Raw genomic sequence first — 57,671 nt, forward strand, 5'->3', positions numbered from 1 at the left:
CCGAAAAATTTTTTGAGCTTTGAGGGCTCAAAATTTTTCAGAATAACTTTTCTACTTACACAGTTAGTAGGACACTACCAACATGAATTTCCAACCTGATCAGATAAAATTTACAATTTTCAGTATAGGAACTCAGCCAAGTAATAATTTAGTAATATTTCATTATGGAGGTACTAATTGCGGAGTTGGTTGGGGCAAAGTAACTTTAAAAAAACTTAATTCTACCCAAATATCCTGGGATTACAATCCTAACAGTACTTCCGTGGGAGATGATTGTCCTTCTACTGCTGATAAAACAGTTTATTTGCCTGAAACAGATAATCTAATTTTTACGAAACAATAATGAAAGCCTCTTCGGAGGCTGTTAACCAAAGTCTATAAAAGTGTGTGCTCTTTATAAAAGATCCACATCCTTTACTTTTATGAAAGGAGATAATAATATCAACAATACGACTTCAAACAAAAAGCACAGACCAAAATCTGTGCTTTTCTATTTTTACAATCTATCTACTTTTTTGCGGCAGGCTTTTTTGTTGTAGTTGCCTTTTTGATAGTGGTTGTTTTCTTAGCGGTTGTAGCTTTCTTCGCTGCAGGTTTCTTTTTCTCTGCAAAAGCTTTAGGATCCTGATCGGTAATCCATTTTTTAACCTCATCAAGAGAAATTTCTTTTAACTCTTCTCCTTCATATTTGGTATCATCTGCCTTTCTCGGAATCTTGAACATTGCCTTTCCGAATTTAACAAACGGCCCCCATCTTCCGTTTTCAATGGAGATCTTTTCTTTTTCCCATTGCTGGATGTATCGGTTCGCTTCTTTTTCGAGTTTGGCATCAATTAATTTATTGATGTCGCTTTGAGAAAGGTTTTCAAAATCGTATCGTTTTGGAACGTTTACGAAAATATCTTTGTACTTGATGAAAGGTCCGAATCTTCCGCTTCCTTTCGTTACCGGTTCCCCTTTGTAAGTAGCAATCGGCGCATCGGCAATTTTCTTTTCGTTGATGATCTCTTCTGCACGTTTCTGATCTACAGAAAGCGGATCTTCTCCTTTCGGAATGCTGATGAACGTTTCGCCCCACTTAACGTAAGGTCCGAATCTTCCGACTCCCACAGAAACCGGCTGTCCGTCCACTTCATTTAAATCGAATGGAAGTTTGAACAGTTCCAGTGCTTCTTCAAAAGTAATGGTTGCGATATTCTGTCCTGCCATTAACGAGGCGAAAATCGGTTTTTCTTCATCGTCTGTTTCCCCGATCTGGATCATTGCTCCGAATCTTCCGATTCTTGCGTGAACATTTTTCCCTGTTTTCGGATCTACTCCCAGAAGTCGGTCTCCGGTTGCACGGTCTGCATTTTCTTCTACATCTTCAATTCTTGGATGGAATTTCGAGTAGAAATCCGTCATCATTTCTTTCCATTTCTGGTCACCGTTTGCAATTTCGTCGAAGCTCTCTTCTACTCTTGCCGTAAAGCCATAATCTAAGATTTCTTTAAAATTATCGGTTAAGAAATCACTTACGACTTCTCCCGTGTCCGTTGGAACGAATTTATTTTTATCTCCTCCGAATTTTTCGTCAAGGACTTCTTTTTTAATGGTATCATTTACCAAAGAAATTTTCACCACTTCTCTTGTCTGCGGTTCTATTTCTCTTTTATCCACATATTCACGGTTCTGGATCGTCTGAATGGTCGGTGCATACGTCGATGGACGACCGATTCCCAATTCTTCCAGTTTTTTTACCAGACCTGCTTCGGTATATCTTGCGCTCGGTCTTGTGAATTTTTCGGTTGCCGTTATTTTTTTATAGTCTAAAACTTCTCCTACGGTTACTTTAGGAAGCAATTTTTCGTTGTTTTCTTCGTCATCTTCTTCAGCTTTTACAATTCCGTAAGCTTTCAGGAAACCGTCGAAAATAATGACTTCACCCTGTGCTTCGAAATGCTGCGGAAGTTTTGTGTTCCCGATTTCAATCACCGTTTTCTCAATTTTAGCATTCGCCATCTGAGAAGCAAGTGTTCTTCTGTAGATTAATTGGTATAATCTGTTCAACTGGGCATCTCCCACTGTTTTCACAGCGAAATCTGTAGGACGGATCGCTTCGTGAGCTTCCTGTGCAGAAGCGGACTTTGTGGTATAGTTTCTCGGTGCAGAATATTCCGCTCCGTATTCTGAGACAATTTGTTTTTTTGCGCCTTCAATCGCTTCCTGAGAAAGGTTTACCGAGTCGGTTCTCATATAGGTAATGTATCCTTCTTCGTATAGTCTCTGTGCAAGACGCATGGTGTTGGTTACATTATATCCTAATCTCGAAGAAGCTTCCTGCTGTAATGTAGAAGTGGTAAAAGGTGCCGAAGCTGAACGTGTTCCGGGTTTTGTTTCAACATTTAAAACTTTAAACTCGGTAGTTTTTGCCTGTTCTAAGAATTTTTCCGCCTCTTCTTCTTTATCGAAATCCTTTTTAAGTTTCGCAGAAATTTCCTGCTTTGTTTTATTTAAGAAAATTCCGTCTAATTTGAAACTTGCTTTCGGTACAAATTCACGGATTTCTTTTTCTCTTTCCACAATTAATCTTACGGCAACGGACTGTACTCTTCCCGCAGATAATCCCGGTTTTACTTTTTTCCAAAGTACAGGAGACATTTCAAAACCTACGATCCTGTCGAGAACTCTTCTTGCCTGTTGAGCGTTTACGAGATTCTGATCAATATCTCTCGGGTTTTCAATAGATTTCAGAATGGCATTTTTAGTAATCTCATGGAAAACAATTCTTTTTCTGTTTTCGGGCTTCAGTTTCAGTTCTTCTGCCAAATGCCATGCGATTGCTTCTCCTTCACGGTCTTCATCGGAAGCCAGCCAAACCATTTCGGCTTTTTTTACGGCAGCTTTAAGTTCGGTTACCAATTTCTTTTTGTCGGCAGAAACTTCGTAATCCGGACTGAAGGTCGACAGATCAATCCCCATTCCTTTTTTAGGCAAATCCCGGATGTGTCCGAAGCTTGATTTTACCTCGAAATCCTTACCTAAATACTTTTGAATAGTTTTTGCTTTTGCCGGTGACTCAACGATTACTAAATTTTTCGACATTCCAGAAATTTTTGCAAAAGTAAAGTTTTTTTATTAGATAGTTTTTTTGAATTACATTTTATTTAATAATTCAAGCGGCGCAACGAAGACTCTGTAGATAATTCCTTCGAAAGTAAAGCCCTTTCCGGACATCTCTACTCTATATAATAATGAGAAAATAATAATGAAAAGCGTGATGTAAAATTTACGGCTGATCACAATGGGTTCGAAAGCATAAATACTATGCTCCTTCCTTAACAGCAAAGCGAAAAGGACGATCATCAACATCATATGAATATACATCCATCTTCCCCAATCGATGGCGAGGTAAAACAGGGGAAATGAAAACAAAAAGGCTCCGATTAATAATATAGATAAAATCTTTCGGTTGTTTAGAAATTTTAAATAATAGCCTATATGAAAAATACTTAATGCTAAACTCAGAAAATACAGTATATATTCATTACTGTGCTGTCTGATATAATCTCTTTCATTGATGTTCCAGTAAAAAATTCCGTAGGTAGGATGAACTCCTCTTTCACAAAGAATCTGAAGAGATCTTCCTTCGTTTACATTTTTACCAAAAGCCAGGATTAAAAGCGTGGGAATTCCAACGGAGAGAAAATACTTGAGATATCTTTTAAATTCAAATTTTCCTGTTTTCAGATATAAAGCAATCGCAAAGTACGGGACGTAAAATAAAACAACTTCGTGCAGAAAGGTCGTTATGAAAAGTGCAATACAGAAAAAATATTCTTTGTTCTTCGACAGTTTATCGTTATCTAATAGGTAGGCAAACCATGCAAATAAAAGAAAAACAATAAATTCTTTTTTTCCGACATAGGTTACCGTATTTAAAAGTCCCACAAAACCAATGGAAGACAGTAAAAGTGAAAAATAAAGCAAATCGGCGGCTTTATACCGGATGAGTTTGGTATACAGCCAGAAAAATCCGGAAATAATTAAAAACTGTACGAAATAGACCAGATAATTTAACCGCAATCCTGTAAGATCCTGCAAAAGAAAGAAAAAGCTTCCGGACAATCCTCTTCTTTTAAATCCTCCATCCTGATAATTGATGAGCCAGTCTCCAAGAATATATCCGTCGTCCTTAAGATTGTAATAGTAGGTGAATACAAGCGTATAAACAGCCGTAACGGCAATTAAAAAATAGATACCAATTTTAATATTGAAATTCGATACGACTTTTTCTAGCCTCATAATGTGTTTTGAAAAATTTGGAACAAAAAAAGAGAAACAAAACAGCTTTCAGTTTGCTTCATTATTTATGACTCAAAAATAATGATTTTAACTTAATTACGGTTTTATTTCTCTTCGGGTTGCTATTTTATATCAATTATTCCTTAATGATTTTTACAATTTCTTTTGAATCGTTGATTCTCAGCAAATAGGTTCCGGTAATCAATGACGAGAGATTAGTTTTCCCGTTTTCAAATTTTCCGGATTTTACCAGTTGTCCGGACATATTGTAGATCTGATAATAATATCCTTCTCTGCTATCCGGCGTCTTGATGTACAGTTCATCTTTTACAGGATTCGGAAAGAATGAAATCTTATCTTCTCTGATCGCCTGAACATCATTTTTACTAAGAACCGTAGAAGGCTTTGAAGCAGGCAAAGAAGTGATCTGAAGCTTAGGAATTACCCCTTCTTCATTTCCTTCGGCATCATATTTAATTTTTACACAACGGCAGCTCATCCCGAAATACGGATCGTTGTTATCATGAAAAGCAATCATTCGGTTGGCGGTAGAAGCGGCATCAAACAAAATATTAACCGGTCTTCCGATATAATTTGAATTCAAAGCAGCAGTCCACACTCCGGGATACTGATAATTGATGAAATTATAAGTTCCTGCTGCGGTCTGGTTTGCCGTTACACTTCTGAAACCACGCGATCCGGAATTCGGATAGTTCCCGGTTTTGTAAGACGAATCATTAAACATATATCCGATGGTATAACTCGCGGAAGCACTTCTTCGCACTCTCTGTCCCAGATAATCTGTAATGACGCTGTATGAAGTGGCTGCATTCTTATCTTTTTTATACCAAGGCGTAAACCCGAAATCCTGCCCTGTTGATATCATAACTCCGGTAAGATCAGGAATTCTCCATCCTTCCGGACAAGGATCAAACGGAGATTTTTTGCCTCCTCTTCCCCATCGTTCAGGTGCAAGATTCGGCTCATTGGCTAGCCAGTCGGTTCCGTTTGTGTACAAAGGATTTGATGAATTATATGGCGCAAACGCGCTCGGAATCATATAAACCAATGGATTTTTCACAGAGTATGACAATATTTTGGAAACTTTATCTGAAATTTTATCCGCCGCCGAAACATTGGCGTTTGCCGAATTGGTGTAGGTGTTGTAAGGTACAATATAATTTCCGGCGAGATCGTTGTAGGAAGCCGCTGAAAGTGTTGTGTAGGTTAAAACTCCGTTTGCGGTATTTCCAAGATAAACAGGATGAGACGTTCTGTCGTCTGCATACTGAAAGATCGGCAACGGATCTTTTCTTCCCCACTGATAATGCAGTCCTGTGGAAGCTTTAATTTTTGCCAGTTCTGCCGCAGTTGGCGTTAACGGAATCGCTACAACAGGAAAGGCATCGGTCGCGCCAAGATTTCTGTCCATGAATTCCGCCTGAAATACATTATCTGCTTTCGGAACATAATTTACGTAGTTCGTCACTGAAGTTACAGGCAGTTCGGTTGTATAATTATAAGAACCTACCGCCGTGTCTGTTACCCAGATATGCCAAGACCAATACACAGGATTTGTGATGCTTCCGTTATGTAAAGTAACGACCGCATTTCCGCTTTGGTTAGGATTAATGGTAACTGCAATTTTAGAGGAAGAAATTGCTCCCAGAGAAGCAGGTGAAGGATTAACAACGGAGACACTGTTCACCAAACCGGTGTTGGTAGTCCAGAGAATATTGGCTTTAAGGCTATTAAAATTAACTGAATTTAAAATCTCTTTATTGTTCAGAAGCTGACTTTGTACAGAAAATGCCTTGCTTACAGGAATTTCTAAAGTAAAAGCTGAAGTATTTTTTACGACTTGATACGTATTCGGATTGTTGATTCCTTCCCGATATTCGGTTTCAGGAACGATATATTCTGTAGGGAAATCATATTCGTTTACGACATATAAAGGATCTTTTATGCATCTGCAACCCGCTGCATCTGTTGTAGAATTTCCTGCAAGCGGAAAATACCAGTATCTTCCTTTTACATCAGGATAACCGGAATCCGGAATATCCGGCTGCATTTTATCCGGAATTAAAAATAACGTTCTCGCTCCTACAGACGGCGTTGTATCAAAATGTCTTGCCATGGTTGCCGTCCATAAGGTGGTCTGATGCTGATCTGTAAACTGTCCTTGGTGCGCATTCAGAACAATGGCTCCCGTTCCCGGAAAAAGTCCCATATTGAAACCTCCTGCATTCGAAAGATCAAAACCGAAATTTGGATACAGCTTAAAATTGGTCATAAAACTTGGCGTTCCGGCAGCCGTAGGTTTTATTTTATGATAATTATTGGCTTCAAAAGCATTTTTAGACATATTTGTTCTTACGCCAAACGGAGAAAAATCTACCCTAATATCATCAACATAAGTAGGAGAAGCCAGATTGGCAACTAATGCGGATGGAACGCGCCATCCGTTCGGACAGGGATCATAGGAAGATTTATTTCGGTACGGCTGCGCTGCGGCATCAGTATTATATCCTGAAGTAACTTTTCCCTGAGAGTTATCTGACCAGAAATTAAGTTCCGGAAGCTGACTGTCATTCAAGCCCGGCATTTTCCCAAACCAGTTTACCATCAGATTTGCATTGTTGTTATAATAAGCAATGCCAGAATTGTCGTCTTTATTTACATAGATTAAACTTAAAGGATTTTTTACCGAAAGCTTCAGGTTATTGGAAACCGTAGCGTTAGAAAGCAGGACAAATTTTCTTAGATTATCAAAATTAGCTGCTCCGGTGAAGTTTTTTGCGCCGCGGTGTCTAATTCTCCCTATTGAGCCTGAAACCTCATAGAAATCATTCCCTCGGTAAACCAATGGCGGAATGGGATCTTTTCTTCCCCACTGATACAGCAGTCCTCCGTTCCTGTTCCAGTCGTTTGCCGTTATAGAACTGCTTACTGCACCGAGATTTCTATCCATCCAGCCCCATTCTTCATCGGGAATGGTTTCGATGGTTCCGTCTGCTTTTTGTCTTTTCACATTGGGATAACTTTTGTAGGCAGATCCATTGGAAGGATCATCTGTAACCCAAACGTGCCACGACCAGTAGATTTCTCCGTCTACCCTGAAAGCAATGACCGCATTTCCCTTTTTAGCTTTGTTTACCGGTACTTTAATTTTGGCATTTTCGCCGGAATCTGTAACTTCAAGCCGATAACCAGCGTCGGATTTTATTAAGCCGTGAACATCTTCCCAAAGAACATCTGCGGTTACTTTACCGGCAGGAATTCCTGCACCTCCCAATAATTTATCCTTCGCCCACATTGCATACGCTTTTCTAACGGGAATGTAAATACCGTTGCTGTTTTGGCTGGGATCAAAAATATAACTGTTGGGAGCTTTCGTCCAGTCCGGAGCTAATAACTTTCCGTTATGAGCATGGGGAAAACGGTCTTTATGCAAAGATTCCACCAATGAATCTGAGTGTCCAGAATGTATTTTTTCTGATGTTGCCCAATCATCAGACTTATTTATCTTAAAATTTTCTTTGGCGTATATTTCATGCGCAAACAGGCAACTTAAAAGTGCTGCGAAATTGGTAAACGATTTTTTCATGTCCTTGATTTTATGCTGTTGTTAATACAATACAACATTTAAACCCTTGTTAAAGAAAATCGATTTATTTTATAAATAACTTCACAATAAAATGAATTAATAAAACAATACCCCACAATTAATCATTATAGATGTCAATATATCATTTTCAAACTCAGGTTCTGCGAAAATACATTATTTTCTCTAATCTTTTTACAATAAATTATGCATCGAATTAATTTTAACACTCTGATAATTTGAGAGATATTGAAATAAAAAAGACAACACTCTTCAGTATTGTCTTCATTTATTGATGGTTGTTGTAAGCTCTTTTAAGGCAATAGATGATTCTCATACAAATCCCACGTAAATCTTCCGTTCACAATATTTTTAAAGCTTGAGAACACAACAAAGTTGAAAACAGTAAGAGCAATGATAAAAGAATAGATCATCTTTTTCGAATTCGAAGAAACCACATACATTGCATTCGGAATAATAATATAGGCAAAACCAATAAAAGCTCCCGCAAGGCGCGAAGAGAAAATAGGATTATCCCTGAAAATGAAATAAAAACAAACCCCGATTACAACATACGCACGATGGTATTCGTAGTAAGGAAATTTTTCTTTCATTTTTTCATCAAAAGCAAAAAGGAAGAAGGTGAGTATTGCCATCATTACTTCAGGAATTCCGATGGCTCCGTTCAATCTTTGCACCGTTTCATCCATATATCCGTTAAAACCAATAGAAAGTGTACTGTCTGCGGCAATATCCGTCATAAAATCTCCAAAAACACGATAGACTTCAAATGGTGACAGGAAGACAGAAGTAATAATCATAAAAAGCATTACAAATCTGTTCAGCGGTATTCTTACCAACCAGTACATCGGGACAAATACATAACAAACAGTATGAACTCCTGCTGCAAGATAAATACAGAGAAGATAAGCAAGAAGTTTCCTTTCTTTAATATATTTTATTCCGAAATAGGCGATAAACGAAGCGAGATTCTGCCTGATCTGTCCGCTTTCCCCGATAAAAAATCCGGGAATGAACATGAAAAGCATAAAGGTAAAGGGATAAAACGTATTATCATCCGTATATTCTACCTTAAAATAAATCGCAAGAATAGCTATTACAAAGGTGAGAATATAAAATGGTGCATTAAAAACATTCAGTAAAATTTTATTAATGAGTACATACAGCCATTCCACTTCGATTGGTTGAGGCCCCTTCATTCCGAAACCTTTCATAATGAGCGAGATGTAATCTTTGGTATCGGAATACACGTAAATTCCACGGTAACTTCCGTAATCCGGACCGACCTGATCGCGAAGTCCTGCAATAATCATGAGATAGATCCCCAAGAACCAAAGCCATTTTTTTTCAACTTTACCATGAAAAACTTCCTGATAACTGAAAATCAGCATATAGATAATGGCAATAATATAATATGGATGCAGTAAACTCATCTTTCCGGTAAACTATTTTTAAACTGATAAGAAGCCGTCACGATTCCCGTAATCAGCAAAGGCATAAACAATCTGGTCTCCCAGAAAAGCCCCACTAAAGTAATCATTAAAAGATACGGCAGCGCAAAAAACAAATATTTTTTCATCATTATTTTTCCGGTATCATCAGAAAAACCATAACTGAAATAAATCCCTAAAATTCCGAATAAAAGTCCGGCAAGATTAAAAGGACTTGTAAAATTCTTAATTAAATAAATTCCTTCCACAAAAGAAGCTTTCTGCGGAATTACTAGCCTTAAAGCAATATAAGGAAGAATAAACGCAATCACCAGCAAAGAAGTTTCTTTTATGAAAGTAAAATTCCTGTTCTTCAGGTTTTCAGGATCAATAAAAACCGCTGCAAAAAAAGCGATATTGAGACAGGCGGTTTCCCGCACAAAAGTTGAAATAAATATCACAATGCTTAATCCCAATAAATCCGTAGGTTTTTTATGCTGTAAATATTTCAGTGTTAAAAACATTCCTAAAACATAAAAAAAGATCGCAATACAGTCGCAGTTAGTCGGAACATATTGAAGAATAACGATAAAAAATACCGCAATAAGATGAACCATTCTTCTGATCTTCCGGTTTGAGAGAATTTCTATCGGTTTTAGTTCTAAAATTTTATGCAGAATAAATGAAGTCAGCAGAAAAAAGAAAACATTAATTAAAAAAGTACTGTGATAAAACAGCGAACCCTGCTTCAAAAGAAAATTTCTTGCAGAAGGAAGGTAATTATTCACCAAGGAAGTTATTATCTCCGTTACATGAACACTCAGGTAATTCGGGATTACACGGTATGCATACACAGACGAAAACATAAAATCCGGCGCTTTTTCCCAGGATTTAATTCCTACAACATAAGAAGTCTCAAATCCATAATAGGACATGAAAAAGAGAAGGAAAGGAAAGATTATAATAAATAAAAATCCGTTTATTTTTTCATCAAATAGTTTAAACATATCAAAACCTAAGTTTTAGACTTAGTCAATTTTTGTTTTAAAACACGCTTCATCAGTTGGGAACTTTTGCAAAAGTATATTTTTTTTTCATTTTTACTAAATATTTTATTGATTTTCAGATAAAACTTATGATAAAAAATTTTGAACTCCCCCCGAAAAATTTAAATTTGCAAACCTGATTTTTATAATGTAATGCATCGTTTTTTCATATTTTTATATTATCTGATCTCTAAAAACAAACTTCTATCCGTATTTTTTTCGGTCGGAATTGCCGTTTTATGCTTGTTTTTCGCATCGAAGATCAATTTTGAGGAAGACATCAATCAGATCATTCCTAAAAACGAAAAATCCGATCTTACCGCAAAAGTTCTGAAACAGCTCAATTTTTCAGACAAGATCATTGTGATTATCGAAAACAGATCCAAGGAAGAAAATTTTCAGCTTTCGGAGACTGCGGATTCTTTTTTACATGAAATTGAACCTCTGCAAAAATACATAGGTTCGGTTCAGGGAAAAGTAAATGACAGTGAAATTTCGGAAACCTTTGATTTCGTCAATCAGAATCTGCCTTTATTTCTGAATGAAAACGATTACAAAGAAATTGAGAGAAAACTTCAGAAAGACAGCATTGCCAAACAGGTTGAAAACAACTACGTTTCTCTGGTTTCGCCCACCAGTCTTGTTACCAAAGAATTCATTAAAAAAGATCCGCTCGGAATTACTTTTCTGGGAATCAAAAAACTCAACGCTTTAAACATCAGCAAAGATTTTAAGCTGGAAGACAATTACATCGTAACCAAAGACGGAAAAAACCTGCTGCTTTTCATCGATCCCAAAAACAAAAGCAACGACACCAAAAACAACGAAGCGTTTGTTAATCAGTTAAACACCATCAAAGAAAACCTCAACGCAAAATTTAAAGGGAAAACAGAAATCAGCTATTTTGGTTCGCCTGTCATTGCGGTTGCGAATGCACAACAGATCAAAAAAGACATTCAGAATACGGTTATTATTTCAATGATGGTTCTTCTTTTGATTCTTATTTATTATTTCAGGAATGTTTTTACACCGATTATTGTATTTCTTCCCACGGTTTTCTCGGTTTTACTCGCTCTTTTGATTTTATACTTCGTTAAAGATAAAATTTCGGCAATTTCTCTGAGCGTGGGAGCCATTTTGATAGGAATCACCATTGATTACGCCCTTCACATTCTGACGCATTACAAACACAACAACAATATTGAAGAGCTTTACAAAGAAATTACCCAGCCAATTGTTTTAAGCAGCGCAACAACGGCGGTTTCTTTTTTATGCCTTGTTTTTGTGCGTTCGGAAGCGTTGAAAGATCTGGGACTTTTCGCAGCCATAACGGTTATTTTATCTTCCGTTACGGCTTTAATTATCATTCCGCAACTGTATCATCCGAAGAAAAAAGAAAAAGCAGTCAATACAAATTTTATCGATAAAATCGGTTCGTATCCGTATGAGAAAAACAAACCTTTAATTATTATATGTTCGGTTATTATCATTGCGTGTCTTTTCGGATTCAGGAAAGTAGGTTTTAACGAAGACATCGGCGATTTGAATTATATTCCGAAAGATTTAAAAGTAAGCGAAGCAAAACTTCAGAAGTTATCCGATATTACGTCAAAATCCATCTACACGATTTCTTACGGTGATTCTGAAGAACAGGCTTTATCCAGAAATTCTGAGCTGAGCCGGTTTTTAGAAAAAGAAAAAAAAGAAGGTAAAATTTTAAGCTACAATTCTCTCGGGAATGTGGTTCTTTCTGAAAAAGACCAGCAGCAAAGAATTGAAAACTGGAAAAAATTCTGGGACGAAAATAAAAAGAATGAAACGGTTTCTGAATTAATTAAAAACGGAAATCAATTCGGCTTTAACAGTTCTGCTTTCGATCAGTTCAATGAAAATTTAAATAAAAGCTACTCTACGTTAACTTTAAAAGACTACGAAAAAGTAAAAGCACTCCAGATTTCTGAATTTCTGAGTCAGGAAAACAATTTTTATACGGTTTCCAATGTCGTAAAAGTAGACGAAAAGAAAAGAGACGCCTTCATTAAAGACGTTGAAAAAAAGCATGATGCTTTGGCAATTGACCGTCAACAGATGAATGAAAACTTTTTGGGCTTGCTGAAAAATGATTTTAACACGTTAATCAATTATTCCCTTTTAGCAATTATTTTAACGATTATTGTGTTCTTCCGTAATTTTGAATTAACGGTTCTCACGATGTTCCCGATTGTTTTAACGGGAGTGGTTACAGCGGGAATTCTTTACTTTTTAGATCTGGAACTGAATATTTTCAGCACCGTTGTCTGCACTCTGGTTTTCGGAGTCGGAGACGATTTCAGTATTTTCCTTACCCAGGCAATGCAGAAAGAGCACACGACAGGAAAAAACGAGCTTCCTACCTACAGAACATCCATTATTCTGGCGGTTTTCACGACCATTTTATCCATCGGTTCATTAATTTTCGCCAAACATCCTGCTTTGCATTCATTAGCTCTGGTGGCTTTAATCGGGATGTTCTCCGTGATCATCATCACCTCAACCTTATATCCGTTCTGGTTCCGTTTGCTGATTACGAACAGGGCTAAAAAAGGACTTTCTCCGGTTACCTTCAGGTTATTTTTCAATGCAGTATTGTCTTTCCTGTATTACGGATTAGGCGGATTGCTTTTTTCTGCCATCGGAAGCATCTTTGTAAAGCGATCGAAAGGCAAAACGCTGAACTTTATTAAATTAATTTTAGCGAAGTTTTTAACTTCTGTCCTTTATACGAATCCATTTGTAAAGAAAAAGCTTATTAAAAACCCGAATGAAGATTTCAGCAGACCCGCAGTCATTATTGCCAATCACACTTCGTTTCTGGATACATTGGCTTTAGCCATGACAACACATAAAATCATTTATCTGGTGAATGACTGGGTGTACAACTCTCCTGTTTTCGGAAAAATCGTGAGAGCGTTAGGATTTTATCCCGTTTCTCAGGGTATTGAAAACGGAATGGAAAAGCTGAGAGAAAAAGTAGATCAGGGTTATTCTCTGGTTGTTTTTCCGGAAGCAGAACGGTCTTATACCAATGATATCAAAAGATTTCACAAAGGAGCTTTTTATATCGCAGAAGAATTCGGACTGGATGTGGTTCCTGTTTATATTCACGGAAACTCTGAAGTAGAGCCGAAAGGAGACTTTATTATCTATGACGGTTCAATTACTGTAAAAGTGGGCGACAGAATTGATAAAAATGACGAACGCTTCGGGAAAAACTATTCCGAAAGAACGAAAAAGATCAATGCCTTTTTCAGGGAACAGTTTGCGAAGTTCCGAAGTGAGCTGGAGGATGAAAATTATTTTAAGAAAAAACTCTTCCTGAGCTATCTATATAAAGATAACGAAGTTGTACAGGAAATAAAAGAAGATTTTAAAAAAACAAATCGGTTTATTTTGAACTGAATAAACACCTTCCGAAAGGTGCCAATATTCTGCACATTGCAGATGATTTCGGGCAGAAAGATGTTTTACTCACGCTTCAGCAGGCGAGCCGAAGAATCTTCAGCTTAATGAAAGATGAAGAAAAAAGGGAAATCGCCGAACAGATTTATTTGGTTAAAAAAAGAAAAATTAGATACCTAAAAAACAGCACAGAAATTGATAAAAAGATTGACGTTCTTCTGGTTTCGGACGAAAGTTTCAAAGCAGATACTTTAACAGATCTTCCAGAAACTGTTATTTTCCTGAATGTGAAAAATACGTTACCGGAAAATAATAATTATACACTGAAATTCAGTTCTGAAGCTTTAAAAGTATTTCGTTCTGAAAAATAAATATGAAAAGCATATTTTTGTAAACGATTAAGGATAACCCATGCAAAAAGAGATACTCGTTATATATTATTCACAAACCGGACAGCTTACCGATATTGTAAAAAACATTGCCCGACCTTTTGAAGCCAAAAAGGATAAGTACAATGTTACGTACTACAACATTACGCTGAAGAAAGACTTCCCTTTTCCGTGGCCGAATGATGTATTCTTCAATACTTTCCCGGAATCTTACCTGCAAATCCCGAGTGAAATTCTGCCGCCGCCGGAAGAAGTGGTTAACAAAAAGTTTGATTTGATTATCTTTGGTTATCAGGTTTGGTATTTAACACCGTCCATCCCGATCATTTCATTCCTGAAAAGTGGTTTTGCGGAAAATATCCTGAAAGACACTCCGGTTGTTACCGTTTCGGCGACAAGAAATATGTGGATGTATTCTCAGGAAAAACTGAAAGTATATTTAAAAAAACTGAATGCGAAATTAGTAGGAAACATCGCTTTGGTAGACCGACACGACAATTACACCAGTGTTCTTACGATTCTTCGCTGGATGACCACCGGAAAAAAGGAAAAATCGGGAATTCTTCCTGCCGCCGGAGTTTCGGATGAAGAAATAAAAGGTTCTGTAAAATACGGGGAAATTATTGAAAAACATTTCAGCAATAATGATCTGGATACTTTACAGCCTGATCTGGTGAAAAACGGAGCCGTGGAAATCCGCGCTTTTCTGGTAAGAGTAGAGAAAGTGGGAAACAAAATTTTCACCATCTGGTCAAACCTCATCATGAAGAAAAAAGAAAAACGACCATTGCTTATTAAATTCTTTAAGGTATATTTGATGGCTGCGATATGGATCATTTCACCTATCGTATTGGTTTTACACTTATTAACAACACCTGTTTTCTGGTTTAAAAGAAAGAAACAAAGAGAATATTTACAAGGAATTAATTTAAAATAGAATGTACGACGTATTTATAACAAAAGCATCAAAATACCTACCCAATGAGCCGGTTTCTAATGATGAAATGGAAACGTATCTTGGTTATATAAACGGTGCAAAATCTAAAGCGAAAGCTCTTATTTTAAGAAATAACAAAATTACGACAAGATACTACGCGTTAGATAAAGAAGGAAATCCTACACATACCAATGCTCAGATAACAGCCAAAGCCATTGAAGGACTTTTTGATGAAAACTTCAAAAAGGAAGACATGAAACTATTGTCTGTGGGAACTACTTCTCCGGATCAGATCCAGCCTTCTCACGCATCCATGGTGCACGGTGAACTGAACATCGGGAAATCTATCGAAATAAATACTGCAACAGGACTTTGTAACTCGGGAATGAATGCCCTGAATTACGGATTTCTTTCTGTAAAAGCAGGAGTTCAGGATCAGGCAGTCTGCGCAGGTTCCGAGAGAATGTCGGCATGGATGACGGCGGATAAATTCAACCATGAAGCAGAAAATCTGGCTTTACTGGAAGAAAGACCCATCATCGCTTTCAAAAGAGAATTTTTAAGATGGATGCTTTCCGACGGAGCAGGCGCTTTTTTACTTGAAAATAAACCGAGAGAAAACGCTACGAATCTTAAAGTAGAATGGATTGATTTCTATTCTTACGCACACGAGATCGAAGCCTGTATGTACGCAGGATGCGAAAAGCAGGAAGACGGAAGCCTGAAATCATGGGCAGATTATCCGTCTGACGAATGGTTGAAACAGTCTATTTTTGCATTGAAACAGGACACGAAAATTTTAGATAAATATATTCTGGTAAAAGGTGCCGAAAGTTTAAGATCATCTTTTGATAAGCATGAACTTGATCCGGAATCAGTCGACCATGTTTTGGCGCATATTTCTTCAGGATACTTTAAAGAAGGACTTAAAGAAGAATTTGCCAATGTAGGACTGGATTTCCCTTGGGAAAAATGGTATTACAACCTTTCTGAAGTAGGAAACATCGGAGCAGGTTCTATCTTCATCGCTTTAGAAGAATTAATGAATTCCGGAAAGCTGAAAAAAGGAGAAAAAGTATTGCTTTGTGTTCCTGAAAGCGGAAGATTTGCTTATTCCTGTGCTTTGCTAACGGTTTGCTAATGGAAAACAGATTACCAACCTCCGATCAGGACTTTGTGGAAAGCTTAATTCCGCAAAGATTTCCTTTCGTCATGGTGAACAGCATTTCAGAATATTCCGATAGCCACCTGATTTCAGGTTTTGAAATTAAAGAAGACAATATTTTTGTTCAGAACGGAATTTTTCAGGCTTCAGGTTTGATAGAACATCAGGCGCAGAGTGTAGCTTTACACACCGGTTATAAATTTTACATTTTAGGAAAAGAAGCTCCTACAGGATATATCGGAGCCATAAAAACCTTTGAAGCCTATACTTTACCTAAATTGGGCGATACCTTGACTTCCGAAGTTTCCATCATCAATGAAATGATGGGCGTAACTTTAGTCGATATTGTAACCAAGCTGAACGATGAGGTTATTGCAAAATCTCAAATGAAAACGGTTGTAATGTAATTATACTTAGATAGACCTCATAGGTTTTTGAAACCTATGAGGTCTGATAAAATAAAATTGAAATTCCAATGAAAATTAAGGAAGAAAACATCATCAATATCCACAACTTTCTCCCGCATCGCGAACCGATGCTGATGACAGATTATATTCTGGAATTGACGAAAGAAAAAGTGATTACTTCCTTTGAAATAAAAGAAGACAATATTTTTGCTCACGATAATGTATTCGTTGAAGCTGGACTCATAGAAAATGCAGCTCAAACCTGCTCCTCAATTTTAGGACAAAGCTTTTTTGAAAATCCGGAAACAGAAACAAAAGTAATTGGCTTCATTACCAACATAAAAAAAATTGAAATATTTACTTTGCCCAAAGTCGGCAACAAAATTATTTCAAAAGCCTCACTGGTTTCGCAGTTTGAAAATATCTGTCAGATTTTTTGTGAGACATTCAATGATGATGAACTGCTGATAAGAGCGGAAATTACTCTATTTATTCAGGAAGTGAAATCATAAATAAACAAAGAAGCTGTTCCAAAAGATCAGCTTCTTTGTTTTTAATCCCTCTCCTGATTAATCAATTCTGATGATATCCAGTTTAGATTTCATAAAATTTCTGGTTCTCCGCAATACGCCATAGCCGTTTTCACTTCCGTCTGCATTGGTATTTCCTTCGATGGTTTCAAAAACATCTCCGTTACTTTCAACAACAATTCCTGTATGAATCCAGTCGTGGCTGTTTGTACTGCTCTGCAAAAGAAAAATATCGCCCGGCCGAACATGATATACACGATTTCTAACCAAAGTATAATCAATAAAATTGTCTCTTTTCTGCGCTTCACCAGCTACCGTATCGCAACTGAAGCTTCTTTTCACAATATTGGTAAAACTGCCTCCTATCTGACTTGTTGCCTGATCTAAAATCGTCTGCACAAATCCCATACACCAAAGCTGATCCTTTCCCTCGCTCCCATCCATATAAGCTCTTACCCAAGGACCTCTGTTTCCTTCCCCTTTTATGGTAAGTTCCCGTGCTCCGGCAACAAGATGCTGTTTTGCGGCATTCACGACCAATTCCCTTAATCCTGTTCCCTCAACAGGCTGGGTAAAAGCTTTAATCATAGGATCTGCCATTTTCCGGAAAAGCTCCTGGGTTACAATTCCATTTTCAGTAAGTCCGTTTGCCTTTTGGTAATTCTTCACCGCTTTTTCTGTAGCCGGTCCGAAATCACCATCAATCCCGGTTGAAGTTCCTTTTGAAGGATTTAAAAAAGCGTAAAGATTAAGCCAGCTTTGTATCTTCGATACTTCTTTTGAGGAATTTTCAGCTCCTCTTGACTGTGTTCCTGAAATTTCAATTTCTTTTAAAAAATGTTTTTTTATCATGATATAGATTTTATGGTTATTATTTCTTAAAGATCATAACAAATGTAAGCTCGAAAATAAAACAGAGAAATAACGATTTGGGGTGATTTATAAACAATAAACACCTATAAGACCCTCTAAAAACAAATGATACTATGTTGCACATTTTTATTATCTTAGCGAACTATTTAAACCATCTTTCAATATTAATTTCAGATGAAAAAACAAGACCTTCCACAAGACGAAAGCAACTTAAAGTCAGCGAATATGACTGAGGTTTTGTACGTTACAGATGAAAATAACAACTACACCACTGCAAACAGTATTGGCTGGGAAGCTAAAAAAGCTGCTTTGGACGAATCTTTGGCTTTGATTAATGAAAGAATTGAAGAAGCAAGACAAAATGTTGCCAACAATACAGCAAGCCCCATTTTTTATTTCATGGAGCTGAATAAAATGGATATGCAGGTTCTTGCAGCCTATGTCGGAATGTGGCAGTGGCGTGTAAAAAGACACGGAAAACCAAAAATATTTAAAACACTAAGCGATTCCGTACTGAAAAAATATGCTGATGCTTTCGGTATTTCGGTGGATGAACTAAAAAATTTCAAAGGGTAGACAATTGATTAAAAGAGAAAATTCCTCCGACTGTTATTTTGACGGAAAGAGAAACTCTACAATATGAAAATCAAGCATTTCCCGCGATAAAAAGACAAGAAACGAATGGAACTTAATTTTGAACATCACCAGACTGCCCATTGCGAAAACGGTGTTGCCTCCAATTTATTATTGAATAAAGGACTGAAGCTCAGCGAGCCTATGATCTTCGGAATCGGTTCCGGATTATTTTTCGTGTATTTACCTTTCCTGAAAGTTAATTTCGCACCGGGTTTCAGCTATCGTCCGATGCCTGGAGCCATTTTCAGCAAAGCCGCAAAAAGACTTGGAATTAAGATCAAAAGAGAAAAATTCTCCAATCCTGCCGAAGCACAAAAAGCATTAGAAAGAAACCTCAATAATAATATTCCGACAGGTTTGCAGGTAGGCGTTTTTAACCTTACTTATTTTCCCGAAGAATATAAATTCCATTTTAACGCTCACAATCTCGTGGTTTACGGAAAAGAAGACGGAAAATTCCTAATCAGCGATCCCGTGATGGATTACACCACAACCCTTACTGAAGCCGAACTTGAAAAAGTGAGATACGCCAAAGGAGCACTTCCGCCGAAAGGTCATATGTACTACCCTACTCACATTCCGGATCATGTAAATCTGGAAGAGGCGATCAAAAAAGGAATAAAAGATACCTGTAAAAATATGTTGGCTCCGGTTCCTATTATCGGGGTAAAAGCCATGAGATGGGTCGCAAGAAGCATTCCGAAATGGGCAGCCAAAAAAGGTACAAAAACCACCAATCATTATCTGGGACAACTGATCAGAATGCAGGAAGAAATCGGAACCGGCGGCGGCGGATTCAGATTTATTTACGGTGCATTTTTACAGGAAGCCTCTGTTATTCTTAAAAATGACGAATTACGAGAACTTTCCAAAGAAATCACGGCGATCGGTGATCTTTGGAGAGATTTCGCGGTGGATATTGCAAGAGTGTACAAAAACAGGAACTCCAAAAGCGATATTTATAACCAATTATCAAAATCAATGCTTCACATTGCCGATCTGGAAGAAGCTTTTTATAAAAAACTGAGAAAAGCAATATAACGTGGAACATTTCATAGAAATAAAAAATCTCTACAAAAAATATAAAAATGCAGAAGACTTTTCTGTAAACGATATTTCGCTGAGTATTGCCAAAAACGAAATCTACGGAATTCTCGGACCTAACGGAGCCGGAAAGACAACGTTGATTTCCATGCTTTCCGGATTGATAAAACCGACTTCCGGACATTTTACAATTGACGGACTTTCACCACAGAAGAACGGGTTCAAACTGAGACAAATCATCGGGATCGTTCCGCAGGAATATGCTTTATATCCAACTTTAACGGCAAGAGAAAATTTAATGTTTTTCGGAAGTCTTTACGGGTTGAGTCACAAAAATTTAAAGAATTCGATCACTGAATCTCTGGAAATCATGGGTTTGTCGAAATTTGCAGACAAAAAAGTGGAACAGTTTTCCGGAGGAATGAAGCGCCGCTGTAATCTGATTGCAGGCACCCTTCATAACCCGAAAGTTTTATTTCTGGATGAACCGACCGTTGGTGTGGATGTTCAGTCTAAAAAAGCGATTATCGATTATCTTTTGGATTTAAATAAAAAAGGAACGTGCATCATCTACACTTCCCATCACCTTTCGGAAGCGGAAGAATTCTGTACCAAAATTGCCATCATCGATCATGGGAAAATCCATGCTGTGGGAACACCTGAAGAATTAATCAGTAAGGTTTCCAATGCAGAAAATTTAGAAGACGTTTTTATATCATTAACCGGAAAAGAATTACGAGATGTTGTTGTATAAATTGTGGCGGAGTTTCATCAAGGAGATTCTTTTGCTGAAAAGAGATATCGGAGGAATTGTCATCATTTTTGTGATGCCTTTGCTGTTGATTATCACCATTACTTTAATTCAGGATTCTACCTTTAAAAATCTGGAAGGCACGAAAATTCCGATCATTTTTATTGATAACGACAAATCTGAGATTTCACAAAACATCAAAAAAGAGTTCGAAAATGGTAAAACCTTCGAGCTTCTTACCAATTTCACCGAAGAATCTGCCGAAAAAGCAGTTTTCGGAGGAGATTATCAGATGGCGATTGTTATTCCGAAAAATTTAACGAAGAATATCAATTCCAATGTAGAATCTAAAGTTCAGGCCATCGTCAGTTCATTTGGACTTGAAAATGACTCTACATCTGTGAAGGAAAGTCCCGTTAAATCTGATGATATTCATCTATATTTTGATCCGGCAACCAATATCGGGTTCAAAAACAATGTGATGACCGCTGTGAACAAAATGGTTTTTGAAATTGAGAACAAAAAGATCTACAAAGCCTTTCAGGATCAGTTGGGAACTACGGAAGATCTCGGAAAAACTAAAAATTTAATCAGTTTTAAGGAAATCACTCCGAAAAAAGGAAAAACAGACATCATGCCGAATTCCGTTCAGCATAACGTTCCGGCTTGGGCGCTGTTTGCGATATTCTTTATTGTGGTTCCTCTGTCTATTAATCTGGTTAAAGAAAAAAGTCTGGGAACAAGTGTAAGAGCGAGAATCAGCCCGACTCCGTATTTCGTTCATATCTTAGGAAAAACCTTTACGTATCTCATTATCTGTGTCATCCAGTTTTTACTGATGGTTGCTGTGGGAATTTATCTTTTCCCATACATGGATCTTCCGCAATTTGACGTTACCGGAAAAATGTTTCCGCTTATTGTCGTGACCATTTTTGCAGGTTTGGCAGCCATCGGATTTGGTGTACTTTTAGGAACGGTTGCCAATACGCAGGAACAGTCGGCTCCGTTTGGTGCGACTTCGGTGGTGGTTTTAGCAGCAGTCGGCGGAATCTGGGTTCCCGTATTTTTAATGCCTGAATTTATGCAGACCATCGCCAAATTCTCTCCGATGAACTGGGGATTAAATGCTTATTATGATATTATTTTAAGAAACAGCGGAATTGTTGGAATTGCGAAAGAAATCATTTTCCTTTTTCTATTTTATATAGCAATGGTCGCAATTTCATTATTTTATGAAAGAAAACAGAATGCAGTGTAAATACTGACATTAATTATAAAAGATATTTTTAATCTTAATTTTCTTAAACTAAATGAACTTTGTTTATTTCTAAATAATTTTAACTATTAAGAAGATTTAAGAATTTAAACTATAATTAAGAAATCAATAGATTGATTTTATTTAAGGACATGAAGCTTATATCGCTTAACTTCTTAAAATAAAATCTTAATGTTTCAAATAGAAAAATGGCTAAAAGTCAAAATATATTAAGCTGTACAGAGGAAGTTCGTGTAAGATTCAACGAAACAGATCCGTTGGGAATTGTGTGGCACGGACATTACATCGTTTATTTTGAAGACGGAAGAGAAGCTTTCGGAAGACAGCATGGTTTAACGTATCTTGATATTCAGAAAGCGGGATTTGTAACGCCGATTGTAAAAAGCACCTGCGAACATTTTCTGCCTTTAAAATATGGCGAAACCTTCAGAATTGTAACGACTTTCGTCAATTCAACTTCGGCAAAATTGATCTATAAATATGAGCTTTTCAACGAAGAAGATAAATTGGTCTGTTCAGGGGAAACCATTCAGGTTTTTCTGGATTCCGATAACAATTTATGCTTGTATAATCCTGAGTTTTTTCAGGCATGGAAAGATAAAATGGGACTCTGATGAAGAAAGAAGTTTATATTACAGATTATAACTGCGTCACGCCTTTAGGTTTTGACGTTTCTTCAAACTGGAATGCTCTTGTTGAAGGAAAATCCGGCGTAGGTTTACATAAAATCATCGAAAATCAAGAGCCTTTTTATGCTTCGATGATTGATTCTGAGAAATTAGATAACGAATTCAATAGATTCTTCGACTCCCCTCAGAAATCGGAGATTCGGCGTTTAGCCAATGACAACGTGAGCTTCACAAGACTTGAAAAAATGTTTTTGCTGAGTTTAAAACCATTGGTTGAAAGACACTCAATCTCAGGGGAAACCGCTTTTATTTTATCTACCACGAAAGGAAATATCAGCTTATTAAAAAATCAGGAAACATTACCGGAAAGCGTTTTTCTTTCCAGTTTAGCACAAAAAATAGCTAATTTTTTCGGGTTTCAAACAAAGCCCATTGTTGTTTCTAACGCCTGTGTTTCGGGAGTCATGGCAATTGGTGTAGCTAAAAATATGATTCAGGCAGGAAAATATAAAGATGCTTTTGTTATTGCCGGAGATGAAATTTCAGAATTTGTGATTTCAGGTTTTAATTCTTTTCAGGCAATTGGAACCGAGATTTGCAAACCTTACGATAAAAACCGTGACGGAATCAATATCGGCGAAGCGGCAGCGGCGGTTTACATTACTTCAAAACGAGATGAGAACGAAAACTTTAGTTTTAAAATTCTGGGAGACTCTGCAATTAACGATGCAAACCATATTTCCGGACCTTCGAGAACGGGAGACGGATTATTTGCAAGCATCAACAACGCAATGACAGAAGCTCAGCTTTCAGCAGAAAAAATAGACTTCATCTCCGCACACGGAACGGCGACGATATACAATGACGAAATGGAAGCCATCGCTTTCAACAGAATGAATTTGCAAAATACCCATCTGAACAGTTTAAAAGCTTATTACGGGCACTGTTTGGGCGCATCGGGATTGTTGGAAAGTATCATTTCCATGGAAAGTGCCTTGAATAAAACTTTAATTCCGTCTAAAAACTTTAACGAAACAGGAACTTCCCAACCTTTAAATATTATCAGAGAAAACCAATCTGCAGAAATTAAATATATTCTGAAAACAGCTTCCGGTTTTGGAGGATGCAATGCCGCGATTGTTTTGGAAAAATGCTGAAAATAATTTTGTAATTTTATAAAATTAAAGTTTTAAAAATGGACTCCACCGTAGACATCAGAAAAAGAATTCACGATTTCATCGATATTGCCGATGAAAGAATTTTACGCATTTTCAAAGGAATTATTGATGCTGAAGAAGAGGAAGATAATTATTCTGTTCCAGACTCACACTATGATGTAATAAATGAAAGAAGAGAAAAATATATAAAAGGGGAAAGCAAATCTTACACTTGGGAGGAAGTTCAGGAAAAAGCTAAATCTGCTTTAAAATGATTTATGAATTAATTATACAGGAAGAAGCAAGTTTAGAAATTCTTGAAGCCTATATTTATTATGAAAATGCACAAAAAGGCTTGGGCGAAAAATTCATGAAGCAACTAAACAAATACTTTGTTAGAATTCAAGACCACCCAAAACATTTCGAGATTAAAAAAAATTACAGAGAAGCATTTGTACAGATATTTCCTTACCTCATAATTTTTGATATTATTGATAACAAAATCATTATACTATCTGTTTTCAACACCCATCAAAATCCAACAAAAAAGCCCTAATCTTTTTGAAACTTACTCATGAAGAAAACAGACATCTGCACCATAGAAAATTCAAAAATAGTCCTCAACAACGAGGTTATTTTTGAAACCCCTACTGAAAACTTCTCAGACTTTGCGAAAGAAGCTTATAAAAGTTTAGCGCTGAATTATCCGAAATTTCATAAAATGGATCATTTAAGCAAACTCGCTTTTCTTGCTTCTGAAATTATTCTCAAGGATGAAGACCAAAGCAGAACCGCATTGGTTTTTGCGAACAGATCATCAAGTTTAGACACAGATTTCAAATATCAGGAAAGCATCAATTCTCAGGAAAATTACTTTCCGAGTCCCGCGGTTTTTGTGTATACTTTACCGAATATCTGCGTAGGTGAAATCAGCATCAGACACAAAATGCAGACCGAAAATGCTTTTTTTGTTTTGGATGAATTGGATGAAGAATTTTTAAACAATTATTCAGCACAGCTTTTACACTCCGGAAAGGCAGATAAAGTATTGTGCGGCTGGGTAGAACTATATCAGGAAAGTTACAAAGCTTTTGTATATTTGCTGACATTATAAATTTGATAATTTGAAAATGTGCTGATTTGAACATATCAATAAAGCATAACAATTAGTTAATACATTTTCAAATTGTCTCATTAACATATTTTCAAATTAATTTTATGGAAAACTTAAGAGAAGAATTAAAACACAAAATCGTAGAAGTTCTTAATTTAGAAGACGTTGCAGTAGAAGAAATTAAAGACACAGATCCTTTATTTGGAGGAGGTCTTGGTTTGGATTCTATTGATGCTCTGGAGCTTATCGTTCTTTTGGATAAAGAATACGGAATAAAATTAGCCGATCCGAAAAAAGGAAAGGAGATTTTTACGTCCATCGAAACCATGGCAAAATTCATCGAAGAAAACAGAACAAAATAATTCAATCTAACAATGTATCAATTTAGCAATGTACCAATATTGTTATACTGTTATACTGTTAAACTGATACATTGGTACATTATTAAAAGATGGGTCAAAAAATTGCCATAACAGGAATGGGCATCATTTCCGCCATTGGAAACAATGTGGAGGAAAATCTGAGTTCGCTGACTTCCGGAAAGCACGGGATTTCGGACATTACTTTGTTTGAAACACGCCATAAAGGAAATATCAAAACTGGCGAAATCAAATTGTCTAATGAAGAACTTGCCGCAAAACTTCAGCTCAAAGAAGATCATCATGCAACGAGAACCGCTCTGTTGGGAATGATGGCGTCAAAAGAAGCTGTGGAAAGTGCCGGAATTTCGGATATCAATGAATATAAAACGGGACTGATTTCTTCGACCAGCGTTGGCGGAATGGATGTTACCGAAAAATATTTCTACTCCTATGAAGACTTTCCTGAAAAGCAAAAATACATTGACTCTCACGATGCGGGAAATTCGTCTTTGTTAATCGCTGATTATCTTGGATTAAAAGGTATGGTTTCCACCATCAGTACAGCTTGCTCATCGGCGGCAAACGCCATTATGATGGGCGCAAAACTGATTAAAAACGGTGTTCTAGACCGTGTAATTGTCGGCGGAACAGATTCTCTTTCAAAATTTACTTTGAACGGTTTCAATACGTTGATGATTCTTACGGATTCTTACAACACGCCTTTCGATAACGACAGAAAAGGTCTGAATCTGGGTGAAGCTGCCGCTTTCATCGTTTTAGAATCTGATGATGTGGTAAAAAAAGAAAATAAAAAAGTTCTGGGTTATCTTTCAGGGTACGGAAATGCCAATGATGCGCATCACCAAACTGCTTCTTCGGAAAACGGACAGGGAGCTTATTTAGCGATGGAAAAAGCATTAAAAGTTTCGGGCTTAGATAAAGAAAACATCGATTATATCAACGTTCACGGAACAGCAACGCCAAATAACGATTTATCTGAGGGAATTGCGATGATCCGAATTTTCGGGGTAAATAACGTTCCGGAATTCAGTTCTACAAAAGCATTTACAGGTCATACGCTGGCTGCTGCGGCTGGAATTGAAGCCATCTATTCTCTTTTGGCGATTCAAAATAATATCATTTTCCCGAATCTGAACTTTAAAACAAAAATGGCAGAGTTTGATTTAACGCCTGTAACGGAGCTTAAAGAGAAAAACATCAATCACGTTCTTTCCAATTCGTTTGGTTTTGGAGGAAATTGTTCAACTCTAATTTTCTCAAAATCATGAGTGCCGTTTACATCAACAGCGCAGCCTGTATTTCAGCTCAGGACACTTTAAACGAAAATTTTTTCCGGAATCTTAAACCTGAAAATTCAGTTCAGGTTTTAAAAGCTATTGAACCTGTTTACAAAGAATTCATTCCTCCGGCAATGATCCGAAGAATGTCTAAAACGGTAAAAATGAGTTCCGTAGCTTCTCAATATGCTTTAAAAGAAGCAGGAATTGAAAATCCAGATGCGATCATCACAGGAACCGGAATGGGCTGTTCTCAGGATTCGGAAAAGTTTCTGAAAAATGTGCTGGATAATCATGAAGAGTTTCTGACTCCGACTTATTTTATTCAGTCTACTCACAATACAGTTGCAGGACAAATCGCTTTGGGTTTGCAATGCCACGCGTACAATTTCACGTATGTAAACACTTCTTCATCTCTGGAATTTTCGTTTTTAGACGGAAAATTACAAATCAATGACGGTGAAGCTGAAAACGTTCTGGTCGGTTCCACAGACGAACAGACGGAAAGAGTGATGGAACTGTACCAATTAAATAAAACCATTAAAAAAGAAGAAAATCTTCCCGTTGATTTTCTGAATTCTGAAACAGAAGGCGTCATTTGGGGAGAAGGTGCCAGTTTTTTCGTTTTAGGAAAAGATAAAACAGAAAGCTCTTACGCTCAATTAACGGATATTCAGATCACAAACAAATTAGATTTAGAAGAAACTCAGCAGTTTATTGAAGATTTTTTAGCTAAAAATAATTTGACGAATAAAGATATCGATGCGGTTATTTTAGGTTTCAGTGGAGATGTAAAATCGGATGTTTATTACAAAAATGCAATGCATCTGTTTGACAATTCGGCTTTGCTGTATTATAAACATTTGAGTGGTGAATTTAATACGGCGAGTGGTTTTTCGACGTTTATGGCTTGTCATATTCTTAAAAATCAAGAGATTCCGGAAGTGATGATGATTAATGACCTAAAAAAAGAAGAAATTAAAAATGTTCTGCTTTACAATCATTTAGGAGGAAATGATCACAGTCTGGTTTTGTTAGGAAAGGCTTAAAAATTAAAACCTCACAGGTTTTAAAAACCTGTGAGGTTTGGAACTTAAAAAATAAAGTAGAACAAATCTTGCTTTACAAGTATTGAAGAGGAAATAAACACAGCTTGGTTTCGTTGGGGAAAGCTTAAAACTAAAACCTCACAGGTTTTTGAAACCTGTAAGGTTTGATTGAAAATAGGCTCCGTTTGCAGGAGTATTCTATTTAGCAAAGAAAAACAGCATAATTACCATTTCGACGAAGGAGAAATCTCTTAATAATCTTAACTTCTAAACTAAAACTTAATGGTTTATTTTAGCGTAAACATTAAGAATATTAATTTGAGATTCTTCCTTCCGCTTAGCTTCATTCAGAATGACAGCATGGATACAGATTGTGAATATTTTAAACCCAAAATTTAAAGACAATAAAGATGAAACATTATCTATTTATCTTATTTTATCTTTTCTGCAACGTTATTATTTTCGCATTTCACGGAAGTTTTTGGGTGTATCTGTTCTGTTTTTTGCTGTTTTCTGCGCTTGTAATCTGGGGTTCTTTCGATATTGAACTGGGATATTTTGTCAACAGCATTACCCATAAAAGAACGAAAATCAGAGAAGTGGCGCTGACTTTTGATGACGGTCCGACTGAATTCACTCCCAAATTTTTAGATCTTTTAAAAGAAAACGAGGTAAAAGCAACCTTTTTCTGTATCGGAAAACAGATTGAAAAATATCCTGAAACTTTTCAACGAATCATTGCGGAAGGTCATACCGTTGGAAATCATACTTTATCGCACTCCAACAACACTGGTTTTTTATCGACATCAAAAATGACGGAAGAAATTGAAAAATGTGATGAAGTGATGCTTAAAATTGGAAATCTAAAAACCAATTTTTACAGACCGCCTTTCGGAGTTACTAATCCGAATATCGCCAAAGCCATCAAAAAAACCGGCAAAAAAAGCATCGGATGGAACGTCCGTTCTCTTGATACGATGACAGAAGATGAAAAAAAAATCTACCAGAAAGTAACGAAAAATTTAAAAAAAGGAAGTATTGTACTTCTTCATGATACTTCACAAAAAACGTACAATGTTTTGGAGGATTTATTAGTATTTTTGAAGCAGAAAAATTATTCAACTTTTACAATTGATAAGTTTGAAAGCCACTAAGTCCAAAAGGATTTCACCAGGAAGACAGGAATTATTAATAAATATTCTTTAATAGTGTCCTTTGTGAAACCCTTGTCATCCATGTGGTTAAATTTAAAGACGTTAAACAATGATTAAAAATATAGCTTTAAGCACTTTTTTATTAATTTCGACTTTTGTCTTTGCTCAAAACACGGTGATGTCGGGAGCGGAAGCGAAAGCATTTGTAACTAAAGTTTCTTCGGAAACCAAGGAAATAAAAACATTACAGGCAGATTTTATCCAAACCAAAAAAATGGATTTTTTGGATAAAAACATTGTCACCTACGGAAAAATGTCTCTGAAAACACCGAATATGCTGAGTTGGAAGTACACAAAACCCTATCAATACAGCATTGTTTTTAAAGACAACAAAATATTGATTAATGATCAGGGTAAAAAATCTTCAGTGGATGCAAAAAGCAAAACGTTTGAAAAAATCAACAAATTAATTGTCGGAAGTTCAAACGGACAGTTGTTCAACGATCCGGAATTCTCTGTTTCTTACCTGAAGAATGCGACTTCAAACATTGCTAAATTCACTCCGAAATCGGCTCAGCTTTTAAAATATATCAAGCAGATCGAGCTGCATTTTCCTAAAAATCAATCTACGGTTTCACAGGTTAATATGACGGAAGCTTCGGGAGACACCACGAATATTGTTTTTAAAAACACCAAGATCAATGCGCCTGTTGCAGCTTCGGAATTTAGCTTATAGCCTGATTTTCATTCTGTTTACATCGTGTAAAACGTACACGCTAACTGATGTAAAACCGATTCCGTCTTCTGAAAAAACGGTTGAGAACTTATACTTTTCATCCAGCGAAGATTATGTGTATAAATGTCAGATGGATATTTATAAAAATCATGTGAGCGGAATTTTAATTATCAAAAAAATCAGCGAAACGACCCATCGTGTGGTTCTGACTTCTGATTTTGGGAATAAACTGATTGATTTTGAGATTTCTGAAGATGATTTCAAGCTGAATTATGTTCTTCCTGATCTGGATAAGAAAATCGTAATTAATTTTTTGAGGAATGATTTTCAGCAGCTTCTGAAGCAGAAATATCCGGTAACAGAAAGTTTTGAAAACGAAAATTCTAAGATTTACCTTTCTAAAATGGATAAGAAGGGGTATTATTTGTTCTTCAGCAAAGAAAATAATCTGTTAAAACAAATCATTTACACGAAAAACAAGAAGGAAAAGATCGATTTTACATTTGATGCAAAGAAAAATACGTTTGCAGACAGTCTTAATTTACAACATAAAGATTTTAAAATCAATATAAAACTATTCCAGATCACCGAAAACCAATAACCTTACATGAAAACAAAGATTTTTGCCTTGCTGATTCTGATCTCCGGATTTTTATCAGCTCAGGTTACTTTCAATCCCGGAATAAGAGCGGGAGTAAATTTTGCCAATCTTACCAACCGAAGTAATGAAACCTTTTATCTCCATGAAGATGAAAACCCGGAAAAAGTACTTCATACAAGTCTGAAAACGGTAACCGATTTCTACTTTGGATTACAGGGAAACATTAGATTTACAGAACGTTATGCTTTGCAACCGGAAGTTAACTATTCCAGACAGGGAACCAATTTACAGTACACTACAGAAAACGGAGTTTTTCCGGAAAAAAGACTGCATTACAATTTTATCGGAGTACAGCTTACAAACAAAATTTATATCAAAAATTTCAGTGTTTTTGCCGGTCCGTTTCTGGATTTGGCTGTCGGCGAAAACAATTCCGGACTCGATCTTGGTTTTTCGGGAGGTCTTGGTTATGATATTTTTAAAAATCTGGGGGTTGAAGTAAGAATTAAAAAAGGTTTTGCATCAATGCTGGGTCACGAAAATTCCTCCTTCCTGTTTTCCAATTCAAATATGGTTTTTCAGATTGGTGGTTATTACACGTTCCATTTTAAGAAATAGAATTGATGTTGATGACCAAAACCATTTTCTTTTCCTTTCAAAAAAACATATCTTCGCGAAGGTTTAAATATTAAATTTTTTGAAATTTTAAAATTCAGAAAAAGATTTCAAACAACTGAAACAGAATACATCATGCAGACAATACTTACAGACTTTTATACGTTACAATCCTACGAAAAAACAGAAAGCGGAAGTTTCACCGCGCAGATTTCCCTGAATAAAGATCACGATATTTTTAAGGGACATTTTCCGGGAAATCCTGTAACACCGGGAGTTTGTATGATGCAGATCGTGAAGGAACTTACGGAAGAATTTACCGGATCTTCATTATTTTTAAAAACGGCATCGAATGTAAAGTTTATGGCAATCATCAATCCTTTTGAAACGCCGGATCTTAAAATTCAGCTCGATATTACTGAGAATGAAGGAGATGTAAAGGTAAAGAACACGACTTCTTTTGGCGAGACTATTGCATTAAAAATGTCGGTAAATTATCAAAAATTGACATAATGAAAGTATTATTTTCACTTATCACCGCTTTTATGCTTTTTTTTCAGTCGGGTCTTGAATCTCTGAGAGAAAGTTACACCAAAGCAAGCAGCTCTAATGCCAATACAGAAGCGTTCATCAGTTTAGCCGAAAAAACTTCGGGATCGGATGCGGCAATTCAGGGATATAAAGCGGCGGCGCAGATTATGGAGGCAAAAATTTCCAAAAATAACCGAAAAGCTTTGGTAAAATCCGGAGCAACCAATCTTGAAGCGGTTATTAAAAGCAATCCGAATAATGCTGAATTAAGACTGATCCGCATGAGTGTTCAGGAAAACATTCCGAAAATTGTAGGTTACAGAGGAAGCCTTAAAGATGATAAGGTATTTCTCATCAATAATTACAGCAAACAGAATTCTGCTTTAAAAAGTTATATTAAAAAATTTGCAGCACAGTCTAAAACCATGACGGAGACTGAAAAGGCAAATTTTAAATAAAAAACTATTAATCAGCCATTTACATGAATCTTTCTGAAGTACGAAATGCAATCTCTGAAAAGAAAATTTGTGTTTTAATTCCTACTTATAACAATGAAAAAACTCTGAAAAGGGTAGTCGACGGTGTTCTGGATTATACGGAAGACATTATTGTTGTAAATGACGGTTCTACGGATTCTACGAGAGAAATTTTAAGAAGTTATTCTCAGATCGAAGTTATTGATTTACCGGAGAATAAAGGAAAAGGAAATGGTTTAAAAATCGGTTTCAGAAAGGCTAAAGAACTGGGCTACGATTATGCGATCACGATTGATTCCGACGGACAGCATTATCCGGATGATATTCCTGTTTTTGTGGAGGCTTTGCTAAATGAAAAGGAAGATGTTTTATTGATTGGGAACCGAAATATGTCTCAGGACGGAATTCCCAAGAAAAGCAGTTTCGGAAACCGCTTCTCTAATTTCTGGTTCTGGTTTGAAACCGGAATCAAGCTTGAAGACACACAATCCGGTTATCGATTATATCCTTTACACAAAATTCCCAAGAAATATTTTACGCCAAAGTTTGAATTTGAAATTGAAATTATTGTAAGAACTGCGTGGAGACACGTTCCGGTAAAAAATGTTCCGGTGAAGGTGCTTTACGATCCTGCGGAAAGAGTTTCTCACTTCAGACCTTTTAAAGATTTTACGAGGATCAGTATCCTGAATACCATTCTGGTTACCATTACTTTACTTTATATTATTCCGCGAAACTTCGTGAATAATTTCAAAAAAAAAAGCATTAAAAGATTCATAAAAGAAGATGTTCTTGAAAGTGACGGAAGCAACAGGATTAAAGCTTTTTCTATTGCTCTGGGCGTTTTTGTGGGCTTTTCTCCATTCTGGGGATTTCATACGCTGATTGTTATTTCTCTTTCTGTACTATTCAAGCTGAATAAAGTGCTTGCCTTTTTTGCATCCAATGTAAGTTTACCGCCTTTTATTCCCTTCATTATTGCCGCTTCGCTGTTTTTGGGTTCTCCTTTTGTTCATGGAGACAGCAATATTTTTAGTCAGGAACTGAACTTCGATCTGGTAAAAAATAATCTGCTGCAGTACGTTATCGGAAGTTTTATTCTAGCAACTTCAGCCTCTGCAATTTTAGGGGTAGCAACTTTTCTTTTCCTGAATAAAATAAGTCCTGATAAAAACTAAATTCCTTATTTCAGTTTTTTCACTGTCTTTCTCAGATATTTCTCCACATTTTCTCTATCCGGAACCGTGGTAATTTCTTTGGTTAAAGCCTTTTCGAATTCTGTTTTTGCTTTTGCATATTCTTTCTGACTATAATAATATTTCCCGGCATGATAATAAACAAGCCAGAAATCCGGATTTAAAGACTGATAATGGGGCAGAAAATCTTCGGTGAGTAAAACATCTCCTTCAATTCCCTTTTCCACTTCTTCACTCATCATTTTGTACCGTTCGTAATTTTTAAATTCCGGAGAGTCTAGGAAAGGATCTTTTGGAATATTCAATTCAGATTTCGCAAACTCGCCGCTTTTTAATCTTTTATCCGAAAAAATTTCATTCAGATCATAACAGACAAATTCTCCCAACTGATAAGGATTTGCAGAAACCCACACCAGTTTTTTCTGAGGTGAAAAGATCACGGCGTGATGCGCCAAAAGCTGATTGATTGCTTTTTCGTTTCCAAATCCTATCTTCTCTCCTTTCAAGCCGGATTTGTCTCTTAAAATCGCAGCCATTTTTTCGGGATTGAGCTTTTTATTTTCTTCTAAAAGTTCCTTCAGTTTTTCATAACGGTATTCTGAATGGCTTTCCGCAATATGTTTCTGATTCCTTTTATCATTTTTATAAGCCTCCGACTGGAAATGATTGGTGCAAAAAACACGGCTTGTGTTTTCCACTTTATACACCCCTAAATTATTGGGAGAAACTTCAATAATCACCGCATTTTTATCATTCGCACTTCCGACCAGAATAGATTCCGAAACGAAGACTTTTCTCTTTTTGGCAATGGCAATTGCTTCATCAATGGTTCTGGCATATTGTAAAATTTCCCTTGTCACCAGAGAAATCGGTGTTTTTGCAGTCAGTGGAATTTTAGATTTTCCAGCGTTAATGGTAACCGTAATTCCTTCTTTGTTCATCCCTGAAACTACGCCGATCATTCCTGCCCATGTCACAGAAAGATAAGGAATTCCTTCTTCCGGCTGAACGAACTCTATGACCTTATTTTTAGCAAAATCATCTCCCACGTAAAAGTCGAAATTTCTTCCGATGAGCAGATCTCCGTCTTCTGTATTTTCATTCCAGACCGCAAGAGAAGTACATCCCACCATCATTAAATCCTGCATGGCATGACCAATGTCGTGCGCTCCGTGCAAATACATACTTCGCAGAAACTTTGGCGCGATGAAATTATATTTGTCCGAAGAATATTGAGACATGCCGTAGATTTCTGCCTGAAAATCCTCCCTTATGTTAAGATACATTTTCCGGTTGTACCATTTCAGGAAACCTCTCAGTAAGTTTTGCTTAAACTTAGACGGGACAAATCCTTCAATTTTGGAAAAGAAAATTTCTTCCTGTTTCTGCATCAGATTTTGGGTTAAAGCTCCGTTATTATAACCTAATTGGAGAGGATTTCCTTGAATATACAATTCCCAGATCTGCTGCTTATTTTTTGTTAAATAATTCTGATTGAAACTGAAAGTTGAATCGTTAATTTTATTAACCTTCGGAACATCAAGCGAGTATTGTTTTACATCGGGAATATATTTGATGGATTTTCTTATTCCGCAAGATGTGAGGAAAAGGCAAAGGTTTAGACTGAGAAAAATTAAGATTATAGATCCGCTATTTCGAAAACATTGAATCTTGTCATTCTGACGAAGGAAGAATCTCAAAAAAAACAATTTAGATTCTTCACTCCATTTCATTTCGTTCCGGATGACAATAAACGGCTTATCATTTTCGCTATTTTTCACCTTTATTTTTATTAATCAGTTGTGTTAATCTTTCATCAATCAGCTCTTTTCCGAGAATTTCTGCGCAGGTATTAAATGCGCCGATCGTACAGCCCAAAATTCCGTGCATATTGACAGACTGTCCGGTAAGAAAGAGATTGTCGATTTTCGTGCGTGGAGAAACCATGGTTTTCAGAGGATTTTCGGAACTTTTCATGTAACCGTACATATTTCCGTTAAAACTTCCGATATAATCGCGATAAGACAACGGTGAAGAAGTGTAAAAACACTTAATCGATTTTCTTAAATCAGGAAACTTCTTTTCTAAAGCATCGATCATTTTTTCAGCTTTTTCCAGCTTGAATTTTTCATACAATGCTCCTCTTTCATATTTGTCTACAACGGTATTGACGGTTTCCTTCCACTCTTCCACTTCCTGAAAATTCATGTAGGAAATGGCGGTGAGACTTTCTGCAAAACCGGGATTTTGTTTGGATTCTGTGGAAGAAAGCATATACATTTCGGGCCATTTTTCTTTTTGATAACGATGGGCATTCCAGACCATTTCCTCATTGGCAAAATGGTAAATATTATAATTGAAATTCTGAAAAGACTGCGGTTTCATCACGAGATAAACACTGAAACATGACGGAACCGGTTCCCAGCTTACAATTCTGTTGACAAATGATTTTTTAAGCCTTTCTTCACCAAGAAGTTTCAGGGTTGTGCGAATTTCAATATTTGAGATGAATTTTTTTGCAAAATATTCTTTTCCTCCTGAAGTTTTTACTCCGGATAAAATATTGTTTTCATTAAAAATAAATTCGGAAACTTCAGCATGTTTGTGTACTTCTGCTCCATATTCACGAAGCCTGCGAATCATCAGTTTTGAAATCTGGCTTCCTCCTTTTATGCATTTGTAAGCACTTTGAATATAAGAATTTACGGTGAGAGCATGAACGTAAAACGGAACGTTTTCAGAATCTCCTGCATATAAAAAATTAGAACCCAACAAAACGGACTGCAGCTTTTTATTTGAGGTTAAAGATTCAATAAATCTTTTGGTATTTAAGTGAAGAATTTCTTCATTGTAATTGTCTTTTCCCACCAGATTGTATCTGGGAAACTGGCTGCAAACTCTCTGAATTTCTTCACAATAGTCTTCTAAATTATCTCTTTCTTCTGGAAAGTATTTTGATAGCTGTTCAACAAAATTTCTGTAGCCTTGTGCGTGAGGATATTCGGTTTCATCGTCTCCGAAAGTGATTTTGTCGTAGCCGTTCTCGTCCATCTTATGAAGCTGAAGTTCATCCATAATTCCCAGATAGGAAAAATACTGATGAAGATTCTGCCCTTTGGAAAGTCCTCCTAAATAGTGAACTCCGGTATCGAAGATGAGTTTGTCGCGGGAAAAGGTCTGTAAATTTCCACCGTACTGATTGTTTTTCTCGAGAACGCACACCTTCAAGCCTTCCTTCGCCAGAACAAGCGCTGAAACAAGACCGCCCAATCCGCTGCCGATTACGAGTATGTCGAACGTTTTTTTCAAGGAGGAAAGTGTCTTTAATGATTTTGAAATTTAAAACGCAAAGTCCACAAATATTTTTTTAATCACTTCCTGTTTTTAAGTTCGCAAAACGAAGTTTCGCCGAATCCAATGAATCAATCATAAAATTGAGGCAAAGGCGTTAACACTCAGCAAAGATAAAAGGAAACTCAGGACTTTATTTTAAATTTCTCAATCATGTTTGAGTTAAATATTAGTTTTCTGAAGGTAAAAGTAGGAAATTTAATTAATATCGTCCCAAAAATCAAAATAATTGAACCATTGAAGCGGATATTTTTTGATCATGGATTCGAGATTTTGGGTGTAAGAGTTCAAAAGTCCCTGTGCATCTCGTTTTTTGACGTTTTCGGCAACTCTTGCGTACAAGTGATAATGCAGATTTTTTTCTTTCATCACATACACATATACGACCGGAACGCCTAATCTGGAAGCAATGAGAAAAGGTCCTGCAGGAAATTTCGCTGTTTTCCCCAGTAATTCGCCTTCTAAAAACTTTGAGCCTTCGAAATATCGGTCTCCGGTAAAGCAAATGAGCTCATTTTTAGACAAGGCTTCATTGATGTCGAAAATATGGGACATATCTTCTTTCACGTAGATGAATTTAATGCTACTCGCTTTTACGGAAACACTTTCAAGGTATTCTTTAATAACTGTAACTTCCTGATCTGTTGTTACTAAGTTGATCTGACAGTCGAAATCGATATCGGCAAAGAAATGTTCGGCAATTTCAAAATTCCCGATGTGCGCACTGATGAGAACGCCGCCTTTTTTTTCGGCTAAAAGGTTTCTGAGGTTTTGAATTCCATCGAATTCGTAGGTGTATTTGTTACGCAATCCTGCTGAAATAGCAGTTTTATCAATAAGAACGGTTCCGAAAGTGAAATAGCTTTTAAACAGAGAAAGTTTTGTTTTCCAGAAGCCATATTTCAGCCTTTCTGAAAAATAATAACGGTAGTATCTGTTGCTGTTTTTTTCGAACAAAAAATAATAGAACGCAACAAAGTAAAGCACCACATATGAACTCCTGATCCCGATATTTCTAATGCACCAGACGAAAATTTTATAGCCCAGAATCGTCCCTTTAGATTTACCTTTCCATTTGTTCATACTTTTTGTTCTTAACGCAAAGTTCGCAAGAATTTTTTAACTAGTACCTGTTTTTTAAGTTCGCAAGGGCGTTTTACTCAGCAAAGAAGCTAAATCAATTATACGCTTTTTTCAGTAATCTTATTTTCGATCACGGTATAGAAATCGTCAAAAGTCACTATGTTTTTGAAGTCTGCTTCTCCTAATTTCACTCCGAAATTAGATTCGATAACCACTACAAGATCAATATAATCTAAGCTGTCTAAGCCTAACGTTTTTTTAAAGTTTGCATCATTGCTGATTTCATCGCCGTCAACTTCAAATTCATTGACTAAAAAATCGTTGGCGATCGCAATAATCTTTTCCCTTTCCATGTTTTTAATTAAATTTTTTAACGATTAATGCAGAATTGGTTCCCCCAAATCCGAAAGAATTCGACAAAAATACATCAATTTTTTGACTTTTAGTTTCGGCGATCAAATTTATCTTTTTCGCCTCATCATCAGGGTTTTCCAGATTAATATTCGGGGCTACAAAATCGTTCTGCACTATCAGAATAGAGTAAATAACTTCGCTCGCACCTGCCATCCAGCATTCGTGACCGGTCATTGATTTTGTTGAACTCACGGGAACTTCGCTTCCGAAAATTTCATAAATGGCTTTTGCTTCATTGGCGTCACCAATTGGCGTTGACGTCGCATGAGCATTAATGTAATCGATATCTGTTGCCGATAATCCGGATTGTTTTAAAGCCCGATCCATTGCTAAAGCAGGTCCGTCTACATTGGGTGTGGAAATATGTCCTCCGTTGGAAGAAAATCCATACCCGACAATTTCCGCGATGATATTGGCTCCTCTTTTTTGGGCAGATTCTAAACTTTCAACAATTAAAGTTGCTGCTCCTCCACTCGGAATTAAGCCGTCTCTGTCTTTATCAAAAGGTCTGGATGCTTTTGTGGGTTCATTTTCCCGTACTGAGAAAACGCCCAAACCGTCAAAGCTCGCCATCGAATATTTATTGGTTTCCTGTGCTCCTCCGCAAATAATCATCTCCTGAAAACCGTTTTTAATCATCATGTAAGCCAGTCCCAAAGAGTGAGATCCGCTTGCGCAGGCTGCACTGATGGTTAAATTGATTCCTCTCAGTTTAAAAATGGTAGAAAGGTTCATGGTAACCGTAGAGTTCATGGATTTAAAAATAGCTCCTGAACCCATTAACGTTGTATCTTTTTTCTCTCTCGCAATATCGATCGATTCTACCACCGCCTTGGAAACACTGTCGTTTCCATATAAAATTCCGACTTCGTTATTGTCTAAAAAATCCTGGTCTATATTTGCCTGTTGTAAAGCATCGAGTGTTGCGATGTATGCATATTCGCTTTCTTCGCCCATGCTTACGCGCTGTCTGCGACTGAGAAGATTTTTGAGATCAGGCTTCGGAACCACGCCCGTTAATCCCGATCTGAAACCAAATTCTTTTCTTTCGTCTACTAAATGAATTCCGGATTTTCCCTGAAATAAAGATTCTTTCACCTCTTCCAAAGAAGTTCCGATGCAGGAATAAATTCCCATTCCGGTAATGACAACCCTATTTTCCATGTAATGTTCAAGGTTTTAGGTTTTAGGTTTTGGATTGCAGCTCACAACTGCTGTCTTTTACCTGCCACCTGATTTTATGAGTAGATTCCTCCGTTAATATTGATGACTTCGCCTGTAATGTACGATGACTTTTTAGATGCTAAAAATGCGACTAAATCTGCCACTTCTTCTGCTTCCCCGAACCGGTTTGCAGGAATCATTGCTTTTAATTCGTCTTCATTGAATTCCTGCGTCATGTCCGTTTTTATGAATCCCGGTGCAACAGCGTTTACGGTAATGTTTCTTTTCGCCACTTCCTGAGCAAGCGCTTTTGTAGCTCCTACCAAAGCTCCTTTCGCCGCAGAATAATTGGTCTGTCCTGCTGTTCCCTTTACTCCGGAAACAGAAACCATATTGATGATTCTGCCGTATTTATTGCGTAGCAGTTTCTGGATAAAGAAATTCGTCACGTTGAAAAAGCCATTTAAACTGGTGTTAATTACCGCGTTCCAGTCTTCACTCGGCATCCACATGAACAATCCGTCTCTTGTAATTCCGGCATTGTTTACGATCACCTCAACAACGGATTTAGGATTATTTTCCTGCCATTCTGTTAAAACTTTTTGGGTTTCTTCGGCATTTCCTACGTCAAATTTCAAAATTTCTCCGGTAGATCCCAATTCTTCAACTTTAGCTAACGTTTCTTTAGCTGCCGCTTCGTTTGAAGTGTAGTTGATTAAGATATGATAGTTTTTTTCTTCAGCCAGTTTTATACAGATTGCTCTTCCGATTCCTCTTGAGCCTCCTGTGACGATTGCACATTTCATGTGTTGCTTATGTAGTTTTAGTTTTTTGTATATATTTTCCTTTCCTTAAGTATGACAATTAATTTCCTTAAAAAATTACATTGCCTTTAAATATTTCTTCACTTCTTCCAGATAAGGATACATTACCATATCATCTGAAAACGCAGGAATAATCTTTCTTATTTCATCGTACAATTCTTTGGTTGCTGATGAAATTTTATCCTGAAAACCAAGATATTCTATTGCCTGAACAATGGTAATCGCTTCAATCGTCAACACCTCGAATGCATTTTCGATTACTTTTCTGCAGATCACCGCTGCATTGGTTCCCATACTTACAATATCCTGATTATCATTATTGTTAGGTATACTGTGAACATACATCGGGTTTGATAACATCTGGCTTTCTGCCGTTGTAGAAGTTGCTGTAAACTGAACACCCTGCATCCCAAAATTGAATCCTAATTTACCCAGATTAACAAACGGAGGCAGGATTTCGTTGATTTTAGAATTCAGTAAATAATTCAATTGTCTTTCTGCCAACATTGTTAATTTGGTGACCACAATTTTCAGCTTGTCCATTTCAAGGGAAATGTAATCGCCGTGGAAATTTCCACCGTGGTAAACGTGCTGATCTTCTACATTGATGATCGGATTATCATTTGCTGAATTGATCTCGTTTTCCAATACTTTTTCCGTATATTCCAACGTATCCAGAACAGGTCCCAAAATCTGAGGAACACATCGTAAAGAATAATATTCCTGAACTTTTTCCTTGAAAACTTTTTCCTGCTCTTCAAAGTGAGTATATAAATGGTCTGCTCTTTTTCTGATTAATTGACTGTCAGACAAATGAGCACGCATTTTTTCTGCAATTTTCTGCTGTCCTTCGTGAAGTTTTGTTCCATTCAGAACTTCAGATAAATGATCGTCGTACGCCTGAACAATTTCGTTGATCGCACAAGATAATTTGATTGAAATATCGGTTAACTGATTCGCTTTATGCGCATTAACGACTCCAATTCCGGACATCACGGATGTTCCGTTCATCAAAGCCAGTCCTTCACGAATTTCTACCTGAATCGGCTGTAAGTTTTCGATCTCAAAAACTTCCTTTGTTGATTTTCTTTCTCCTTTATAGAAAACTTCTCCTTCCCCGATCAATACCAACGCAAGATGTGCCAACTGAACCAAATCTCCGCTTGCTCCAACGCCTCCATGTTCAAAAATAAGCGGCGTAATATCTCTGTTTATTAATTCTTTAAGTAAATTTACTACAGAATGATGAACGCCCGATTTTCCTAATGATAAGGTATTCAGTCTTGCCAGCATACAGGCTTTTGCTTCGTCTGCCGGAAGCGGATTCCCGATCCCCGAAGAATGGCTTCTGATTAAGTTATACTGAAGTTGATGGGTATCTTCATCGCTGATTTTGAACTGCGCCATGGGTCCGAAACCTGTGTTCACCCCATAAATTACTTTATTTTTTGAAAATTCTTTTAAAAACTGAAAACTTTCATCCACTCTGGCAAGAAGTGTTTCATCCAGTTCTATTTTCTCATTGTTGATGATGACTTTCTTAAAGTCGCTCAGTTCTAAAAAGTTATTTATTTTCATCAATTAAAAAGTAATAAGATAATTTTGTAATTATTAATTAATTGTCATTAATTTTGCGGCAAAGATAGAAGTTATTATTAAAATAAAAAATCAAAGATGAGTAAAGAATTTGTTGACGTTCTTGTAATCGGCGCCGGACCGTCTGGCTGCGTATCTTCTTCATATTTAAAGAAGAACAACGTCAACGTGAAAGTTGTTGAAAAAACAAAATTTCCGAGACTGGTTGTTGGAGAAAGCCTGATTCCGCGTGTGATGGATCATTTTGATGAAGCCGGACTTTTCCCTGCTCTTGATAAAATGGGCTTTGAGAAGAAACTGGGAGCACGTTTTTTAAGAGGCAACGAAGTCTGCATTTTTGATTTCAGTAATAAATTCGGGGAAGGATGGGACTGGACGTGGCAGGTTCCGAGAGCGGATTTTGATAATGTTTTAGCTCAGGAAGTCATTAATAAAGGAATTGATCTTGAATTCGAAACGGAAGTGATCGGCATTGAGTTCAACGGAACAGATTCTGTAACGACTGTAAAAAATAAGAACGGCGAAATAAAAGAAATTCATGCCAAATTTGTGATTGATTCTAGCGGTTACGGAAGAGTTTTACCGAGACTTTTAGATTTAGAAAAACCTTCAAAACTTTCTCCTCATTCTGCGATTTTTTCTCATGTAAAAGATATTAACCGGGAAGAAGGTACGGAAGGAACGCTTATTTCTTTTGATATTATCGAAACGGAAGTCTGGCTTTGGGTAATTCCTTTCTCCAACGGAAACACGAGCGTAGGAATTGTGGGACCTACTGAATATATCGAAAAATTATCCGCAAACGGAGATACAACGGAAGCTTTGAGGAAAGCCATTTCTCTTTCGGATTATTATGTAAAACGTTTCGGGGATGTAGATTTTCTTTTTGAACCTCAACATCTGAAAGATTATTCGTGCTCGGTAAAAAAATTGTATGGTGATGGTTTTGCGCTTACAGGAAATGCTTCGGAATTCTTAGATCCGGTTTTCTCTTCAGGAATGGCTTTTGCTACAGAAGGCGGAATGACCGCAGCAAAATTAGCCTTAAGGCAACTGAACGGCGAACAGGTAGACTGGCAAAAGGAATTTGCAGACTATATTTTATACGGCGTTGATGTTTTCACAACGTATGTAAAAGAATGGTACACCGGAAATCTTCAGGAATTATTTTTCCACCAGCCGGAAAATCAAGATGTGAAAAGAAAAATCTGTGCAGTTTTGGCGGGTTATGTCTGGAATAAGAAGAATACTTTTGTGAGAATTCATGATACAGCGATTAAAAATCTGGCAGAATTTATTAAAACAGAAAAGCAACAAGCATAAAAAAACCGCTTCTGAAATATGAAGCGGTTTTGTATTATTTTTATTTTACCTGAGTTCGGGATAAGAAATAAATTTAAATAATTGATTTATAGCATTAGATTAATTTATCGCAAAGAAAAACAAAAAATTTTTCTACTTATTTAAAGTTTGCAAGCTAAACAAAGGCACTTCGTTTATTTAAAAAACACAAAAATGGTATTACTTTGATAAGTTTTACGCCTTTGTATATCTTAAAAGCTGAATCCTTGATAATTGAATCTCTTTGTTTATCATTGCGGTTAAGAAGACTTATCCCGACTCAGATTATTTAATCTTTTTTTCAATCATATGAGCCAAAGTCTTTGCTGTTTTGGCATATCCTTCCGAAATTCTGTCATTATTATTTGGTAGTCCCACAAAATTATCGCCGGGAGCATTCTTACTTTCGATTTCCAGTAAAACATGAGAAGGATTTTCTGTTTCTACAAATTTTAAAAGGGTACTCAGTTTTGAAGGCTGGTTCATAATTCCTCCGAACCATCCCGGATAAATCCAGACAGTTTCTACAATGAGAGTATATTTTGCAGATGAATTGTTCACAGAAGTTTTAATATCCGTGTTTTTATTCATGGATGCTAAAAATTTGTCTACAAACTGAGTATTTTTAGAATATTCCCAGTCTTTCTTCCACTTTTCAAATTCTTCAGGACTTTTACCTGCTTTTTGGATCGCTTTTTCCTGTTTAGCAATGTAGCCGATCTCATCTACATTTTCTTTATAGAATGTTACATGGTTGTAATCCATGTTAAGGTTCAGTTCAGTCTGCCCTTTTAGGAAATCGAAATTTCCGGAAATCACTTTCATCTTTTGTGCATGTAGAACACAGGCTAAAAAAACCAGAAAGGATAGGAATGTTTTTTTCATCGTTTATTTAAATTTTAAAATCTATTTTTTGTTAACATAATGATCTACTTTTAACGCCAACATTTTAGATGTTTTTGCGTAACATTCTGCAATTCGATCATTATTATTTGGAATTCCAATCCCATTATCTCCGGTTGCTTTTATTCCTTCAACAACCATTAAAATATTCGTGGGATTGTCTGATTCTACAAAGGTCATTTTAGAATTCATTTCCGCAGGAATACTGCCAATTCCTCCAAAAATACCTTGAGAAATCCATTTCGGCTCAACAATTAGAGTGTATTTTGTTCTTTTGAAATCTGTAGATGTTTCAATTTTTGTATTCTTATTCCATGAAGCTAAAAACTTATCCTGAAAAGTTTTAGATTTTGAAAATTCCCAGTCATTTTTCCATTTTTCTGCTTCTTTTTTTCCTGCCCTTTTTTCAATCTCCTGCATTCTCTCATTGATATATTGTTCTTCGGTAATTTTCTTTTTAGCAAAAGTAACACCTTCAAATTTGAAAACAACTTTAATGAATTTTTGATCTTTTAAAAAGTTATAATCTCCCGTAATCACTTTTACTCTTTGTGCCATTAAGCATGACGAGAAAGCTACTAAAAATAGAAATATCGTTTTTTTCATGGTTATTTTATTTATCCTTTATCTTAAATCCGCAAACGTTATCGGCTTTCTGCTGTTCGGGTTAAATACCGTTTTAGATAAAACATCAAAATCTATCAGTTCAATTTTCGGACTCACTCTTAATTTTGCCCTGAAATGATCTCTTACTTCATTTACAAAACCCTCGGAATCGCTGTCTGTGCTTACTTTAATGATAATTTCATCCAACCCGATTTCGTTTGACTGAATAACAATCTGATAACAGAGAATCTTATTGAAATCATTTAAAATATCGTTCATTGCAGGCGGATACAACGTTGTGCCTTTGTATTTGATCATCTGCTGTTTTCTTCCGATGACAGGTCCGAGTCTCATTGTATTTCTTCCACATTTACAAGGCTCATAATGTGCTTTTACAATATCTCCTGTTTTAAATCTCAACAACGGAATTGCTTCAACGCCCAAAGTAGTGATCGTTAATTCTCCGCTTTCGCCTTCTTTTACCGGATTTCCTTCATCATCAAGTATTTCAGTAATAATTAATTCAGGATGATGATGTCCGCCAATTTGTTCTTCACACTCTGTAAAAGCGGTGCTCATTTCCGTCGAAGCATACGTTGAGAAAAGTTTAATATTCCACTTTTCTTTAATTTTCTGTGAAAGAATATTATCTGTAAAATCCTGATTTTTGATGCTTTCTCCGATGCACACAGCTCCATAAACACTTGAATTTTTATAGTCAATCCCGTGTTTTTCGGCATAATCGATCATTTTTAGCAAAAAAGACGGAACGGTGATTAAGTATTTCGGTTTGTATCTGAAAATAGAATCCCATTGAAGTTCCGGAATTCCCGACCCCATTCTTACCACGCTCGCTCCCATTTTTCTGAGTCCTAAAAAATAGGCAAGTCCCACCATGAATCTTTTGTCGATCGTGGTAATCATCTGTACTACATCTCCTTTTTTTATTCCGGCACAGGCAAAAGAAATGGCTTCGTTGTAGGCTAATCTTTCAAGATCGTTATCTGACAATCCGAACGTTACAGGATCTCCCAACGTTCCTGATGTTGTGCTATAATCCACAATTTTATCGGGTGTCACACAGAAAAAATCATCGTTATGCTGCTGAATATCGTTCTTCGTTGTGGTCGGAATTTTTTGCAGATCTTCCAAAGTCTGAATATCAGCAATATTAATATTGTTTTCCTTAAATAATCTTTGATAAAAAGGTGAATGGGTCTCAAGATAAACCAAAAGTTCCTGAAGCTTCTGCTCCTGAAACTTTTTTATTTCCTGAATGTCTGATCTTTCGATGGATGGATAAAAGTCCAATGGTTTTTATTTTTAAAGGACAAATTTATTAGTTTATTTTAATTTGTAGCAGATTTTGCTGATTATGCATATTTATTTTCCTGCGGATTTCGATGATGACTTGTTTTTGTTATTATTCGTGAAAAGCATTTTGCGATAATTGTTAACGCAAAGTTCCAGTTCTGCATTCTTTTTATTTTAGAAGGTGAAGGCAAATAATTTGCTTCGCGAAGCCTGAAAATATCGCTTATCAAATAAATTTTGCGTTTAAATTAATAAACGAAAATGTAAGTTTAGGTTAAAACCAATTTGAAATACTACTATTGAAGCGGGCTAAAGCCCGCCCTTATCGATACGCATCCATAAGAAATCAGTGGTATTTGTGAAAACATTCTTGCTATTTGGGTTTAAAAACATTATAATTAACCCCTGATTGTTCACAAAAAATTATTCTTTTCATTTATTTTTCTGAAACAGAAGTTTTTAATAGGAAATATCAAAATAAAACATATATTATAAACCGACAAATTTTAGTAAATTTGCCAACTTAATTAATCAACGATATTGATATATTACAATGAGCCAATTTAAAGAGTACAAAAACCTCAACCTTATTGACGTAGCCGAGAACATCGCAGAATTCTGGAAGCAGAATAAAACTTTCAATAAGAGTGTTGAGATTCGTGAGGGGCAACCTGAGTTTGTGTTTTATGAAGGTCCGCCTTCAGCAAACGGTATGCCCGGAATTCACCACGTAATGGCCAGAGCGTTGAAGGATATTTTCTGTCGTTATCAGACCCAGAACGGAAAGCAGGTTTTCCGTAAAGCGGGTTGGGATACGCACGGACTTCCGGTAGAGCTTGGTGTGGAAAAAGAATTAGGAATCACTAAAGAAGATATTGGCAGAAAAATTTCGATTGAGGATTACAACAAAGCGTGTCGTGAAGCGGTAATGCGTTATACAGATGTATGGAATAACCTTACTGAAAAAATCGGATACTGGGTAGATCTTGATGATCCGTACATCACGTACAAATCAAAATACATGGAAACGGTTTGGTGGCTTCTGAAACAATTGTACAACAAAGATCTGCTGTATAAAGGTTACACGATTCAGCCGTATTCGCCAAAAGCAGGAACCGGACTTTCTTCTGCGGAGTTAAATATGCCGGGAACGTATCACGATGTTTCGGATACTACCATTGTTGCGCAGTTTAAGTTAAAAAAAGAATCTACCGATCTGTTTAATGATGTTGAAGGAGACGTAAACATTCTTGCATGGACGACAACACCTTGGACTTTGCCTTCCAATACGGCTTTGGCTGTTGGAAGAGACATTGAATATGTTGTGGTTAAAACTTTTAACCAGTATACTTTTCAGCCGGTAACTGTTGTTTTGGCAAAAGTTCTTCTGAATAAAAACTTCGGAAAAAAATATGCGGAAGGAACAGATGAAGATTTCGCGAACTACACTTCAGAAAGCAAGACCATTCCTTACCAGATTTTAAAAGAATTTACGGGAGAAAAATTAACAGGAACTCAATACGAACAGTTGGTTCCATGGTTTACGCCAAACGACACACCTGAAAAAGCTTTCAGAGTAATTTTAGGAGATTTTGTAACCACGGAAGACGGAACCGGAATTGTTCACATCGCACCTACTTTTGGTGCGGATGATGCGAAAGCGGCAAAAGAAGCCGGAGTTCCGCCCATGTTGGTAAAAGATGAAAATGATAATCTGGTTCCGCTGGTAGATTTACAGGGAAGATTTATCATGGGAGAAAATGTTCCTGAATTATTCTCAGGAAAATACATCAAGAACGAATATTACGATGAAGGAACTGCACCCGAAAAATCATGGGATGTAGAACTGGCAATTTTGCTGAAAACTGAAAACAAAGCCTTCAAAGTAGAAAAATATGTTCACAGCTATCCACATTGCTGGAGAACAGACAAGCCTGTATTGTATTATCCGCTGGATTCATGGTTTGTGAAAATGACGGCTGTAAAAGACCGTTTGGTAGATTTAAACAAAGAAATCAACTGGAAGCCGAAATCTACAGGAGAAGGACGTTTTGCAAACTGGCTTGAGAATGTAAACGACTGGAATCTTTCCCGTTCAAGATATTGGGGAATTCCTTTGCCAATCTGGAGAACAGAAGACCTTAAGGAGGAAAAGATCATCGGATCTGTAGAAGAATTATACAACGAGATTGAAAAATCTGTAGAAGCAGGATTGATGACTGAAAATCCGTTTAAGGATTTCATCATCGGAGATATGTCTGAGAATAATTATGCGTCTGTAGATCTGCATAAAAATATTGTAGACAAAATCGTTCTGGTTTCAGATTCAGGAAAAGCGATGAAGCGTGAGAGCGACCTGATCGACGTTTGGTTCGATTCCGGTTCAATGCCTTATGCGCAGTTGCATTATCCTTTCGAAAATAAAGAATTAATTGATAATAATAAAGCGTTCCCTGCAGATTTCATTGCGGAAGGTGTTGACCAGACAAGAGGATGGTTCTATACGCTTCATGCGATCGGAACGGCGGTTTTTGATTCTGTTGCTTATAAAAATGTAATGAGTAATGGGCTTGTTTTGGATAAAAACGGGCTGAAAATGTCAAAATCCAAAGGAAATGCAGTGGATCCGTTTGAAACTTTAGCGGTTTACGGTCCGGATGCGACGCGTTGGTATATGATTTCCAATGCGAATCCGTGGGAAAACCTGAAATTCGATATCGAAGGAATTGATGAAGTGAGAAGAAAATTCTTCGGAACATTGTACAACACGTATTCATTCTTTGCATTGTATGCGAATGTGGACGGATTCAATTATTCTGAAAAAGAAGTTGAGAACAGACCGGAAATCGACCGATGGATTCTTTCTGAACTGAATTTGTTAATTAAAGAAGTTAAAGCGTTCTACGAAGATTACGAACCAACAAGAGTAGCAAGAGCGATCAATACTTTCGTGAATGACAATTTATCCAACTGGTACGTAAGACTTTGCAGAAGACGTTTCTGGAAAGGAGATTATTCAGAAGATAAAATCTCAGCTTACCAGACTTTATATACGTGTCTTGAAACGGTTGCTAAATTATCTGCGCCAATCGCTCCATTCTTTATGGATCAGTTGTATCAGGATTTAAATAAAGTAACCGGAAAAGAAACTGCGGAATCGATCCACTTAACGGATTTCCCTGTTGCTGATGAAAGTTTAATCGATCAGGATCTGGTTGAAAAAACGCATTTAGCACAGACGATAACAAGTTTAGTTCTTTCCATCAGACGTGCAGAAAGTTTAAAAGTAAGACAACCTCTTCAAAGAGTGTTGATTCCTGTTTTGGATAAGAAAACAGAAGAGCAGATTTCCGCGGTTGCAGATTTAATTAAGCAGGAAGTAAACGTTAAAGAATTACAGTTAATTAATGCTGAAGAAGCGTCTCACCTAATTATAAAACAGATCAAACCAAACTTTAAAGCTTTAGGTCCTAAATTAGGAAAAGACATGAAAACGGTGGGTGGAGAAATTACCAATTTCACCGCAGAACAGATCTCCACTTTGGAAAAAGAAGGAAAAATTGATGTGCAGGGTTACGAAATCACACCGGAAGATGTGGAAATTTCCACAAAAGATATTCCGGGATGGACGGTAACTTCCGACGGAAAAACCACTGTGGCATTAGATTTGACGCTAACAGATGAATTAAAATCTGAAGGTATCGCAAGAGAATTCATCAACAGAGTTCAGAACCTGCGAAAAGAGAAGGATTTCGATTTGACGGACAGAATTACGATCTCTTTGGAAGAAAACGCTCCTTTCATTGATGACATCAAGAAAAATGAAGAATATATTTCATCCGAAGTCTTGTCAAATAAAATAGAAATTGTATCTTCACTTTCAAATTTTAACGAAATCGAAATAGATGAGGTTAATTTTAAGATAAATGTTGAAAAAAATTAACTTATAGTTATTGTTTTTCAAATTCCATTTCATAATTTTATTAAAAAAGAGAAACGAACATGTCAGACGAAAGAGTAAGATACAGCGATGCTGATTTACAAGAGTTTAAAGCAATCATTAAGGAAAAAATAGAAAAGGCTGAAAAGGATTTACAACTGATCAGAGAAAGTTTTATCAACGATCAGAATAACGGAACGGATGACACTTCCCCTACTTTCAAAGCATTTGAGGAAGGCGCTGAAACATTAAGTAAAGAACAGAATTCTATTTTAGCCGGAAGACAGGAGAAATTCGTACGTGACCTGAAGAACGCTTTGATAAGAATTGAAAACAAAACTTACGGTGTATGCAGAGTAACGGGTAAACTTATTCCGAAGGAAAGACTGTTGGCGGTTCCTCACGCTACGCTGAGCATCGAAGCGAAAAATATGCAGAAATAACCACAAGGTTAGCTACAATAAATTTGGGTTTATATCGTATTTCGAGGAATACTTTATAAACCTAATTTTTAATATCTACCCATGAGCGAATTATTAATTTTAGGAATTATCGTTGCCGTTGTATTAGCATTTTTCAACAGAGACCGGATTAAAAACAGGTTTTTTCCGGATGAAAAACGCAATTACACGATTGACGATCAGTTTAATTCTGATAAACGGGAAAGGGAAAAAGAGATCGACCGTCTTCTGAGCAAGATGGGAAAAAACGGAGTGAATGATCTGTCTGCAAAAGACAGAAAAAGACTCGATGAACTGTCTAAAAAGTAAAATTTAAATTAAAAAAAATGGAATCCATAATAGTCCACACCAAAAACGCAATGGAACTTACTGCCCTGAAAAGTGTTTTGAAAGAAATGAACATTAAGTTCGAAAAATTCCATACCAAGAATACCCATCACAACGAGAAAACGGTAAAGAAGATCGTTGACAAAAGAAACGAAAAGATAGGAAAACCTTACAAACCAAAAGGATTATAATGAAGAAGATAGCATTTGTAACCTTGCTTATTTTATTAATAGATCAGGCTTCAAAAATTTATGTAAAAACGCATTTTAATCTTGATGACAGTATTTCTGTGTTTCCGGGATTTAAATTAACGTTTGTGGAAAACCCGGGAATGGCTTACGGACTTCATTTCGGAGGCATCATCGGTAAATATTTTCTGGTTCTGGTAAGAATTATCCTGATCGGCGGAATGATCTATTTGTTTAAAAAATGGTTACAGCGGGGAGAATCCAATTATCTTCTGATTCCGATGGCAATGATTTTTGCCGGAGCAATCGGAAATCTTATCGACGGAATGTTTTACGGACTTATTTTTGACAGCGGAACAGTTTATGATGAGAGCATCAACAGATGGATCGGGTATGGAGGAATTTCGAAATTCACCAGTTTCGGGGAAGGATATTCTACTTTCATGAAAGGCTGTGTAGTTGATATGCTGCATTTTCCACTGGTAGACTGGAATGTTCCTGAAAGCTGGCCATTGATCGGAGGAAAACATATAGAATTTTTTAAATATATTTTCAACGTAGCCGATTCGGCAATTACAGTGGGAGCTGCTTTATTATTGATTTTCAGAAAAAAAGCATTTCCGAACGGTCTGGAATTTTAAAAGAATATACTGTTGATGAAAAAATTAATTAAAAACATTTTTAAAATTTTCCTGCTTCTTTTTGTGGCAGGAATTATTTTTATTGCCTGGGCGAATTACAGCATTAAAAAAGACAGCGAAGCCCATATATCATACAATATCTCAGAGGTTCCGAATATGAAAACGGCACTACTTCTGGGAACAGGAAAAACACTGAGCAACGGAAAACCTAATGCCTATTTTTATAACCGAATTCAGGCTGCAGCCGATCTGTATAAAAGCGGAAAGGCGAAATACATTATTGTAAGCGGAGACAACAGCCAGAAAAACTATAATGAACCGGAAGATATGCAAATGGCATTAATGGAGTATGGAGTTCCAAAGGACAGCATTTTTCTTGATTTTGCCGGCTTCAGAACACTGGATTCTGTTGTACGCGCGAAGGAGATTTTCGGGCAAAATCAATTAATTATTGTTTCACAGAAATTTCATAATGAAAGGGCGGTATTTTTAGCCCAACAAAACGGCATGGAAGCTTTCGGATACAATGCTCCCGATGTGAATAAATATGCCGGTCTGAAGACGAATCTGAGAGAATATCTGGCGAAAGCAAAAGCGTATCTTGATCTTCTTTTAGGAGTTGAACCGAAGTTTGGAGGAGATAAGATTTCAATTCCTTAATATTTTTTTCTTGCAGATTTTTAACGCAAAGTTTTTAATTTGATAATATACTTTTCTAAGTGTGCAAAGAAGCATCAACAAGTTGATTTGATGAAGCTCCGTTTTCAAGCTTCGTGCAGCAAATTTATTTACCTTTGAATCCTAAAAATAATACGCTTTAAATAAATCTTTGCGTTTAAATTTTCCAAACACAAATAACGCTAATGTTTTTACGAATACCACAAACAATAAAACATAAACATCTCTGTAAATCCATGGAATCTGAGGGAGAATTAATTAAATTTGCAGTTCATTAATTTTTAAATATAAATTTTAAACAATGTCAAGAATTCTTACCGGCATTCAAGCCACCGGAACACCTCACTTGGGAAACTTGTTGGGTGCAATTATTCCTGCGATAGAATTATCGAAACAGGAAGGAAACGAATCATTTTTATTCATCGCGAATCTACATTCTTTAACGCAGATTAAAGACGCGAAAGAACTGAAACAGAATACCTATGAGATTGCTGCGGCTTGGCTTGCTTGTGGATTAGATACCGAAAAAACATTTTTTTACAGACAGAGCGACATCCCTGAAACCTGTGAACTTTCTTGGCATTTATCATGTTTTTTTCCTTATCAGAGATTAACTTTGGCGCATTCATTCAAGGATAAAGCAGACCGTTTGCAGGATGTGAATGCAGGTTTGTTTACGTACCCTATTTTAATGGCTGCAGATATTTTATTATACGATGCGGAAATTGTTCCGGTAGGAAAAGACCAGCTTCAGCATTTGGAAATTGCGCGTGATGTAGCTTCTAGATTTAATAATCAGATGGGTGAAGTTTTTGTTTTACCTCAATCTGAGCTTCAGGAAAACACAAAGTACGTTCCCGGAGTTGACGGACACAAAATGTCTAAATCGCGAGGAAACATCATCAATATTTTCCTGCCTGAAAAGGAACTGAAAAAGCAGGTAATGAGCATTGAATCGGATTCTAAAACTTTAGAAGAGCCTAAAGATCCGGAAAACGATAAAACTTTTGCCATCTATCAACTAATTGCTACTCCGGAACAGACCGAAGAATTAAGAGCGAAATATTTAGCCGGAAACTTTGGTTACGGTCATGCGAAAAAAGAACTTCTGGATCTTATTTTAACAAGATTTGAAAAAGAAAGAGAACTTTTTTCTTATTATATGAACAATCTTGATGAACTGGAAGCAAAACTTCAGGAAGGTGCAGCAAAAACGAGAGTGATTGCTACGGAAACGATGAAAAGAGTGAGAGAAAGTCTGGGAATTTAATAACTTATCATTCAAATAAAATCGGCATTCATTAAAATGAGTGCCGATTTATTTTTTGTGACTTCGAATTTGATTACTATGAATTAATTTTTCTTTTTTAGCAAGATATAATTCGCTGCATCGGCTTCCAAAATCATAGAGAACGGATTCATCAAAATCTATCAGAAAAGTTTTTTTGAATGTCAATTTTGTTATAATCGTGGGCATTTTAATAAGTCTGGACTTATCTAAATCATAATAATTCCATTCCCCTATATAATCATCTGTAAGAAGATTTACACTTGATTCTCCACTTCCGTCGTTATTTGCAGGACCAAACTCGTATCTACTCATTCCAATCAGCCTTATTGTTTTATCTTTTGGTTCGTATCTGAACTGCGCCGAATAACCTGCTCTCATGAAATCAATATAAAATTCAAAACCATTTTTTGTATAACTTACCCCAGTAAAATCACCCGACGTTTCAATTTCTTTACTGTAAATCGGCTTAAAATCTAAAGATGATAATTTACATATAATTTTCAATTTCTGAGTATCAAAATAGACAGAATCCGGGACTCCGTCCTGATCAAGATCTTTTTCCTGAGCAGATATAATATTTGTAATGCTAAAAAACAGCAAAAAAACCAGTCTTTTCATTTATTGTTATTGAATTAATTTTCGGCGGCACCTTTGGTGCCGCCGAAACTTTTATAAATACTCTTTAATCTGCAAAAGATGCGTAATCACTTTCAAGCCTTCTTCGGATTTATTTTCCTTTAAAACATCAAAGAAAATAACATCCATACCAAAATTCTGAGCGCCGACAACATCTGCAACCCAATCATCGCCAATTAAAATACTGTTTTCTTTTGTGGCTTCTGAAAGGTTCAGAGAGTATTCAAAAATTTCAGGACGTGGCTTTCTTACTCCGACTGTATCTGCGCTTGTGATGGTCAGAAAATATTTATCAATGCCGGATAAAATACATTTTCTCTCCGTCACTTCTTTGAAACCGTTGGAAATAATGTGTAAAGTATAATTTTTTGCTTTAAGATATTCCAAAATATATTCTGCCCCTTCTACCAGTTCATTATGATTGAGAATTTTATCTAAGAAATGTTCCTCGAAATACATCGATAATTCCGGATCATCAACCCCAAAATGGTTAAAGGTATCGTAAAAACGGTGTTTTCTGAGATATTCTTTATCAATAATTCCATCGCGGATATCTTCCCAGAGTTTTTCATTGATTTCATGATAAACGGAATGGAATTCTTCAAAATTGATATTATATTTCAAGCCGATTTCTTCCTTCTCAAAAAGATCTTTTATCGTTAAATATGCATTGCGGCGATGATCCCAAAGTGTATTATCGAGATCAAAAAAAATGTGCTGAATTTTCATACAGCACAAAATTAATAATTTTAATTCTTGGATACCGGGTAATTCTTGCCCTTGGCTTTCACTACCTCGACGCTCTTTGAAAAGTTGAGTAAAAACTCAATAGTTTGTTTCTTAGGTTTCAAAGCTTTCACTTTTAAGGGATCATTTTTTTTCATAGGCGAAAATGTTTTCCTTAAAAACGAGAATTTTCCGAAATTATTATCTAGCGTGTTAAGATAATATTATTTTCTTCCATGATTTTTCTCAGGTTGATTAAAGCGTACCGTACTCTTCCAAGTGTAGTGTTAATACTCATGTCGGTATGATCTGCAATTTCTTTAAAACTTAACCCGTCAAAAAATCTTAATTTAATGACTTCCTGCTGATTTTCAGGCAGAAACTGAAGCATTCTTAGAAGATCTTCCTGAATCTGGTTGGTAACCAACTGATCTTCGATATTTTCGGAAGGCTCTCTCAAAAGATCAAAAACAGAATATTCGTCTGTTTCAAAAGTAGTTTCTGAAACTTTCATATTTTTAGATTTTAACCTGAAATGATCGATAATAAGATTGTGAGCAATTCTTTTTGCCCATAGAATGAATTTTCCTTCCTCGTTATAGCGTCCTTCCTTCAGCATAATGATAATTTTCATGAAGGTATCCTGAAATACGTCATTTGCTAAATCTTCATCATTAATTTTGTAAAAAATGAATGTAAACAATTCTCTTTGATGGCGGTGTATAAGGGTAGACAACGCCTCTTCGTCTCCTTTTTGGTAAAGGGAAATTAGTAAACTATCCGATTTTGATTTCATAACTTCTTCTCAATAAATATTGCTGACTATAATTTTTCCAGATATTTTATCTGGCTTCAGCTGTAAATACAAAACAATTCTTCAGAGTAAAGTCGAATCAATAGGCGGATACAATTTTTCTACGGTGTAAATATAATAAATTTTTAATAACTGTTAACCATTTATTAATTTTTTACGAGAAAAATTTAAAAAAACCTATTTAAACATGTCATGAATGAATACAGTAGGGATATTTAGTGTAAAATTAACATTCACCCCTTTCAGTTCTTTACCATTTATTCCGCTGTTTCCGATCGGAAAAGCATAACCTCCGGTAAGATCCAGAATCCCGAAAAGCGTAACGCCTACTTTCGGAGCAAAATATTTATTGGTTCCTTCTGCTCCCATCAGAAAATAATAGGAATGGTTGAAGTCTACATTTTTTTCAAAATTCAGCAAAACATCCGCAGAAATTTTGGGCATAATTGCAAATTGAGAATGCGCAGACCCCATCAAAGCAGAACCTCCCAAACGGTAAATAACATCATCATTTTTTAAGAAAAGCAGCTTCCCTCCTATTTCACCAAAACTCTGGTTCTGGTAAGTATATCCTACACTTATCATTTTATGCATCGTTAACTGTGCTTTTGCAAAGGTGCTCAGGAAAAATACGGAAAGGATTGCGATTGCAGATCTGGCGTTTATCATCTTCAAATTTTATTTAATGTAAAAATAAAAAAAACTGCCTTATCAAAAAGATAAAGCAGCCATTTATATTGTATCTGTTTAAAATTAAATTCCGAAAGAAGCTTTAATCTCTTCGACTTTGTCTAATTTTTCCCATGTAAAGAACTCAAGATTATCCAAAGTAAGCTCATTTTTCTGTCCTTTATTGAAGGTTTTGCTTGCTACATAGCTTTCTCTTCCCATGTGTCCGTAAGAAGCCGTATCCTGATAAATAGGGTTTCTTAGCTTTAAGTTCTGCTCGATTGCGTAAGGTCTCAAATCGAAGATTGTTGAAACTTTTTTAGCAATTTCTCCATCGTTAAGATCTACTTTTGCCGTTCCGTACGTGTTAATGTACAATCCGCAAGGTTCAGCAACCCCGATTGCGTAAGAAACCTGTACCAAAACTTCATCCGCAACTCCTGCAGCTACCAAATTTTTAGCAATATGTCTTGTTGCATAAGCAGCACTTCTGTCTACTTTTGAAGGATCTTTTCCTGAGAATGCACCACCTCCGTGAGCTCCTTTTCCTCCGTACGTATCTACAATGATTTTTCTTCCTGTAAGACCTGTATCTCCGTGAGGACCACCGATTACGAATTTACCGGTCGGATTGATATGATATTTGATCTGATCGTTGAATAACGCTTTAATTTCTTCTGTCTGTAAAGCAACAACTCTTGGAATCAGGATATTTTTAATGTCTTCTCTGATTTTGTTCAGCATTTCTTCTTCAGATCCGAAATCGTCGTGCTGTGTAGAAACTACGATAGAATCGATTCTGATTGGTTTGTGATCGTCAGAATACTCAATCGTAACCTGAGATTTTGCATCAGGGCGAAGATATTTAATTTCTGAATTTTCTCTTCTGATCGCAGAAAGTTCCTTAAGAATAGTATGTGCAAGATCCAGAGCCAAAGGCATATAATTTGCCGTTTCGTTGGTTGCATATCCGAACATCATTCCCTGATCTCCCGCTCCCTGTGCGTTTGCTTTAGCTTCGAAAGACTCATCATTTACCGCTCTGTCTACCCCCTGATTGATATCCGGAGACTGCTCATGGATTGCAGAAATAACCCCGCAAGAATCTCCGTTGAACATATATTCTCCTTTTGTATATCCGATTCCGTTGATAACTTCTCTGGCAATCGTCTGTACATCAAGATAAGCATCCGATTTTACTTCACCCGCCAAAACCACCTGTCCTGTTGTTACAAGAGTTTCGCAAGCTACCTTTGAATTTTTGTCGTATGCTAAAAAGTGATCGATTAATGCGTCGGAAATCTGATCGGCAATTTTGTCCGGATGTCCTTCTGAAACGGATTCAGATGTAAATAAATAAGACATATTATTCTGTTTGTTTTTTAGATTAAAAAATATACGAAGAAAAATAAGAATAAATTGTCTAATGAAGGTCTAAAAAAGAATACTGTTTTAGCATATTTTTATAGAGGTTGCAATCAGGTCAAATTTTTCCTCGTTCGTAAACGTTGGCAAATTTAAGTACTATTTTTTAATACTCAAAATTTTTGTCTACTTATTATCTCTTCTTTAAATTAATGATTTGATGATATTTAACATAAAACACTATTGCGGTTTTATGCTTACAAATTCTTTCGGATTTTCGTGATAATTCAGTTTTTTCTCTAAAGAATTTCTGATAGAATGCGACAACTCATCAATAATCTTCTGCTTAAAGGTCGGTTTGTAGTAAATAATGCTGATTTCTCTGTACGGGAAAGGCTTCTTAAATCTGAAAACATTCTCCTTCTGCACATCTGAAAGCTGATTAAGAGCCAACTCCGGCAAAATACTGATTCCTCCTACCTTATCCACCATGTGAACCAAAGTCTGGATATTAGAAGCGAGAAAATCTAAGTTTTTAGGCTTTAATGTATTTTCTTTTAAATGACAGATATTTTCGAATTGGTTTCTCA

56 protein-coding genes (1 of these 56 running past the window's edge) are annotated in these 57,671 nt (G+C 36.4%); 34 read left to right on the top strand and 22 right to left on the bottom strand.

Annotated features, from left to right (window positions below):
* Positions 1 to 82 precede the first annotated feature (82 nt).
* Positions 83 to 343, top strand: a complete 261-nt coding sequence (locus H6W52_RS03400; RefSeq protein ID WP_185216464.1) for a hypothetical protein — start codon at positions 83 to 85, stop codon at positions 341 to 343.
* Positions 344 to 507: 164 nt separating this feature from the next.
* Here the strand turns inward: H6W52_RS03400 and topA are convergent, their stop codons facing one another.
* The 5 genes from topA to H6W52_RS03425 form a co-directional block, all read right to left on the bottom strand.
* On the bottom strand, positions 508 to 3,084 hold the full coding sequence (gene topA, locus H6W52_RS03405) for a type I DNA topoisomerase (protein ID WP_116099667.1): 2,577 nt from the start codon (positions 3,082 to 3,084) through the stop codon (positions 508 to 510).
* Positions 3,085 to 3,135: 51 nt separating this feature from the next.
* Entirely contained in the window at positions 3,136 to 4,284 is a 1,149-nt protein-coding gene (locus tag H6W52_RS03410) for a hypothetical protein (RefSeq protein WP_116099668.1), read from the bottom strand.
* A gap of 136 nt (positions 4,285 to 4,420) precedes the next feature.
* Positions 4,421 to 7,891 carry a T9SS type A sorting domain-containing protein gene (locus H6W52_RS03415; protein ID WP_116099669.1) on the bottom strand — a complete coding sequence of 1,157 codons (3,471 nt, stop codon included), beginning with the start codon at positions 7,889 to 7,891 and terminating at the stop codon, positions 4,421 to 4,423.
* 311 nt (positions 7,892 to 8,202) lie between these two features.
* On the bottom strand, positions 8,203 to 9,342 hold the full coding sequence (locus tag H6W52_RS03420) for an EpsG family protein (RefSeq protein ID WP_116099670.1): 1,140 nt from the start codon (positions 9,340 to 9,342) through the stop codon (positions 8,203 to 8,205).
* Positions 9,339 to 10,346: a hypothetical protein gene (locus H6W52_RS03425; RefSeq protein WP_116099671.1), complete on the bottom strand. Its 1,008-nt coding sequence runs from the start codon at positions 10,344 to 10,346 to the stop codon at positions 9,339 to 9,341. The genes H6W52_RS03420 and H6W52_RS03425 overlap by 4 nt, the downstream gene beginning before the upstream one ends.
* Positions 10,347 to 10,538: 192 nt before the next feature.
* Between H6W52_RS03425 and H6W52_RS03430 the strand changes: the two genes are divergently transcribed.
* The 6 genes from H6W52_RS03430 to H6W52_RS03450 all read left to right on the top strand — a co-directional run bounded on the left by H6W52_RS03430 (position 10,539) and on the right by H6W52_RS03450 (position 17,233).
* The gene (locus H6W52_RS03430) at positions 10,539 to 13,823 is read left to right on the top strand and encodes an MMPL family transporter (protein WP_228457517.1); all 3,285 of its coding nucleotides are present in this window, start codon (positions 10,539 to 10,541) and stop codon (positions 13,821 to 13,823) included.
* Between the two features lie 107 nt (positions 13,824 to 13,930).
* A complete protein-coding gene (locus H6W52_RS21155; protein ID WP_228457518.1) occupies positions 13,931 to 14,194 on the top strand; it encodes a hypothetical protein in 264 nt (87 codons plus the stop codon).
* Between the two features lie 40 nt (positions 14,195 to 14,234).
* Entirely contained in the window at positions 14,235 to 15,149 is a 915-nt protein-coding gene (locus tag H6W52_RS03435) for a hypothetical protein (protein WP_116099673.1), read from the top strand.
* A 1-nt stretch (position 15,150) separates the two neighbouring features.
* Positions 15,151 to 16,290 carry a beta-ketoacyl-ACP synthase III gene (locus tag H6W52_RS03440; RefSeq protein ID WP_116099674.1) on the top strand — a complete coding sequence of 380 codons (1,140 nt, stop codon included), beginning with the start codon at positions 15,151 to 15,153 and terminating at the stop codon, positions 16,288 to 16,290.
* Positions 16,290 to 16,721 carry a hypothetical protein gene (locus H6W52_RS03445; RefSeq protein WP_116099675.1) on the top strand — a complete coding sequence of 144 codons (432 nt, stop codon included), beginning with the start codon at positions 16,290 to 16,292 and terminating at the stop codon, positions 16,719 to 16,721. The genes H6W52_RS03440 and H6W52_RS03445 overlap by 1 nt, the downstream gene beginning before the upstream one ends.
* 68 nt (positions 16,722 to 16,789) lie before the next feature.
* Complete coding sequence (locus H6W52_RS03450) at positions 16,790 to 17,233, top strand: ABC transporter permease (RefSeq protein ID WP_116099676.1); 444 nt, start codon at positions 16,790 to 16,792, stop codon at positions 17,231 to 17,233.
* Positions 17,234 to 17,290: 57 nt separating this feature from the next.
* Here the strand turns inward: H6W52_RS03450 and H6W52_RS03455 are convergent, their stop codons facing one another.
* The gene (locus H6W52_RS03455) at positions 17,291 to 18,103 is read right to left on the bottom strand and encodes a peptidoglycan-binding domain-containing protein (RefSeq protein WP_116099677.1); all 813 of its coding nucleotides are present in this window, start codon (positions 18,101 to 18,103) and stop codon (positions 17,291 to 17,293) included.
* A gap of 195 nt (positions 18,104 to 18,298) precedes the next feature.
* On the opposite strand from H6W52_RS03455, the gene H6W52_RS03460 reads away from it, so the two are divergent.
* The 19 genes from H6W52_RS03460 (at position 18,299) to H6W52_RS03550 (ending at position 32,731) form a co-directional block, all read left to right on the top strand.
* On the top strand, positions 18,299 to 18,700 hold the full coding sequence (locus H6W52_RS03460) for a hypothetical protein (protein ID WP_116099678.1): 402 nt from the start codon (positions 18,299 to 18,301) through the stop codon (positions 18,698 to 18,700).
* Between the two features lie 105 nt (positions 18,701 to 18,805).
* Entirely contained in the window at positions 18,806 to 19,801 is a 996-nt protein-coding gene (locus tag H6W52_RS03465) for a BtrH N-terminal domain-containing protein (protein ID WP_116099679.1), read from the top strand.
* A 1-nt stretch (position 19,802) separates the two neighbouring features.
* A complete protein-coding gene (locus H6W52_RS03470; RefSeq protein ID WP_116099680.1) occupies positions 19,803 to 20,558 on the top strand; it encodes an ABC transporter ATP-binding protein in 756 nt (251 codons plus the stop codon).
* Positions 20,545 to 21,813 (top strand): ABC transporter permease, encoded by a 1,269-nt coding sequence (locus H6W52_RS03475; protein ID WP_116099681.1) that lies wholly within the window; start codon positions 20,545 to 20,547, stop codon positions 21,811 to 21,813. The genes H6W52_RS03470 and H6W52_RS03475 overlap by 14 nt, the downstream gene beginning before the upstream one ends.
* A gap of 206 nt (positions 21,814 to 22,019) precedes the next feature.
* Positions 22,020 to 22,445, top strand: coding sequence for an acyl-CoA thioesterase (locus tag H6W52_RS03480; RefSeq protein WP_116099682.1), 426 nt, complete (start codon positions 22,020 to 22,022; stop codon positions 22,443 to 22,445).
* The gene (locus H6W52_RS03485; RefSeq protein WP_116099683.1) at positions 22,445 to 23,617 is read left to right on the top strand and encodes a beta-ketoacyl synthase N-terminal-like domain-containing protein; all 1,173 of its coding nucleotides are present in this window, start codon (positions 22,445 to 22,447) and stop codon (positions 23,615 to 23,617) included. The genes H6W52_RS03480 and H6W52_RS03485 overlap by 1 nt, the downstream gene beginning before the upstream one ends.
* Before the next feature lie 38 nt (positions 23,618 to 23,655).
* Positions 23,656 to 23,892 carry an addiction module family protein gene (locus H6W52_RS03490; protein WP_116099684.1) on the top strand — a complete coding sequence of 79 codons (237 nt, stop codon included), beginning with the start codon at positions 23,656 to 23,658 and terminating at the stop codon, positions 23,890 to 23,892.
* Positions 23,889 to 24,173, top strand: a complete 285-nt coding sequence (locus H6W52_RS03495; RefSeq protein WP_116099685.1) for a type II toxin-antitoxin system RelE/ParE family toxin — start codon at positions 23,889 to 23,891, stop codon at positions 24,171 to 24,173. The genes H6W52_RS03490 and H6W52_RS03495 overlap by 4 nt, the downstream gene beginning before the upstream one ends.
* A gap of 18 nt (positions 24,174 to 24,191) precedes the next feature.
* A complete protein-coding gene (locus H6W52_RS03500; protein WP_116099686.1) occupies positions 24,192 to 24,731 on the top strand; it encodes a 3-oxoacyl-ACP synthase in 540 nt (179 codons plus the stop codon).
* 104 nt (positions 24,732 to 24,835) lie between these two features.
* The gene (locus H6W52_RS03505) at positions 24,836 to 25,093 is read left to right on the top strand and encodes a phosphopantetheine-binding protein (protein ID WP_116099687.1); all 258 of its coding nucleotides are present in this window, start codon (positions 24,836 to 24,838) and stop codon (positions 25,091 to 25,093) included.
* Between the two features lie 89 nt (positions 25,094 to 25,182).
* Positions 25,183 to 26,382 (top strand): beta-ketoacyl-[acyl-carrier-protein] synthase family protein, encoded by a 1,200-nt coding sequence (locus H6W52_RS03510; protein WP_116099692.1) that lies wholly within the window; start codon positions 25,183 to 25,185, stop codon positions 26,380 to 26,382.
* Positions 26,379 to 27,440, top strand: coding sequence for a beta-ketoacyl synthase N-terminal-like domain-containing protein (locus H6W52_RS03515; RefSeq protein ID WP_116099693.1), 1,062 nt, complete (start codon positions 26,379 to 26,381; stop codon positions 27,438 to 27,440). The genes H6W52_RS03510 and H6W52_RS03515 overlap by 4 nt, the downstream gene beginning before the upstream one ends.
* Before the next feature lie 410 nt (positions 27,441 to 27,850).
* On the top strand, positions 27,851 to 28,594 hold the full coding sequence (locus H6W52_RS03520) for a polysaccharide deacetylase family protein (RefSeq protein ID WP_185216466.1): 744 nt from the start codon (positions 27,851 to 27,853) through the stop codon (positions 28,592 to 28,594).
* 109 nt (positions 28,595 to 28,703) lie between these two features.
* On the top strand, positions 28,704 to 29,330 hold the full coding sequence (locus tag H6W52_RS03525) for a LolA family protein (RefSeq protein WP_116096798.1): 627 nt from the start codon (positions 28,704 to 28,706) through the stop codon (positions 29,328 to 29,330).
* Positions 29,296 to 29,931, top strand: coding sequence for a hypothetical protein (locus H6W52_RS03530; RefSeq protein ID WP_116096796.1), 636 nt, complete (start codon positions 29,296 to 29,298; stop codon positions 29,929 to 29,931). The genes H6W52_RS03525 and H6W52_RS03530 overlap by 35 nt, the downstream gene beginning before the upstream one ends.
* 6 nt (positions 29,932 to 29,937) lie before the next feature.
* Positions 29,938 to 30,549 (top strand): outer membrane beta-barrel protein, encoded by a 612-nt coding sequence (locus H6W52_RS03535; protein WP_116096794.1) that lies wholly within the window; start codon positions 29,938 to 29,940, stop codon positions 30,547 to 30,549.
* A 132-nt stretch (positions 30,550 to 30,681) separates the two neighbouring features.
* Positions 30,682 to 31,059 (top strand): 3-hydroxyacyl-ACP dehydratase, encoded by a 378-nt coding sequence (locus H6W52_RS03540; RefSeq protein WP_087708343.1) that lies wholly within the window; start codon positions 30,682 to 30,684, stop codon positions 31,057 to 31,059.
* Positions 31,059 to 31,535 (top strand): hypothetical protein, encoded by a 477-nt coding sequence (locus tag H6W52_RS03545; RefSeq protein ID WP_116096792.1) that lies wholly within the window; start codon positions 31,059 to 31,061, stop codon positions 31,533 to 31,535. The genes H6W52_RS03540 and H6W52_RS03545 overlap by 1 nt, the downstream gene beginning before the upstream one ends.
* A 23-nt stretch (positions 31,536 to 31,558) precedes the next feature.
* Positions 31,559 to 32,731 carry a DUF2062 domain-containing protein gene (locus H6W52_RS03550; RefSeq protein ID WP_116096790.1) on the top strand — a complete coding sequence of 391 codons (1,173 nt, stop codon included), beginning with the start codon at positions 31,559 to 31,561 and terminating at the stop codon, positions 32,729 to 32,731.
* 5 nt (positions 32,732 to 32,736) lie between these two features.
* Here H6W52_RS03550 and H6W52_RS03555 read toward each other — a convergent pair whose 3' ends face one another.
* The 7 genes from H6W52_RS03555 to hutH form a co-directional block, all read right to left on the bottom strand.
* On the bottom strand, positions 32,737 to 34,530 hold the full coding sequence (locus H6W52_RS03555; RefSeq protein ID WP_241277890.1) for a C45 family autoproteolytic acyltransferase/hydolase: 1,794 nt from the start codon (positions 34,528 to 34,530) through the stop codon (positions 32,737 to 32,739).
* Positions 34,520 to 36,058 (bottom strand): phytoene desaturase family protein, encoded by a 1,539-nt coding sequence (locus H6W52_RS03560; protein WP_116096788.1) that lies wholly within the window; start codon positions 36,056 to 36,058, stop codon positions 34,520 to 34,522. The genes H6W52_RS03555 and H6W52_RS03560 overlap by 11 nt, the downstream gene beginning before the upstream one ends.
* 240 nt (positions 36,059 to 36,298) lie before the next feature.
* On the bottom strand, positions 36,299 to 37,183 hold the full coding sequence (locus H6W52_RS03565; protein ID WP_116096786.1) for a lipid A biosynthesis acyltransferase: 885 nt from the start codon (positions 37,181 to 37,183) through the stop codon (positions 36,299 to 36,301).
* A gap of 98 nt (positions 37,184 to 37,281) precedes the next feature.
* Positions 37,282 to 37,536: an acyl carrier protein gene (locus H6W52_RS03570; protein ID WP_108410540.1), complete on the bottom strand. Its 255-nt coding sequence runs from the start codon at positions 37,534 to 37,536 to the stop codon at positions 37,282 to 37,284.
* A 4-nt stretch (positions 37,537 to 37,540) separates the two neighbouring features.
* Positions 37,541 to 38,761 carry a beta-ketoacyl-[acyl-carrier-protein] synthase family protein gene (locus H6W52_RS03575; RefSeq protein ID WP_185216468.1) on the bottom strand — a complete coding sequence of 407 codons (1,221 nt, stop codon included), beginning with the start codon at positions 38,759 to 38,761 and terminating at the stop codon, positions 37,541 to 37,543.
* A 74-nt stretch (positions 38,762 to 38,835) separates the two neighbouring features.
* On the bottom strand, positions 38,836 to 39,567 hold the full coding sequence (gene fabG / locus H6W52_RS03580; protein ID WP_076396267.1) for a 3-oxoacyl-ACP reductase FabG: 732 nt from the start codon (positions 39,565 to 39,567) through the stop codon (positions 38,836 to 38,838).
* Between the two features lie 75 nt (positions 39,568 to 39,642).
* A complete protein-coding gene (gene hutH / locus H6W52_RS03585) occupies positions 39,643 to 41,163 on the bottom strand; it encodes a histidine ammonia-lyase (RefSeq protein WP_185117446.1) in 1,521 nt (506 codons plus the stop codon).
* 96 nt (positions 41,164 to 41,259) lie between these two features.
* Here hutH and H6W52_RS03590 point away from each other — a divergent pair, with 96 nt between their 5' ends.
* A complete protein-coding gene (locus tag H6W52_RS03590) occupies positions 41,260 to 42,504 on the top strand; it encodes an NAD(P)/FAD-dependent oxidoreductase (RefSeq protein ID WP_116096782.1) in 1,245 nt (414 codons plus the stop codon).
* Positions 42,505 to 42,807: 303 nt separating this feature from the next.
* On the opposite strand, the gene H6W52_RS03595 is transcribed toward H6W52_RS03590, so the two are convergent.
* From H6W52_RS03595 to H6W52_RS03605, 3 genes are read right to left on the bottom strand one after another with little or no spacing between them, the layout of a single operon-like run.
* Entirely contained in the window at positions 42,808 to 43,407 is a 600-nt protein-coding gene (locus H6W52_RS03595) for a hypothetical protein (RefSeq protein ID WP_123891939.1), read from the bottom strand.
* Positions 43,408 to 43,428: 21 nt separating this feature from the next.
* Positions 43,429 to 44,031, bottom strand: a complete 603-nt coding sequence (locus H6W52_RS03600) for a hypothetical protein (protein WP_123891938.1) — start codon at positions 44,029 to 44,031, stop codon at positions 43,429 to 43,431.
* A gap of 18 nt (positions 44,032 to 44,049) precedes the next feature.
* On the bottom strand, positions 44,050 to 45,342 hold the full coding sequence (locus H6W52_RS03605) for a phenylacetate--CoA ligase family protein (protein ID WP_185216470.1): 1,293 nt from the start codon (positions 45,340 to 45,342) through the stop codon (positions 44,050 to 44,052).
* 556 nt (positions 45,343 to 45,898) lie between these two features.
* Here H6W52_RS03605 and ileS point away from each other — a divergent pair.
* The 7 genes from ileS (at position 45,899) to trpS (ending at position 52,850) form a co-directional block, all read left to right on the top strand.
* On the top strand, positions 45,899 to 49,288 hold the full coding sequence (gene ileS / locus H6W52_RS03610; protein ID WP_116096774.1) for an isoleucine--tRNA ligase: 3,390 nt from the start codon (positions 45,899 to 45,901) through the stop codon (positions 49,286 to 49,288).
* Positions 49,289 to 49,347: 59 nt separating this feature from the next.
* A complete protein-coding gene (locus tag H6W52_RS03615) occupies positions 49,348 to 49,728 on the top strand; it encodes a TraR/DksA family transcriptional regulator (RefSeq protein WP_002983772.1) in 381 nt (126 codons plus the stop codon).
* 81 nt (positions 49,729 to 49,809) lie between these two features.
* Entirely contained in the window at positions 49,810 to 50,055 is a 246-nt protein-coding gene (locus H6W52_RS03620; RefSeq protein ID WP_087708319.1) for a DUF6576 domain-containing protein, read from the top strand.
* A gap of 17 nt (positions 50,056 to 50,072) precedes the next feature.
* Positions 50,073 to 50,264 (top strand): DUF2683 family protein, encoded by a 192-nt coding sequence (locus H6W52_RS03625; protein ID WP_076396253.1) that lies wholly within the window; start codon positions 50,073 to 50,075, stop codon positions 50,262 to 50,264.
* The gene (locus H6W52_RS03630) at positions 50,264 to 50,902 is read left to right on the top strand and encodes a lipoprotein signal peptidase (protein WP_116096772.1); all 639 of its coding nucleotides are present in this window, start codon (positions 50,264 to 50,266) and stop codon (positions 50,900 to 50,902) included. The genes H6W52_RS03625 and H6W52_RS03630 overlap by 1 nt, the downstream gene beginning before the upstream one ends.
* A gap of 15 nt (positions 50,903 to 50,917) precedes the next feature.
* The gene (locus H6W52_RS03635; RefSeq protein WP_108410522.1) at positions 50,918 to 51,562 is read left to right on the top strand and encodes a vancomycin high temperature exclusion protein; all 645 of its coding nucleotides are present in this window, start codon (positions 50,918 to 50,920) and stop codon (positions 51,560 to 51,562) included.
* 319 nt (positions 51,563 to 51,881) lie between these two features.
* Positions 51,882 to 52,850, top strand: coding sequence for a tryptophan--tRNA ligase (gene trpS / locus H6W52_RS03640; protein WP_116096770.1), 969 nt, complete (start codon positions 51,882 to 51,884; stop codon positions 52,848 to 52,850).
* 48 nt (positions 52,851 to 52,898) lie between these two features.
* On the opposite strand, the gene H6W52_RS03645 is transcribed toward trpS, so the two are convergent.
* The 6 genes from H6W52_RS03645 to H6W52_RS03670 form a co-directional block, all read right to left on the bottom strand.
* A complete protein-coding gene (locus H6W52_RS03645) occupies positions 52,899 to 53,489 on the bottom strand; it encodes a hypothetical protein (RefSeq protein WP_087708312.1) in 591 nt (196 codons plus the stop codon).
* A 51-nt stretch (positions 53,490 to 53,540) separates the two neighbouring features.
* The gene (locus tag H6W52_RS03650) at positions 53,541 to 54,236 is read right to left on the bottom strand and encodes a YjjG family noncanonical pyrimidine nucleotidase (RefSeq protein WP_116096768.1); all 696 of its coding nucleotides are present in this window, start codon (positions 54,234 to 54,236) and stop codon (positions 53,541 to 53,543) included.
* 202 nt (positions 54,237 to 54,438) lie between these two features.
* On the bottom strand, positions 54,439 to 55,029 hold the full coding sequence (locus tag H6W52_RS03655) for an RNA polymerase sigma factor (protein WP_087708309.1): 591 nt from the start codon (positions 55,027 to 55,029) through the stop codon (positions 54,439 to 54,441).
* Positions 55,030 to 55,224: 195 nt separating this feature from the next.
* Complete coding sequence (locus H6W52_RS03660) at positions 55,225 to 55,716, bottom strand: hypothetical protein (protein ID WP_116096766.1); 492 nt, start codon at positions 55,714 to 55,716, stop codon at positions 55,225 to 55,227.
* A gap of 84 nt (positions 55,717 to 55,800) precedes the next feature.
* The gene (gene metK, locus H6W52_RS03665; protein WP_087708304.1) at positions 55,801 to 57,081 is read right to left on the bottom strand and encodes a methionine adenosyltransferase; all 1,281 of its coding nucleotides are present in this window, start codon (positions 57,079 to 57,081) and stop codon (positions 55,801 to 55,803) included.
* A gap of 240 nt (positions 57,082 to 57,321) precedes the next feature.
* Positions 57,322 to 57,671, bottom strand: the 3' end of a protein-coding gene (locus tag H6W52_RS03670; protein ID WP_076396233.1) for a LysR substrate-binding domain-containing protein. Its footprint extends 601 nt past the window's final position; only the last 350 of its 951 coding nucleotides appear in the window; the start codon falls outside the window, past its right edge — the gene reads right to left on this strand; it ends in the stop codon at positions 57,322 to 57,324.

The organism is Chryseobacterium sp. C2(2020) (assembly GCF_014218915.1).
Lineage (GTDB): Bacteria > Bacteroidota > Bacteroidia > Flavobacteriales > Weeksellaceae > Chryseobacterium > Chryseobacterium mucoviscidosis.

Bases quoted from the DNA above. Each gene is read 5' to 3' on its own strand.
- H6W52_RS03545 (WP_116096792.1), top strand. From the start codon at position 31,059: ATGAAAGTATTATTTTCACTTATCACCGCTTTTATGCTTTTTTTTCAG.
- H6W52_RS03460 (WP_116099678.1), top strand. From the start codon at position 18,299: ATGAAAAAACAAGACCTTCCACAAGACGAAAGCAACTTAAAGTCAGCG.
- H6W52_RS03445 (WP_116099675.1), top strand. From the start codon at position 16,290: ATGGAAAACAGATTACCAACCTCCGATCAGGACTTTGTGGAAAGCTTA.
- H6W52_RS03415 (WP_116099669.1), bottom strand. From the start codon at position 7,891: ATGAAAAAATCGTTTACCAATTTCGCAGCACTTTTAAGTTGCCTGTTT.
- H6W52_RS03615 (WP_002983772.1), top strand. From the start codon at position 49,348: ATGTCAGACGAAAGAGTAAGATACAGCGATGCTGATTTACAAGAGTTT.
- H6W52_RS03535 (WP_116096794.1), top strand. From the start codon at position 29,938: ATGAAAACAAAGATTTTTGCCTTGCTGATTCTGATCTCCGGATTTTTA.
- H6W52_RS03540 (WP_087708343.1), top strand. From the start codon at position 30,682: ATGCAGACAATACTTACAGACTTTTATACGTTACAATCCTACGAAAAA.
- H6W52_RS03510 (WP_116099692.1), top strand. From the start codon at position 25,183: ATGGGTCAAAAAATTGCCATAACAGGAATGGGCATCATTTCCGCCATT.
- H6W52_RS03645 (WP_087708312.1), bottom strand. From the start codon at position 53,489: ATGAAAAGACTGGTTTTTTTGCTGTTTTTTAGCATTACAAATATTATA.
- H6W52_RS03490 (WP_116099684.1), top strand. From the start codon at position 23,656: ATGGACTCCACCGTAGACATCAGAAAAAGAATTCACGATTTCATCGAT.
- H6W52_RS03495 (WP_116099685.1), top strand. From the start codon at position 23,889: ATGATTTATGAATTAATTATACAGGAAGAAGCAAGTTTAGAAATTCTT.
- topA (WP_116099667.1), bottom strand. From the start codon at position 3,084: ATGTCGAAAAATTTAGTAATCGTTGAGTCACCGGCAAAAGCAAAAACT.
- H6W52_RS03515 (WP_116099693.1), top strand. From the start codon at position 26,379: ATGAGTGCCGTTTACATCAACAGCGCAGCCTGTATTTCAGCTCAGGAC.
- ileS (WP_116096774.1), top strand. From the start codon at position 45,899: ATGAGCCAATTTAAAGAGTACAAAAACCTCAACCTTATTGACGTAGCC.
- H6W52_RS03595 (WP_123891939.1), bottom strand. From the start codon at position 43,407: ATGAAAAAAACATTCCTATCCTTTCTGGTTTTTTTAGCCTGTGTTCTA.
- H6W52_RS03485 (WP_116099683.1), top strand. From the start codon at position 22,445: ATGAAGAAAGAAGTTTATATTACAGATTATAACTGCGTCACGCCTTTA.
- H6W52_RS03565 (WP_116096786.1), bottom strand. From the start codon at position 37,183: ATGAACAAATGGAAAGGTAAATCTAAAGGGACGATTCTGGGCTATAAA.
- fabG (WP_076396267.1), bottom strand. From the start codon at position 39,567: ATGAAATGTGCAATCGTCACAGGAGGCTCAAGAGGAATCGGAAGAGCA.
- H6W52_RS03635 (WP_108410522.1), top strand. From the start codon at position 50,918: ATGAAAAAATTAATTAAAAACATTTTTAAAATTTTCCTGCTTCTTTTT.
- H6W52_RS03480 (WP_116099682.1), top strand. From the start codon at position 22,020: ATGGCTAAAAGTCAAAATATATTAAGCTGTACAGAGGAAGTTCGTGTA.
- H6W52_RS03525 (WP_116096798.1), top strand. From the start codon at position 28,704: ATGATTAAAAATATAGCTTTAAGCACTTTTTTATTAATTTCGACTTTT.
- H6W52_RS03400 (WP_185216464.1), top strand. From the start codon at position 83: ATGAATTTCCAACCTGATCAGATAAAATTTACAATTTTCAGTATAGGA.
- H6W52_RS03440 (WP_116099674.1), top strand. From the start codon at position 15,151: ATGTACGACGTATTTATAACAAAAGCATCAAAATACCTACCCAATGAG.
- H6W52_RS03520 (WP_185216466.1), top strand. From the start codon at position 27,851: ATGAAACATTATCTATTTATCTTATTTTATCTTTTCTGCAACGTTATT.
- H6W52_RS03455 (WP_116099677.1), bottom strand. From the start codon at position 18,103: ATGATAAAAAAACATTTTTTAAAAGAAATTGAAATTTCAGGAACACAG.
- H6W52_RS03650 (WP_116096768.1), bottom strand. From the start codon at position 54,236: ATGAAAATTCAGCACATTTTTTTTGATCTCGATAATACACTTTGGGAT.
- H6W52_RS21155 (WP_228457518.1), top strand. From the start codon at position 13,931: ATGAAAGATGAAGAAAAAAGGGAAATCGCCGAACAGATTTATTTGGTT.
- H6W52_RS03420 (WP_116099670.1), bottom strand. From the start codon at position 9,342: ATGAGTTTACTGCATCCATATTATATTATTGCCATTATCTATATGCTG.
- H6W52_RS03655 (WP_087708309.1), bottom strand. From the start codon at position 55,029: ATGAAATCAAAATCGGATAGTTTACTAATTTCCCTTTACCAAAAAGGA.
- H6W52_RS03450 (WP_116099676.1), top strand. From the start codon at position 16,790: ATGAAAATTAAGGAAGAAAACATCATCAATATCCACAACTTTCTCCCG.
- H6W52_RS03625 (WP_076396253.1), top strand. From the start codon at position 50,073: ATGGAATCCATAATAGTCCACACCAAAAACGCAATGGAACTTACTGCC.
- H6W52_RS03570 (WP_108410540.1), bottom strand. From the start codon at position 37,536: ATGGAAAGGGAAAAGATTATTGCGATCGCCAACGATTTTTTAGTCAAT.
- H6W52_RS03505 (WP_116099687.1), top strand. From the start codon at position 24,836: ATGGAAAACTTAAGAGAAGAATTAAAACACAAAATCGTAGAAGTTCTT.
- H6W52_RS03425 (WP_116099671.1), bottom strand. From the start codon at position 10,346: ATGTTTAAACTATTTGATGAAAAAATAAACGGATTTTTATTTATTATA.
- H6W52_RS03435 (WP_116099673.1), top strand. From the start codon at position 14,235: ATGCAAAAAGAGATACTCGTTATATATTATTCACAAACCGGACAGCTT.
- hutH (WP_185117446.1), bottom strand. From the start codon at position 41,163: ATGAAAATAAATAACTTTTTAGAACTGAGCGACTTTAAGAAAGTCATC.
- metK (WP_087708304.1), bottom strand. From the start codon at position 57,081: ATGTCTTATTTATTTACATCTGAATCCGTTTCAGAAGGACATCCGGAC.
- trpS (WP_116096770.1), top strand. From the start codon at position 51,882: ATGTCAAGAATTCTTACCGGCATTCAAGCCACCGGAACACCTCACTTG.
- H6W52_RS03465 (WP_116099679.1), top strand. From the start codon at position 18,806: ATGGAACTTAATTTTGAACATCACCAGACTGCCCATTGCGAAAACGGT.
- H6W52_RS03550 (WP_116096790.1), top strand. From the start codon at position 31,559: ATGAATCTTTCTGAAGTACGAAATGCAATCTCTGAAAAGAAAATTTGT.
- H6W52_RS03630 (WP_116096772.1), top strand. From the start codon at position 50,264: ATGAAGAAGATAGCATTTGTAACCTTGCTTATTTTATTAATAGATCAG.
- H6W52_RS03410 (WP_116099668.1), bottom strand. From the start codon at position 4,284: ATGAGGCTAGAAAAAGTCGTATCGAATTTCAATATTAAAATTGGTATC.
- H6W52_RS03590 (WP_116096782.1), top strand. From the start codon at position 41,260: ATGAGTAAAGAATTTGTTGACGTTCTTGTAATCGGCGCCGGACCGTCT.
- H6W52_RS03600 (WP_123891938.1), bottom strand. From the start codon at position 44,031: ATGAAAAAAACGATATTTCTATTTTTAGTAGCTTTCTCGTCATGCTTA.
- H6W52_RS03660 (WP_116096766.1), bottom strand. From the start codon at position 55,716: ATGATAAACGCCAGATCTGCAATCGCAATCCTTTCCGTATTTTTCCTG.
- H6W52_RS03530 (WP_116096796.1), top strand. From the start codon at position 29,296: ATGCGCCTGTTGCAGCTTCGGAATTTAGCTTATAGCCTGATTTTCATT.
- H6W52_RS03500 (WP_116099686.1), top strand. From the start codon at position 24,192: ATGAAGAAAACAGACATCTGCACCATAGAAAATTCAAAAATAGTCCTC.
- H6W52_RS03620 (WP_087708319.1), top strand. From the start codon at position 49,810: ATGAGCGAATTATTAATTTTAGGAATTATCGTTGCCGTTGTATTAGCA.
- H6W52_RS03430 (WP_228457517.1), top strand. From the start codon at position 10,539: ATGCATCGTTTTTTCATATTTTTATATTATCTGATCTCTAAAAACAAA.
- H6W52_RS03575 (WP_185216468.1), bottom strand. From the start codon at position 38,761: ATGGAAAATAGGGTTGTCATTACCGGAATGGGAATTTATTCCTGCATC.
- H6W52_RS03475 (WP_116099681.1), top strand. From the start codon at position 20,545: ATGTTGTTGTATAAATTGTGGCGGAGTTTCATCAAGGAGATTCTTTTG.